We start from the raw sequence: 42,564 nt of genomic DNA on the forward strand, positions 1-42,564 counted from the left end.
TGCATGTAGACCATGCCGGTATCGGTGTCGGTGATGTGGCCGGTGAAGCTGTCGCCCTCTTCATTGGCGACGGGCTGCTGGCGCGCTTCGCCGAACGGCGTGTAGTCCTCCCGCCAGAGCAGGCCGCCACTGGACGTGGTGGCAGCGAGCGGTGAGCCGAGATGATCGCCATGGGTGAAGAAGGCCGCCGTGCCGGACGAGGTCTCGGAGAGCCGCACCACGGTGCGCCCGGCAAGGCGCAGGAAATCATTGGTCTCGCCATTGGTGACATTATTGCGGAAGACCAGCGTGCCGGCCGCATCGTAGACCGAATAAACCGTCTCGCCATTGATGGTCTGGCGCACGCGCCGACGGTGGGCATCATAAACGAAATCGCCGCTATTGCTGCCGGAGATGGCGACGGGCTGTTCGGAGCGATCATAGGTCCAGTTGAGCTGGCCGTTGGAAGCCGTATTGCCGCGATTATCATAGCTGTAATTGCGCCAGACATTGCCGGTATCGCTGTCGCGCACCCGCTTGACGCGGTTGAGGCTGTTGTAATCGACCTCCACCGTGCGGCTGCCCAGCGTCTGGCCACGCAGATTATTCAGCGGGTCATAGTCAAAACTGCCACTGCCCCAGGGGCCGCTGGCGGTGATGAGGCGGCCCAGACCATCATAGCCGAAACCGCGGGTCTGGCTGGCCTGGACATGATCGGTGATCGTGGTGATGCGGGCATTGGCATCATGGCTATAGTCCAGATCGATCAGGGTGCCGCCGCCATTGACCACCATATCGCTCATCAGCTGGCGGGCATTGAAGGCGATCGCCAGCTGGCGGCCATTGCCATAGCTCAAAGATGTCAGGGCACCATTGACGTGATAGTTCGCGGCGCTGGCATAGGTCGAACTGCCAATCGTCAATGCAGTCGCGCGGCCGAAGCCGTCGGGCGTGTAGTTGATCGTGCGGCCGGACGGCGAGGTGCGCGCGGTGATGAAGCCATTGGCATTGCGCGTGTAGCTCGAGGCGAAGCTGCGGCCATCAAGCGCCAGTGTCTCGCCGGTCAGGGCATCGAGGGCGTCATAGCTATAGGTCCAGCTGGTCGTGCCGCGGAGCGCCGAGACCAGATTGCCATTGGCGTCATAGCTCAGATCGACATCGGGCGAGGCGTCGGGATAATCGATCTGCGTCAGGCGGCCCCGACTGTCCCAGGACTGGTCGACGGTAAAGTTCGACGTCAGGTTGGCACAGCCGGTGGCGACGGGTCGGCCACGGCTGATTCCGGTAAGCTGGCCGGCATTGTCATAGCCAAACAGGGTGTCACGGTTTTCCGGGACCGAGAGCCGGCACAGGCGAAACCGCGTATCGTAGAAATAGCGCTGCGTCTGATCGACGTTATAGCCATTATGGCTGCCGAACTGGCGCGCGGTCAGCAGATTGCCCCAGATGTCATAGCTCATCAGAGTGGTGAGCCCCATCGGTTGGGCGATCTCGACCGTATTGCCGTCGCCCGGGCCGCCATAGCCCGACGCCGTCGACGTCGTGATATTGCCCATCGGGTCGGTGGTGCGGGTGCGGTTGCCTGACAGATAGGCGGTCAGGGTCGTGGCATAGGGCGCCACCGTCTCGGCTGTCTCGATGACCCGGCCGAGACTGTCATATTGCGTCGTGATGCCGTCTGGCGCCGCTGAGGTGGCCGCCGGCAACGAGGTAAATGTGACCCGGCCCGTCGCGTCATATTGCGTCCGCTGATAGGTGGAGCCACCGGTGGTCAGGGACTGACGCCGGACCAGCAGAGGCCGGTGTAACCTGTCATGCGTGGTCGTGACCTGCACCGTCCCGGTCGTCAGCGTCTGCACGATCCCGGCACCGAGGCCGGTATAGGCGATGGTGGTATCGGCGAAGGGGGATGGCCGGTCGATACCCGTCAACCAGCCAGCGGCATTGTAGGCGTATCCGGAGGTATACCCCCGGGCATTGGTGACACCGGTGATCCAGCCATTATTGTCGACGGCCACCTGGATAGTATTGCTGTCGGCCAGAGTGATCGTGCGAGGCTGACCCCGGAGGTAGCTGGAAAAACTGGTTTGCCTGTTCAGCGCGTCGCGGGTCCAGGCCAGGGTTCCGTCGCCGTTATAGCTCCGGGTCTCAACCCGTGTGCCGAATTGGTCGATACCGGTCGGCATGCCGTCGCTATCATAGGTAACGTCATAAAACTCGACGCCATTGAGCACCACACGTTCCGGCAGGCCGAGGATCCAGGCGCTCGTATTGTGTTCGTATTCCGTATCTGTCGTGCGCTGGCCAACGCCTGGCAAATTCGACTCCTGGAGACTCTGTACCGGATTGCCCCAGCTATAGGTCGAAGATCCGCTATTCGTATTGTAGCTATAATCGGTCGTGTAGACATCGCCGCCCCGATTGCGGGTCTGGACCGCCGTCCGCCGCGGTAGCGATGACAGATCGATCGGGGTCAACCCGCTGGGCCCGGCATCGCCGAACCGGGCTTCCACGATATAAGTCGTGTCGGTGGCTTCAAGGACGGGACCGCCTGCGGAGGCACGGACTTCGACGCGGGTTTGCGCACCGCCTTCGGGCTGGTCGCGCCAGCGATGGTAGAAGGTAACCACAGCATCGGGGCCCGTCACGCGGGACCAATTGGTCGGATCGCTGAGGGATGTGCCCGACGTGGTGTCCTGCTCGTACTCATAAGTCCATGTGGCTGTCGGCAAGCCCGGTCCGGAAATCGATTTCTCCATGATCCCGATCACTGGCACGGCGGTCGCATCGACGAGCGGATAAGCGCCGCCGGTCCCCGGGTCGCCCGGGCCTTGGGCACCGAGGAAAGGACACATGACCGATTGGCGCGTTCGCGAGTCGTAGCTTGCGCGAAGCGCATAGGTTCGCAATGTGAAATCGCCCTGCGCCCCGGACGGGTGCGTCATCGAAAGATTGTACATTCCCAGACAAAACCGCGAGGGCGGTGTCGAGGATTGGAAACGGTCGAGATTGAAGGTCCAGGCCCGTCCATCCGGAAGCGTCAGCGATGCGAGTATCGTTCCGCCGTCGACATACTGTTCAGGGATCCAGGTTCCATCGGTGTTGGTCGACGTCCGATAGGTGTAGGTCCAGGTGCGCCCATTGGCGCTGGCAGAAGAGACGAGCTGGGAACTGCCGCTATAGTTCAGGGTTATCTGGCGTCCGTCATTGCCGTGAATGCGGGTCAGACGGCCACTCGAATCATAGGTGTAGCGCACCCAATTGCCGTGTTGATCGGTGACTTCGGTTGCTGCCAGGATATGCGTGTCACGGTTGAGCGAACCGTCGTTGAAAGCCCCACCCGGCATGGCATCGCGAACGATGTGACGGTCGAAGCGATAGGTCTGGCCATTCGGTGCATGACCGATGAAGGTATTGTTGCCCTGACACGTGAAATACCAGTTCGAATTCGTTACATGGGTGGCATTGCTCGGCCAAGGCGCACCGCGTGGATTTTCCAATACGGCTTCACTGGACCCACCGACCTCCAGCATGACTCCATTGGAGTACTCAGAGCCCCTTATTGTGTGACTGCGACTTGTGAATACCGAGGTGAATTGGCTGTTGAATGAGGTCGAGCAGCGATCGCCCGTCCAAGGCCGGATATCGGCGGTCACCACGCGAATGCGCGGCACGACATATTCCCAATCGCCGAACTCGGCATTCGTTTGCCCGTAAAGCCGCCCCTGCCTGTTCCTGCGGTGCAAGGCAACTTGAAGGCCTGAATTACCAGGAATGACGATGTCGGTCTGAAGAAAGTCTATGCTGCCGGTGTGCGGATCGATCCTGTCACCAAACAAGTCGTCGCCAAGAGGCTGGAGCCGCTCTTCGATATTGAGGCGCTTGTCCCACTCAACCTGCGCAACGATTTCTCCACCAAATCCTCCTCCACCGCCGGGCGGGGGGAAGGGAAACCCTTGCCCGATCGCTGCAGTCGGAACGCCAGCAAGAGAGAGCACAGTCACGCAGGCCAGGATGGAAGAGCGAAGGCTTGGGAGCATAAGAAAACAATCCGTGTAATGCGGGTCTACACAAGTAGGGATTAATCACGCAGGGATCTTACACAGCCAATAACGAACGTAAAGGTTGTCTGAACCGAGCAATGTGACGGCCCGCCATCAAAAACCGGGAACGGACGAAATTACCGGCCCGAGCCACACGCACGGCACGAGCGGGGCGTTGTTTGAATTCAGCGGCCGGTGCGCGCACCAGCGCCAACCCGCACCGGCAGCACAGCTGCCGTGTCCCCTCGCGGTCCAGCTTGTCCGCCCCCCGGCGGCGCGCGGCCATAATCGCGGCCGTTTTCGCTCTTTGACATCGTCGATGGATCACCAAAAACGCGTCCGCGTCGCGCCGGAATGCCACCGGACGGCGGGCATTGTGCAGGCGCGGGGCCGGTGCTTCGGTGGCAGGCTGACAGGCTGACAGGCTGACAGGCTCTGCCATCCGCCCTGTCATGGCGCCCGGGCCTTTACTGGCAGGGCTGCAGCCCCGCAATGACAGGATGGCAGACTGGCAGAGTGTTCGCCGCCAAAAACCGCCTCAGCCCTTGAATCCCATCGCGATCAAGAACGTCTCGGCGCTTTCCGAACGGCTCGAGGCCGGTTTGAAATGGCGCACCTTGCCAAAACGCTGTTTGAGCTGTTCGAGCAGATCGGCCTCGGCGCCGCCCTGGAAAACCTTGGCGATGAAGAAGCCGCCCGGCTTGAGGGTTTCAAACGCGAACAGGGTCGCCAGCTCGACCAGGCCAACAATGCGGACATGGTCGGTATTCTTGTGGCCGGTCGTCCACGGTGCCAGATCCGAGATCACGCCATCGGCCGGTCCGCCCATCGCGGCCTTGACCATGTCGGGCGCGTCGTCCTCGGTGAAATCCTTCTCGAAAATCGTCGCGCCATCGATCGGGTCAATCGGCAGAAGGTCAATCCCGATCACTTCGGAAACGCCCTTCTTGACGCAGACCTGCAGCCAGCCGCCCGGCGCCGAGCCGAGATCGACAATGCGCATGCCCGGCCGGATAAAGCGGAAGCGCTCGTCGAGCTCGATCAGCTTGTAGGCGGCGCGGGAGCGATAGCCCTCCATCTGGGCTTTCTTGACATAGGGGTCATTGAGCTGGCGTTGGAGCCAGTTCTTCGACGAGGTCTTGCGGCCACGCGCGGTCTTGACGCGCTCGAACATCTGTTTCGAGGCGCGGCTGTCACCGCCCTTGGTGACGGGGCCACCGACACGGCGGCGGCGCTTATTGTCATCGACCGGCGGGGTGTCACCGGCCGACTTGTTGTCGTCTTCGTCCGAAGGTCCACTCATGTGCTGGTCGCTCCCGGCGATTTCTTCTTGCGGCGGCGTGATTTGTTACGGCGCATCAGATTGAGCAACAGGCCCTCGCGCAAGCCGCGATCACCGACGCGCAAATTCTCCGCCGGCCACAGCTCGGCCACCGCTTCATAGATCGCACAGCCCGCCAGTACCAGCTCGGCCCGGTCGCTGCCAATCGTCGGCTCCTTCGAACGCCCCGCCAGATCAAGTACCCGCAGGCGGGTGCAGGCGGCTTCCGCCTCGGCGCAGCTCATCCACAAACCGTCGACCTTGGCGCGCTCATAGCGGGGCAGACGCAAATGCACGCCGGCGATCGAGGTGACCGTCCCCGACGTGCCGACCAGATGCGCCCGGCCTTCGGAGAAAAGCGACCGCATGGAGCGCGCGCCGCGCGGCGTCTTCATCAGCTGGCGCGCATAGGATTTCATATCATCATACCAGGCCTGACGATCCTCGCGCTCGGGAAAGCGCTCCGCCAGGGTGACAACGCCGACCGGCGTCGAGGTCCAGGAGCGCACCGGTGGCCGGCCGCCGCTCTGCAGCCCGCCGCGCTCGCGCCAAGCGGCCAGGTCGACCCAGGACAATTCGGTGGAACCGCCGCCGATATCGATCACCAGCGCGGCATCCTTCTCCTCATCGAGCAGGTCGAGACAGCCATGCAAGGCCAGGCGCGCTTCCTCCTCGGGCGTGATGAGGTCGAAGGCGATACCGGTTTCCGCCTTCACCCGCTCGAGGAATTCAACGCCATTGCTGGCCTCGCGGCAGGCCTGTGTGGCAATCGCCCGGTGGCGGATCTGGGCGTGGCGGCCGAGCTTGTCGGCACAGACACGCAAGGCATCGACGGCCCGGTCCATGGCCCCCTCGGAGAGCACGCCATGCGCATTCAGCCCTTCGCCGAGGCGAACGACGCGGGAAAACGCATCAATGACCTGAAACCCGCCGCTCGTGCGTTGCGCGAGCAGCATGCGACAATTATTCGTACCCAGATCGATCGCGCCGTACACGGGAATGGTCGGCCGACGCCGTCCGCTCCGCTTGCGTGCGGCGGATCCGGTCCCCGGATTATCCGGGGGCGAAGGCTCCGCCATGTCAGTCCTCTCGCCAGTACGGTGCGCCTGCAAAGGCTGGCGCAACACGATCTGGCCTGATTTAGTCTTCATGATCAGCATACGCGTCTTCCACAAGGCCGCAAGGCGGCGTAACGCAAGCAGGCGCCAGGCGGGGGCGGCACACCCGCAGTACCGACTGCGATTGGCCCACGCGAAATTAACCGGCAAGGTTCAGAGTGTTGTGATGGAAATGCGAGAAGCAAAATTTGGCCTGGGCGATGTCGTTCGTCACCGACTCTACCCGTTTCGCGGTGTGATCGTTGATGTCGACGCCGAATTTTCCAATACCGAGGAATGGTATGAATCAATCCCGGCCGAAGTTCGCCCCGATCGCGATCAGCCCTTCTATCACCTGCTCGCCGAGAATGAGGACAGCTATTACGGCGCCTATGTCTCCGAGCAGAACCTGCTGCCGGACGCGGAAAACGGTCCGATCAGCCACCCGCAGATCGACGAGGCTTTCGAGGCTTTTGACGGCACCCGCTACATTCTGCGCGACCTGCCGCAAGTCTCCAATTAACCCGGCATAAACCCTGTTCTCACAAGCCTCGAGCCGGTCCGGTCCGGACCCTGTTTCTGGCCCGTGACTTGCTGTCCTCCCGACCTGTGCCCGGATTGATACATCCGGCGTCTGGACGAGGAGCGCAGCTGATGACTGACAACCGGAATATGGGAATCGATACGCTGCGCGGGCTGGCCTGCGTCCTGCTGGTGGCCTTCCACGTCATTGGCGAAGCGCCCGAACACGGCCTGCGTCTCGACTGGGATCACCCCTTCGCCCTGTTCTCGGCCCTGTTCTTCCATCTGCGCATGCCGCTCTTCGCCATGCTGTCGGGCTTCGTCTACGCCTACCGGCCGATCCGGCGCGGTGAAGGCGGCAAATTCCTGACCGGCAAGACGCGCCGCCTGGTCCTGCCCTATCTGTTCGCCGCCACCGCCTTCGCCGTCGTCAATACGGTGCTCGGCGGGGCCTATGCCGTGCCGCTGGGCGATTTCTGGCAGGTCTATCTGGAGCCCTATGCGCATTTCTGGTTCCTGCATTCCATCCTGACGATCTTCCTCGTCATCGCCGCGCTGGACTGGATCTGGCCGCGCGCACCGCTGCAGGTCGCGATCGGCTTCCTGGTGGTCACATCCCTGCTTTTCCTCACCCCGTTTGGCGGCGAGATCAAACTCTTCTCTTTCTTCCACACGCCTTATCTGGCGCCCTTCTTCGCGCTCGGCCTGGTGATCAACCGGATGGAAATGGCCAAGGTCGCGCAATTGCCGCGTCAGCTGGTCTCGACCGTCCTGATTGGCGGCCTGGTCTCGATGCTGGCGGTACATGCCTATATCGTGTTGACCGATCCGGGCCATGAGCTGCTGCGCCGTGACGCCGTCGCTCTGGGTCTGGGCCTGTGCTTCTCCGGCGCGCTGATCATGCACCGCTTCTCGATCGCGCCGCTGGCCTGGCTCGGCCAGTATTCCTTCTCGATCTATCTCTACCACATGTTCGGCGCGCTCGGCCTGCAGATGGTCTACAACTTCATCGGCATGCCCGACGCCTCGCTGGGTCTGGCGCTCGGCATGATTGCCGGCCTTGGTGCCCCCGTGGTGTTCCAGATCGTGACACTTCGGGTGGGTGGCTTTGCGCCGCTCCTGGCGCTGGGACTGAAATCGCGCCGGTCGGCGAGCCCGCACGCCGCCGCCATGCCGCGTCCCGCCAGCGCGATCTGACAGCGCGATTTGACAGCGCCGGCACACAACATGAAAAAAGGCCAGGACCGGTGCCGGTCCTGGCCTTTCTCGTGGATAGAGGCGGCGTCAGGCCTCAGGCCTTGACGACTGTCTGTTCAATCGCGCCGAAGATGAGATGCCCGTCGGCATCCTTCATCGAAATGCGGACCGTATCGCCATACTTCATGAAGGGCGTGGACGGTTTGCCATTGTTGATCGTCTCGATCATACGGATTTCCGCGATGCAGGAATAACCAACCCCGCCCTCGGAAACCGGCTTGCCCGGACCGCCATCAAGCTTGTTGGAAACCGTGCCGGATCCGACAATCGTGCCAGCGGTCAGCGGCCGCGTCTTGGCCAGATGGGCGATCAACTGACCGAAATCAAAGGTCATGTCGGTGCTGCACTCGGCCTTGCCGAACAATTCGCCATTATACTTCACCAGCAATTCGCCCCGCAATTTCTTGCCGTCCCAGGCCGTGCCGAGCTCGTCGGGCGTGACCGCGACGGGTGAGAAGGCCGATGGCGGTTTGGACTGGAAGAAGCCGAACCCCTTGGCCAGCTCGCCCGGAATCAGCCCCCGCAAGGACACATCATTGACCAGCATCACCAGACGGATGGCCTTGGCCGCCTCGTCGGGCGAACAGCCCGCCGGTGCATCGCCGGTGATCACGGCGATCTCGCCTTCCATGTCACAGCCCCAGGCTTCGTCACCGAGCGGGATATCATCACGCGGGGCAAGGAAGGCATCGGAGCCGCCCTGATACATCAGGGGATCGGTCCAGAAGGTCGCCGGCATTTCCGCATTGCGGGCCTTGCGCACCAATTCGACATGATTGACGTAGGCCGAGCCATCGGCCCACTGATAGGCGCGCGGCAAGGGCGAGAGCGCTTCGCGCTCATGGAAGCGTTCCGACGGCACCGTCTCACGCTCGAGCTGCTCGGCCAGCGTCCGCAGGGCCGGCTCACAGCGATCCCAGTCATCGAGCGCTGCCTGCAGCGTCGGCGCGATCAGGCTGGCATCGGTGCACCAGGCCAGATCCTTCGATACAACAACAAGCTTTCCATCGCGATGGCCGTTTTTGAGCGAGGCGAGTTTCATGTGCGTTGACTTCCCTTCTTGTGAATTCCCAAAGGCTTGCCCTGCCGGCAGTGTGGCCCAAGCCGCGTCAGTTCGCCAGCAATGGATGCGGCATGCCGCCCGCGCGTGGCGAGGCCGGAAACAGGCCATAACTCCATTCGATCGTCGCATCGAGCGCCGGACCGATCGCGGCGGCCGTCTGCTCGGCCTCCCGCGCCCGGTGCTCGGCGCTGTAGGCTTTCGCCGGATCCTTGGAATCGCGGCCAAAGATCGGCCCCGACACGATGAGGCGGATCTGGTCTGCGCCCAGTCCCAGGCCGAGGAAAGCGTCCACCGCGTTCAGGGCCGGCTCCGGCGCGTGCAAGAAACGGTCGCCATCGAGCGACGCGATTTGTCCCGCGCCGCCATTCCGGCTTGCCGCCAGCAAGCTGGCGACCTGCATGTGCCAGACCAGCGCCGCGATCTGAAGGTCGGTGAGTTTGAGCAATTCGCGCGGCGGTGTCTGCGCGATCGGATGCCCGTCCATCGCGAAAATCGTGAATAACTGGCGGGCAAAGGCCCGCCCCGGCTCGCCCTTCTTTGTAATCGAGAGCAGAAAGGCCCGAAGGTCGGAGTAGAGCAGCAAATGCCGGGCGTCCGGCAACAGCGCCACAACATCACCCATCAGATTATTGACGGTGTTGGAGGGTTTGATCGTCACCTGCTCGCGCCGCACGAAGGGCCGCGCCAACAGCGCCAGGACCGGGCCCAGCTCGCGCTGCAGGGCCTGTGGGCCCTGGGTGCGCTTCATATTCGCCAGGCTCATCAGCACGTCCGGCTCTTTGAGGCTGAGATTGCTGCCCGGCTTGTCGAGACAGCGGGCCAGCAGGGTCGAGCCACAAAATGCCGTGTGCCAGATAAAGCGAGGCGCGCGCTTCGGCGCCACGAGGCTCGCGAAATCGCTGACCGGATGCGCCATCTGCGCAGCACCGGCGCGGTCCCAGCGATCATCGAGAAAGGCTTCCTCGGCCAGCGCCTTGCGGCTTACGCGGCTGAGCCGCACTGTATGGCTATTGGCATCATGGGCATCAGGAAACCAGAGTGGATCGGCGGCAATCTGCGGCGGTTTGCTCACTGCGATACTCCTACCGGTCCAGTCGCGGTGGCAACGATAATGGGCCTGGCCCGATCACGGGACCACCGGCACGAACACACCGTCGGCATTCATCCACTCCAGAATACCCGAAGCGATAGAGAAGCGTGCGCCGTGCAATTGCATGCCGCGATTCCTGATTGCCTCGGTCACGAAGGGGAATTGATGCAGGCGCCGGACTGAATGCTCCACGGCCAGCAATTCCATCTGATCACAAACCGTCGCCAGGCTCTCCTCGCCCACCCGGGCAATCACCTCGGCGCGGGCTGGCTGGAGCGGTTCCAGCCAGGGGCCGAGAAACTGGCTCTCAAGCTTGTCGAGCCCGATGGCACAGGCCTCAATACCACCGCACTGGCCATGGCCCATCACGACGACATGCTCGACCGCCAGCCGTTCCACCGCGAATTCGAGCGCGGCCGAGACGCCGTGGCGTCCACCATCCAGGTCGATTTGCGGCACGAGATTGGCGACATTGCGAACCACAAAAAGATCGCCCGGATGCGCGCCGAAAATATGGACCGGGTCGACGCGGCTGTCGGAACAGGCAATCACCAATGTGTGCGGTTTCTGGCCCTCGCTGAGCGACTGGTAGAGCGCACGCTCCGCCGGGTAGCTCTTGGAACGGAAGCGGCGATAGCCTGCGACGAGTTTGTGTGGAGGGCCTTGGGTCATCAGTCCTCATTTCGGCTCTGCGCCCCGCGATCAGCGGGACTGGCGGGGGGTGTCCTGCAGGCCGGTAGCGGCACAGCAGAGGGCGCGAACCGATGTTTTACTGGCAAAACTGCCGCTTTAGAAGATAGCTCTGTCAGCAAAAAAAGCGGGCCGGAGCAATCGCTCCGGCCCGCATGAATGCGATAACAGGTCTGATGGCCCGCGAAGGGCCGCCAGGCCTAGCCGCACCGGGCGAGGGAAAGATTCGCCTGAACTTCGTCTTCATTCCCGGCCAGAGTCGCGGCGGCGTTGAAATCAGCCGTCGCTGCGGCGTGATCGCCGGCAAGCCATTGGGCGGCACCGCGATTATTGATCGCGCGCCAGGCATCCGGCCGCAGCTCGATCGCGGCATTGCAGGCTTCCACGGCCTGGTCGTATTCGGCAGTCGCCGCGAAGGCGTAGCACAGATTGGTCAGAGCAGCGGCGCGCTGACCCGAGGCCGCGCCCGAGCCGGCGACTTCCTCGCCAAAATGGATGGCTTGCGGCCACTGGCTGCGCGTGACGGCGTTATACTGGGCCCGCACCAGACCATTGGCGGTACGGTGTGCGGCAAATTGTGGCTCGGCATCGCAAGCCTGGGCCTGGGCGCCACTGGCGGCACCGGCGGCAAGAACGCTTGCCAGAAGAATTGAACGGAACATCGGGGGACTCCATGAGTGAACAGCGTTTATTTTGAGAACTAAGTTCTTCGAATGGAATTGACGAATTCAGGATCATCGATATACATATTTGAATGGAAGATTGGTCCGATTACCTCGTTTGCCTCGCCATTTCAGAAGCGGGCAGCCTGACGGCCGCCGCGCATCAGCTCGGCGTCAGTCAGCCCACCGTCACCCGCCGCCTGCAGGCGCTGGAACAGCGGTTTGGAGAGCCGGTATTCGAGCGGGAGAACGGCCAGGCGCGTCTGACGCCGCTCGGCCAGAAGGTTGTCGCCCATGCCGCGCGCATGCGCGAAGAGGCCTCGGCGATCGAGCGCGCTGTTGTCGCCCAGGATCAGAGCCTGTCAGGCCTGGTGGTCATTTCCGCATCCGAGGGCATTGGTGCCGACTGGTTGCCGCGCGCCCTCGTCAGCTTTCATCACATGAATCCCGGAATTGGCGTCGAGATATCGATCAAGAATCACTCCGCCAATCTCGCCGACCGCGAGGCCGATATAGCCTTGCGCTGGAACGGGCCCGGAACCCAGCAGAGTCTGATTGGACGGCGCGGCGCCACGGTCGGGGCCGGGCTCTACGCCTCGAAAGCCTATCTGGAAAAACAGGGCAGACCGAGCCGCGTCGAGGATCTGGCCGACCATACCTGCGTCGGCTGGTCGATGGGCGATTATTTCGGCTGGCCCAATACGGCTGAGGGCGCTCCGGTCCTGCCCCATCATATCGCCTTCCGGGCCAATAGCCCGACCACCCATGTTCGCGGCCTCGAGGCCGGGTTCGGCATTGGCGTCACCTCGCACCGCCTGGCCCGCCAATACCCCGATCTGGAACGCGTTCTGCCTGACTTCAATTCCTCGCTCGACCTCTGGGTGGTGGCACACGAAACCGTACGCAAGAGCGGCCGCATTCGCGCGGCCTATGACCACATCATCGAACAGATGACGGCCGACAATGCCTATTTCACCCGCGGCGCGGCCTCGGTGCTGTAGGCAAACGGATCAGGCCGGCGGCGATGGCGGGGTCGGCAGCGCCAGAACATTCATGGCGATGGAGATCCGGTCGCGAATACCCGTGTGCGGCCGAACCGCATGCATCAGCCATGATGGGAAGATGACGAGCTTTCCGGGTTCCGGCGCAATGCGATGCTGCGACAGCTGGCGCTGGCCATCACCATCCATGAAGACCAGATCGGGCGCCGCCATTCGCACCGCCGGAAAGCGTGGATCCTGGGCGACAAACAAGCCGTCCCGGCTGTCCCCGCCATCATCGACATAGAAGCTGGCCGACCAGAAAGAACCGGGATGGCAATGCATCTGGTTTGACGCCCCGGCTGGCGATATATTGGCCCACATTTCAAGGCCCATCTCATAGCGTGACTGGCCCTGGTCGGCCGCGATATCGCTGGTGAAACGGCCACAGATCTTCATCGTCTCGATCGCGAGGGTCTGAGCCGCCTCGCCGCCCCATTGCAGCATTTCAGTGTCAGAATGCCAGCCCAGAATATTCGAGCGCGCTATGCCCTTCGACTGGGCCCGGCGCGCCGTCACGACCCGGCGCAATGGCTCGATCAATTGCTGTGCCATGGGCAGGCGGACTTCAATCACCGGCGTTGCGAACAGCATATTCAGCTTGATGTCCGGCTCGGGCGTCGCGTCAGGCGGTGTCATGCTCATTCCTCATCGCCATAAATCGCCACCAGCGGTTCGCCGCCGGCACTCAGGCGTGCCCGATACATGCCCGGTGTATTGAAGCTCCAGGCGATGTCGCCGCCGGGCGTCAAAGCGACAATGCCGCCATCGCCGCCCATTGCCGTCAACTCGTCCTGGATCACCCGGTCGGCCGCCGCCTGCAGCGTCAGCCCTTCGAATTCCACCAGGGCACAGATCCGGCTGGCCACGGTCAGGCGGATGAAATACTCCCCCGTGCCCGTCGCTGAAACGCCGCAGGACCGGTTATTCGCATAGGTGCCGGCGCCGAGGATCGGGCTGTCGCCGACCCGGCCCCATCGCTTGGCCGTCGTGCCGCCCGTCGAGGTGCCTGCTGCGATATTGCCTTCGGTATCGAGGGCCACCACGCCCACCGTTCCGAAACGGTGCTCGCGGCTGTCGCGCAGCAAGGCGCCCTCATCGACCGGCTCCGGGTCCGGGGCGCCTTCGGGGCGGTGCGGGATCGGCAGTCCAAGCCGTCCCAGCTCGCCCTCCAGCGAGGCCCAGCGGCGCTCGGTGAAGAAGAAGGCTGGCGGGACAGTTTCCAGCCCCTGCTCCCCGGCAAAAGTCTCCGCGCCCTCGCCCTGCAGCATTACATGCGGGGAATGCTCCATCACCGCCCGGGCCAGCGAGATCGGGTGGCGCACCGACGTCACACCGGCCACTGCGCCGGCATTGAGGTCGCGGCCATCCATGATCGAGGAATCAAGCTCATTGCGGCCGGCGGCGGTAAACACCGCGCCGCGTCCGGCATTGAACATCGCATCATCCTCGAATTCGCGAATGATCGCCTCAACCGCATCAATCGCCGTGCCGCCGGTTTCCAGCACACCCTCACCGGTCGCCAGCGCGCGCGCCATCGCAGCGCGATAGGCGGCATCGGTCCGCGGTGTCATCGCCCCGCGTTCAATCACCCCGGCGCCGCCATGAACAACCAGCGCCCATTGCGGCGGGTCCTGGGCCAGCGCGGCGGGTGTGGCAAGGATGGCGGTCATGGCCGCAATCAGGAAATGACGCATGTTTGTAAACTCCCCTTCTCGGGACCAAGTTTGCCTCAATCGGGTCAGCATGCAAGCAGTCGGCCCTGGTCAGACCGTCTCGGGCGCGGTGCACAAGGGTCGCAAGCCCAGCAGGCTGGGCTGAGGCCGCAGCCAGCTGGCGCCGCCAAAATAGAGTTGCACGCCCTGGACCACCCAGTCGCCGCGGCACAGGACCTGCTGATAGCTGCGGGTACAGGTCTCGGTCTGGGCCGTCACCGCCGCACCGGCCCGGGTATGGAAGCGCACCGCGACGATCCGGCCATCGCGCGAAAGACACGCGCCTACGCCCTGCACGACTTCACCGACGCCCAGCACGGCGACACCGGAGCGCGCGACCTGGCGCCCGGTGACACGGCCCGAGCAATACCGCGCCGTGCGGGGCGAGGCGCCGCGAAAAAAGGCACGGACCTGGCACAGGCGCCGGTCCCGGGTCGTCAATTGCAGGGCATAGAGGGCCTCGGCGTCCTCCCCGAGCAGCGTCTTGCTTTCGCGTGTCGCAACGCCGAGCAGCATCGAAGGCTCGGCGTCAACCGCACTTCCGGCGAGGCTGGCAAACAGCGCTAGGCTAGCAATCAGCACGTGGCAACTCCGCAGCAGGGGTCCAGTGGACCCAGCATAGGCGAATGGCAGGGCCCGGTCGCCTGCCTCCCGATCACAAGCGCGTGCGTCCCGATGGCCGTGCCGGCGGTCAGCTATCCATACGGATACGCACCCGCGCTCGTGAACGACGCCCTTCCGCATCAACCACTTCGACGAGATAAAAGCCGGGCCCGCCCGGATACCAGACCGCATCACCAAGCGCATTGCGCCCAACCGGCTGGCCATCGGCATACCAGTTCACCGCGCTTTGTCCCTGCGCAGCCAGCACGAAACCCCGTCCGGGACGTTCTGCCCAAACCTCTGATCCATCAGGTGGAAACAGGATTTGCGGCGCCGGGTCGAGCTGGAAACGCGCCAGGGTTTGAGGCGCTGGCGGCAGCGCGCTATCATCGCGACCAGGCTGGGCCTGCGTCGGCTCAAGGCTGTCGATCAGATCGAAAACACGGAATAGAAGCGGCAATGCCCCCTCGCGTCCGGTAATCCCCTCGCGCGGCACACCATCGGCCCGCCCGACCCAGACCACCACCGTGTAGCGACCGGATACCCCCGCCGACCAGGCATCGCGGAACCCGTAAGATGTACCTGTTTTAAAGGCGATTTCCGGAGCCGCCGTGGTCAGGCTGGCGGGCATACGTCCGCCGGGATGCGGTGCCCGACGCAAGATTGTGAGAATTTCGCGCGCCGATTCCGCGCTCACAAGGGCAAAGCCGGTCCCCGGTTCGATCGCATCCTCAGCCGCGAGCCAGCGCAAGGGCCGGGCATGACCGCCATCGCCCAACGCAGCATAGAGGACCGCCAATTGGCGCACGCTCAGCCCGGCACCACCCAGCGCCACGGCAAGTCCGTCATCCCGCGCTGCCCCTTGCGGACGCTCCGGTCGCGCCCCGGCAAAGCCGAGCGCCGCAGAAAACCGCCTCGCACCGACATCATCGAGCGTGCTGACGGCCGGGATGTTGAGTGAGTGCTGCAAGGCTTCGGCAATGGTGACATCGCCGCGGAAACGGCGGTCGAAATTGTCGGGCTGATAGCCGGCAAAGCGTCGCGGCAGATCAGCAATATGCGTGTCCGGCGCGGCCAGGCCATCATCAAACGCCATCGCGTAGATGAAGGGTTTCAGGGTCGATCCGGGGGATCGGGGCCTTGTCGTCAGATCAATCCAGCCGCCCGGACGGTCGCGGCCTGACGATCCGACCGCGGCCCGCACGGCGCGGCTTTGCGTTTCTACCACCATCACCGCGATCTGGGCCGAGCGATCACCCATCGGCAGATTATCGCGCACCTGTTGTTCGAGCGCGCGTTGCAGGCCGGCATCGAGCGTCGTCACCATATCGGTGCGGTCACGATTTTGCCGGGCCAGGGTTTCAGCGACCTGCCAGGCATCGCCGGGAAAGGCACGACGCTGCGGCGCCGGATCCAGGGCGGCATCGGCCTGCGCCGTGGTGCGCGCCAGTCCCACCCGCGCCAGCCGGTCAAGCACCCGGCCCCGCGCCGCGACCGCCGCCTCGGGGTGACGGTCAGGCCGGCGCGCTTCGGGCGATTGCGGCAGGGCGATGAGCAATGCGATCTGTTCAATGGTCAGCGCATCGGGCTCACGGCCGAAATAGGCCCAGGATGCCGCCCTCACCCCTTCCAGATTGCCGCCATAGGGTGCCAGGGTCAGATAGAGCTCAAGGATTTCGCGCTTGGTCAGACGGAATTCCAGCTGCAGGGCGCGCGTCATCTGCAGGAATTTGGCAGCGAATGTGCGGGGCCGTGGCTCCAGCAGACGTGCCACCTGCATGCTCAGGGTCGAGGCCCCCGACACGATCCGCCCGGCCCGCAAGCCCTCCCAGGATGCGCGAACCACGGCAGCCGGATCGACGCCGGGATGGTGGTAGAAATTGGCATCCTCATAGGCCAGCAGCGCAGCGATGAAGTCCGGGTCGATATGGTCGAGGTCGGCGGCCAGCCGCCAGCGCCCATCAGCGACCGGAAAGGCGCGCAACAACTCGCCATCACGATCGCGGACGAGCTGCGAGCGAGCGCCGGCCTGTTCGAGCGGCGGCGGGAATATCTCGTCGAGCGCCAGTAGCAGGACAAGCCCGGCCACGACGCCAACGAGGCCCCAGTATATCCGGCCCAGACCCAGCATAACCTAGTCGCGCGGCCGAATGACAACCTGCCCCGTCACGCTACGGGCAAACACGTCCGGCCGGTACATGTCTTCCACCGCCACACCCGGCAGCGTGTACTGCCCGGGCGTCACCGCGCGAACGATATAGGCCAGCCGCGCCGGACGTCCCGAGCGCAGGTCAATCGCTGCGACGAACCGGTCATCGCGGGCTTCCGCGATCCGCGGATCATCAATCGTGCCCAGCCAGGCATGAACGCCGTTCGGACCGGCATCCTCGGGGCGCAGGATGGCTTCGATTTCCAGACCGGCCGGCAGGAGATCAACCAGAATGGCCGGAATGGTGCGCTGTTCGCTCGGCGCCAGTTCAATATCGATGATCAACCGGTCGCCCTGGACCAGTTTCGTCAGATCCACCGACGTGCCATCCATGGCCCGAATTCGTTTGGCGACAACAAGTTGCTCGGCGACCGCCGCCGGGGCTTCGAGGGTTTCGCCATGGGCAATCTGGGTCACCCAGACCGGGTTGATGCCGCGATTCACGAAGCCCGTGGTGGCGGTCAACTCGCCCGGCGTCAGGAGGAATTCCCGCTGCCCCGGCACGGCATCGCCGACAGCGCTTTCGATGGCCAGCGCTTCTGTACCGGCTGACAATGCCTGGGCCGCCAGGAGAAGGAAGGCCTTCTCCTGGGTCGTCAGACGGCCGGGCTCGGGCAGTTCGATGGCGACCCGCTCGGCGAGACGGCCAACCAGATCGCTCTCATCCGTCTCGGCGGCCAGCGCCAGAACACCCGCCAGATCGCGCCGCGACGTCTGATACCAGTCGCCCGGATTGGAGTAACCCAGAGCGGCTTCGGCGTGCAGGAAGGCATTATGCGAACGCGCGCGGTCGCCGATCATGAACAGCGCCGCACCAATCTGGGCGCGGGCCAGCGGGCTTGAAATCGCGTCGAGCCGTTCGTCATGCATATAGCGCAGACGCGAGCGGTCGGCGCGACCAGCGCGTGCCAGCACATAGAGTGCATAAGCGGCGCTCCGGTCAGACAGGCGTTGCGCAGTATCGGTCTGACCGACCCAGCGATGAACCGTGGATTCATAGCCCGAGGCGCGCCACAATTCCTGCGCTGCGACATGTTCGAGCGCGGCATAGGCGCGCTCCATTGCCGCGTCCGGAACCGTGTAACCGGCCATCTTGGCGCGTGCGAGGAAATCAACGACATAAGCGCCAAGCCATGGGCTCGCGCTCCGATCACCGACCCGCCACAAGCCGATCGTGCCATCTGCGGCCTCGCGGCTCAGCAGCGTCGAAATCGCTTCCTGGATCTGCACGCGGGTCTGATCGAAGCCGTCCGCACCGGACAGAGCGGCCAGCCCCTGGGCGTAGAGCAAGGGCAAGGCCCGGCTGGTGATCTGTTCAGTACAGCCATAGGGGTAGCGGCTCAGAGAGCGCAGCAAGGCATTTTCGTCCAGCGGCGTCGCCGAAAAACTGACCGACACCTCGCTCGAGCCCGGCAGGAAGGCCGCCAGTGTCGAGCTGTCGAGTGACCAGCTTTCACCAGGTTCGACACGGCCCCGCACCACCACGGATGACGGCAACCAGGCCGAACGCACTTCGATCGGATAACTACGCGACACGGCAAAACCGGCCGGCCCGTCGACACTCAATCCCACCTCACCGATACCGGCATCGGCACCATTGACGGGGTAGCGCCGGTCGATGCGGGCACCGCTGGCCAGTTCGATCTCATCTTCGCTGTCAGCATTGACGGCCCCGGATGCGTTGATCGCGGCGACATAAACGCCGGCAGCGCCTTCGACATTGTCGATGGTCAGCGTCGTCATGCTGGAATCGCCGGGCGCCAGGAAGCGTGGCAGGATCAGCTCGGCCGGAACTTCATCGCGCACGGTCAGCGGCTGTGAAGCCTGGCCCAGTCCGGTGCCCGACCAGGCCACAGCCATCAGGCGAAGCTCGCCGTTGAAGTCGGGAATGTCCAGCGTCACCGTCGCATTGCCGGCGCGATCGAAGGCGATCGGGCCGGAGAACAGCGCCACGGTGCGGGTCGGCACGACGGTCAGTCCGGCACCGCCGATCTGGTCGCCGCCGGTGCGCACAGGCGCTGCAGCCCCCTGGTTGGGGTCGAGCAGACGGCCGTAATCATCGAGCAGATCGACGGCCAGCGAGGAGCGCCCGAAATACCAGCCAACCGGGTCGGGTGAGGCGAAACGGGTCAAAGCGAGAATGCCCTCATCGACCGCCGCAACGGTCACCCAGGCGCCGGCGCGAACCGGCCCTGTCGCACTGATTCCGATGTCGAGCGGCTGACGCGGACGCGCCACCTCCGGCGCATCGAGGCTGAGTGCGAGCTCGCGATCGCCGGTATCGACGGCGAGATAGGTCACGCCGACAGCCCGGCGCGGCCGTGGCTGCGCCACAGGATCACGCGGGGTGAAGACGGAGACCATCGCATAGGCACCCGCGCCCCATTCCTCGGTGACGCGGAAGCTGACTTCAACGCCCTGCTCGGGCACGGAAATGGACTGCGTCGCCAGCACGCGATCGCTGGCAATCACGATCTCGGCTTCGCCCGCATAGGGCGGCAAGATACTGATCGTCGCCATCTCTCCCGCAGCGACAGGCTGGTCAGGTCCGGCGAGGCGGACACGGTCAGGCGCGTCATCACCGGTCGAGGAGGTGCGCCCCCAGCCAACCCAGAAATGCGTGCTGGCCGAAATACCGGATTCGATGTCGGTCACCACCAGCTGGTAATCGCCCCAGGACAGCGCGGCCGTATCGACCTGCGAAACAGCCTCGGCCGAGAGCGACGCAACACCGTCTTCGACGACGACGGAGTTCTGCGTCCGGCGCCAGCGCCAATTGCCACCCTCTGTGCGGTACCAGTCATAATTCCAGTCGGTGCGGATGACTTGCCACTCGACCCGGGCCGCGCGCATTTCACCGAGCGCATTGAGGCCAACCAGCTCGAAGGTAGCCGCACGGTCATTGCCGAGCCGGCCATCGAACTGGGCATCAAGGCCAAGATAAAGGTCGCGCGGACGGTAGGGAATGCGCACATCATCGGCGACCGGACGGCCGCCCGGCTCGATTGCCGAAATCACCGTGCGAATTCGCAACGGCGCGGTGCTGCCCTCACCCTCGCCTTCGGGATTGATCCGCAGCACGGCATGGCCGGCTCCGTCGGCGACCGTGTCCTGCAAGTCATGGCTGGTCTCGCGGAAGCTCTCATCATAGCGACCGAAGGAGAAACGCGCATGATCCGGGAAAGGATTGGGATCGACCTCGATCCGGATCGTGCCCTCAACCGGCAGACCGGCACCGGGCGCGCCGTAGAGAAAACGGACATCGGCCTCGACATCGCGGACCTCACCGGCCCGCAGCGGCGTTGTGGTATCGGCGCTCAGATCCAGGGCAATGCGCTGCGGGACAAAATCCTCGACCGAAAAGCGCGTCTGGGCGATCAGGCCATAACCGTCGAGCATGGCATCAAGACGCCATTCGCCGCGCGCGGATTCGCGCGCCAGATCATAATCCCAGAACACGGTGCCGCCGATCGGCGCACCTTCAAAACGCTGACGTGCGGCCTCGATACCATTGGGCCCGTACAGCACCAGATCGCCGGAACGATTGGAGATCGACACCGCCTGGGCATCGCGCAGCATGGCGGCGATATGGACCTGCTCGCCGGGCCGGTAAATGCCGCGATCGAGATAGAAATAACCGTCCGCGCCTTCGCTGCGGTCACGGCCGGCAATGTCCTGCCCGCTCAGATCGACAGGATTGCGCTGCAGATCGAGCACGGCGAAATCATTATCCGCGCCATAGGCGGTCAGCAGGCGGGGCGTATTGCCATCCTCACCGCGCATCAGCGGGCCAGCGAAGCGGGCACGCCCGTCCGCATCGGTCGTCGCCGTGCCGAGAATTTCATTGCTGCGCGCCACCAGTTCGACGCGCACACCGGGCACGGGCTGCGCCGTCTGCAGGGATCGCACGACGTAATCAATGCCATCGCGGCCACGATAGGCGGTCAGGGCCAGATCGGTGATGACCAGCCAGCGGCTCGAGCGCGCCGGGACGTGGTAGTCATCCTCGGCCTCGGCAGCATCGCTGACCTGGATGTAATAGGCGCCGGGACGCAGGCGCCCGATCGTTTGCGCCAGCGGGAAAACCGTGGTGACCGGTGCGTTCAGCGTACCGGCCGTGTCCATCTGGCCCTGCCAGAGACGTTCGGCGACCGGGAACGGGCTCTCGTCCTGGGACTGCCAGTCATACTCGTCGAATCCGGCGCTAAAGCCTGATGTGATCGAGCGGAAAGCCAGGGCGCGATCGGTGACGCGCCAGACCGTGACTTCGACCGTATCGACATTGACGGTCTCGATAGCCAGGCCGTCGGCTTCCAGTCGTGGCAGAATGACACCGTCACCGGCGATACCGACATAGGCCGGGCGATCACCGAAATCGATTTCGATCTGTTCGCCGGCGCGCAAGCCGCGGCCATCAGCGGAGGGCAAGCCTGCACGCAAGGTGACCGATTGCCCCTCGCCGAAGGCGAGCCCGCCCAGGCAGAGCGACTGGCCGCTGACAGCCATCGCGACGGGGCGTTCCGGCTCAAGGGCGACATAGGGTTCGTAATCGGCCTGCGGATCGAGTGGCTGGGTAAAGCCGAGGCAGAGGCGGGGCGCATCGCCCTCGACATCAATCTCATAACGCAGGAAGGCAAAATCGGAAGTGGGCTCAGTGACAGCGCGTGCCGCATCGGCCGGGCGTGTCTCGAGCGAAGGCCCCTGCACACTCGTGTCCGGCCCGGAACACCCGATCAGACCTGCAGCCAGAACCAGAGCCGCAGCCCCCTTGCGCCAATTCAACATAGCAACATCTCCCCATTCCCAATCCGATTCATCATAGCGCCAGAGCGGGACTTCCGCACGATATATTCCGGATCCGGCCCCGAAATTCCTGCCAATTCACAAGACGCTAGCCGATCTCGATGCCGCAAAACGCCGCGATCGCGCGCCAGGGAATAGTCGCCGAAGCGACACCGAGCGCGACAATCACCAACCCGACACCGCGGCGCAGGCCCGGCCGTTGTGACAGACGCATCAGAAGCTGGGCGCCAAAGGCCGCGCCGACCACCGCCGGCACGGTGCCAAGCCCGAAACCGGCCATGATCATCGCCCCACCGCCGGCCGAGCCGGACAGCATGGCATAGAACAACGCCGCATAGACCATGCCGCAGGGCAGGAAACCCCAGACAAAGCCGGCCAGCACTGGACTGGCTGTCGCAAGCGCGCCGCCCAGGGGCGCCCGCAATGCTGAGACGACACGCGTGCCGAGACGGTCCATTCCGGCCAGGCTCGGAGCCCAACCCGCCACGGAAAGTCCGATATAGACCAACGTCACCGCGCCGGCCCAGCGCAGGAGAAAATGTGCCTCGGCGCGGTCGAAGGAAAAGTACACGCTCGACCCGATCAGACCGACAATGGCCCCGGCCAGGATATAGGCACTCACCCGGCCGAGCTGTGCGAGAAGAAGGGTGCGGGTCCGCGTCGAGGTTTCGCCGTCCGGCGACAGGGTCAGCATCAGCCCCGACGCAATGCCGCCGCACATGCCGGCGCAGTGCAGGCTGGAGGCAAAACCGGCGAGCAGGCCCCCGGCGAGACTTAATTGCGTAATCGGGTCCATCTAGGCGTCCTGGCAGGCGGTGTTGTGGTCAAAACCACAATAGGCCCAATTAAAGTGTGGCATAATCCCGCGAACCGGGGAAACATGAGACCAGGCATTCTGGAGCGCATGACGTTATGATCACACTGCAAAAAGTCCGGCGCGACGCGCCCTGGAACTGGCTCAAGGCCGGCTGGGCCGACATGATGCGAGCCCGGCGCGTCAGCCTGGCCTATGGTCTGATTTTCGTCGGGATCGGCGCGCTGATCACGGGCGGGCTCTGGGCCCTCAATCTCGGCGCCGTGGCGCCGGTCGCGCTGAGCGGTTTCGCGCTGATTGCTCCAGCCCTGGCGATCGGGATCTACCAGGTCAGCCGCGCGATCGAGCGCGGTGAGGCCCCGCGCTTCCGCGTGATCATTTCGCGTTTTCCCGACCGCATCACACAGATCGCCTTCCTGTCCCTGCTTCTGCTCCTGTTGCTCATGGCCTGGCTTGAGATCGCGCAATTCATGTTCGTCATCATCGCGCCCGGCACCCCGCTTTCGCCAGGACCTTTCCTGGAATTCTCCCTGTCCGAGCCGGCCGGCATGACCCTGCTTGTACTCGGCACTATTGTCGGCTCCTTGCTGGCCGGTATCGCCTTCGCCATTTCGGCGATCGCTTTCCCGATGCTGGTTGACCAGGACGTCGATGCCGTAACCGCGCTGGTTGCCAGCGTCACTGCGGTGCGCCGCCAGCCCTTCGTGATGTTCACCTGGGCCTGGCTGATCGGTTTCATGACCGTCGCCGGCACCGCCTTCTTCCTGGTCGGACTGGCGCTGGTCTTCCCGTGGCTGGCTCATGCCAGCTGGCATGCCTACAAGGACTTTGCCCCGTCACCCTCATCCTCGGCCTCTGCAGGCTGAGGCCGCGGCTGCAGCGGTTTGTCGTCATCGATCAGGATGCGCTCGCCGGCGCCGTCGAGATCCTCGAACTGGCCCGATTTCAGGCTCCACAGGAAACCGACCAGTCCGAGAAATCCCAGACCAAGCGCAATGGGTATCAACCAGATCAGTGCATTCATCGGCGTGCGAGCCTCAAGGCGTTGAGTGTGACCAGAATTGACGACCCGGACATCGCGATCGCGGCGATCAGGGGCGTGACCATCCCCATGACCGCCAGCGGCACGGCGATCATGTTATAGCCCGCCGCGAGGGAGAAGTTCTCCAGCACACGCCGCCGGGCGGAGCGCGAGATATCAAGCGCCGCCAGACAACCGGTCAACTTGTTTCCCTGCAGGACGAAATCCGCGGCCGCCTGGGATATCTCCGCCGCTGCGGCGAGCGAAATCGAGGCGTCGGCGGCGGCCAGGGCGGGCGCGTCATTGATGCCGTCACCAATCATCAGCACCTTGCCGCCTTGCGCCTTGAGCGCTTCAATACGGGCGATCTTGTCCTGCGGTTTCAGCTCGGCGGTCCAGGTGTCAATTCCAAGCTCGCTGGCGATCGCTGCGACCGGCCCGGGGCGGTCGCCGGAGAGGAGTTCGATCCGGCAGCCGCGCCGGCGCAAACCGTCAATCGTCTCGCGGGCATCGCCGCGCAAACTGTCCTGAAAACGGAAACGGACCGGCTCGCCCTCATCGACGATCAACCAGGCTTCCGAGTGCGGATCGTTCGCCGCATCAATCCCGAGCCAGCGTGCCGAGCCAAAGCGCAGGCGCTGGCCGTTCTCGATACCGTCCAGACCGCCGCCGGCGATCTCGCGCACATCCCGGGCTGCAGGGCCCATGCCCGCGGCATCGGCGACAGCGCGCGACAGGGGGTGATGGCTGGTCCGGGCCAATCGCGCGGCAAGCTCCAGCATGCCGGCCGGCAATGCCTCCGGCTCGACGAGGCGCGGACGGCCCTCGGTCAGGGTCCCGGTCTTGTCGACCACGACCGTATCGACCTTCGCCATCCGCTCCAGAGCATCGCCGGACTTGACCAGCACGCCAGCCTTGAACAAGCGTCCGGAGGCGACGACATGAACCGCCGGCACGGCCAGACCCAAGGCGCAGGGGCAGGTGATGATCAAGACGGCAATGGCGTTGATGATCCCGATCCGCAAATCACCGCCCAGCACCGCCCAGCCAATCACAGTTGCCAGCGCCAGCGAATGCACCAGTGGCACATAGAGCCGCGCCGCCTGGTCCGCCAGGCGCACAAAATGTGATCGGCTCTGTTCGCCGGCCTCGACCATCCGGGTGATCTCGGCGAGCAGGGAATTATCGCGGTCGGCACTGGCTCGCACCACCAGCTTGCCGTCCAGGTTGAGCATGCCGGAGAAGACCTGCACGCCGGGCCGGGCCTCGACGGGCGCGGTCTCGCCGCTGACCAGTGAACCATCGAGCGCCCCCTCGCCCTCGATAATCACCGCATCAACCGGGACCCGGTCACCCGCGGCCAGGATCAGGTGGTCGCCGGCACAGACATCACGCGCCGGAATGGCTTCCATCGCTCCGTCACTGCGCAGACGATTGGCGGTCGCGGCCTGCATCGCCGCCAGCCCGCGCGCGGCCTGGCTGGCCTTGGCGCGCAGCCGCATGTCGAGAAACCGCCCGATCAGCAGGAAGAAGAGCAGCATGGCGGCAGCGTCGTAATAGGTCTCGCCATGGCCGATGAAGGTTTCATAGATCGAGAGCCCGCAGGCCAGCAGTACGGCGAGCGAGATCGGCACATCCATATTGACGTGGCGATGCTTGAGCACCGACCAGGCCGAACGGAAAAACGGCTGGCCGGAATAGGCGACCGTGGGCAGCACGATCAGGGCCGAGATGCGGTGCATCAGGGACTGCATCGCCTCGCTCATTTCCAGCCCGCCGGACCAGACCGAGATCGAGAGCAGCATGACATTCGCCATCGCAAAGCCGGCGACGGCCAGCGCGCGCAACAGGCGCCGCTCGTCTTCCTTCTGCGGATCGCTCTCGTTTTCCGGCTCATAGGGCGTGGCCGGATAGCCGATTTCGCCGAGTTTGGTGATAAAGCCGCGCGCCGCCGACGCCTCACCGCGCCAGACCAGGGCCAGACGGCCGGTGGACAGGTTCAACCGCGCCTGCTCGACCCGCTCATCGGCGAGCAGGCCCGCTTCGATGCGGGCGATGCAGCCGGCACAGGTCGCACCACGCACCAGGAGGTCCAGATGCGAGCGGCCGTCACTCCGGCGTACAAAGGCCTGGGGGTCGGCCTGGCCCGCAGTGGAGCCGGGCATCGCAGCGATCAGGGCAGCCACAACTCGTATTCCACCTCGAACGGCGCATCGCCGCTATTATTCACCCGCACCCGCCAGCGGCCGGCCATCTCGCACGCAAGCTCTGCCCGATACAGGCCATCCTGCCCTTCGACGAAGTCCAGCGGGCACGCGGTTGTGGTGTCCGGGTGGACCATTTCGCCGCCCAGCGACAAACCGGGAACCGGACGATCCGCCGCATCGGCCACCGCCAGAACCAGTCGACCATCAACGGCATTGAAACTCGCCGTCCAGCCCAGTTCGACCTGGCGGCGGCGCGCTTCAAGCGTGTCATTGTAATGGATGCCCTGGACGTAGGAGCGCGGCACATCCTCGCCGGGGAAGGTCTGCAGTGCGAGCGTGATGAAAGTCGCATTGACGCCAATCGTGACGCCGAAAAACATCAGGATCATCACCAGCACATGCCAGCCGCGCAGCGGGTTGAGGAAAGATTTCATTCGGCCAGCCCCGTTACCAGAACCGATCGGGTCTGTGCGCTTTCGCCCGTAGCCGGGTCGAGGACACGAAACATGATATCCTCGCGCGGCACATCAACCGCGCCCGGCGGCAAGGTCAGGTAGATGACGAAATCACGGGTCCGGTCGGCCTCGACATTCAGGCGCATCGGTGTTTCGTCGGCAGCGCCCAGAACCCGGACGATCAGGGCCGGATCCCCGTCAACGACCAGTTCGAGGGCGCGCGGCGCATTGGCCTTGTTGACCACTTTGACGGTGTAGCCATTGCGGATCGATCCGTCGGACAGGCGGACATAATTGGGATTGCGATCACGCGCGGCATTGAGGTCCAGCTCGGTCCGGTTGAGCAGACCGGCCAGCATCACCGCGGCGACCAGAACCAGCGCGACGGCATAGACCAGGGTTCGAATGCGCACGAAGCGATAACGCGGTTTCTCCCCGGCCTGGAAACGGTCGATATTGTCATCGGTCTCGTAGGCGATCAGCCCGGTGGGGCGATCAACCTTGAGCATGACATCATCGCAGGCATCAATGCAAAGGGCACACTGAATACATTCCAGTTGCGCCCCGTCGCGAATATCAATCCCCATCGGGCAGACGGCGACGCATTGCATGCAGTCGATGCAATCGCCGCGATCATCCCAGGGGTCGTTTTTCTTGTGGGCGCCGCGCGGCTCGCCGCGATCAATGCGATAGGTGACGTTGAGCGCTTCGCGATCCGTCATCGCCGCCTGGATACGCGGCCAGGGACACATATAGGTGCAGACCTGTTCGCGCATGGTGCCGGCGAGAACATAGGTGGTGAAGGTCAGTCCGGCGAAGAAGAGATAGGCCGAGATTTCGGCCTGACCGGTGAAGAAATTCGCCAGCGTGTCGTAGGCATCGTGGAAATACAGGATCCAGGCGCCGCCCGTGGCCGCCGCGATCACCAGCCAGACGGCGTGTTTGCTGACCTTGCGCCAGGCCTTGTTGAAGCTCCAGGGCGCACGGTCGAGCTTGATTCGCGCATTGCGATCCCCCTCAAAGGCGCGCTCGACCATAATGAACAGATCGGTCCACACCGTCTGCGGACAGGCATAGCCACACCAGACGCGCCCGAACAACGCTGTCACGAGGAAGAGGGCCAGCGCGGCCAGGATCAGAAGGCCGGTGATATAATAGACTTCCTGCGGCCAGATCTCGATGAAGAAGAAATAGAAACGCCGGCCGGCGAAATCGATCAGGACCGCCTGGTCCGGCGCGTCAGCGCCGCGGTCCCAGCGCAGGAAGGGCACGAGATAATACACCGCCAGTGTGGCGGCCATGACCACCCATTTGACGAAGCGGAATTTGCCGTGCGCCAGCTTGGGATAAATCGGCTCGCGCTTCTTGTAGAGCTCGCGCTCCTCGGCCGCATTGACCGCCTTGGCTTTCGATCGGGTGATCCCGGGCGCCGCCATGCTCCGTTTTTGGTTATCAGACATGGCGGCGTTAAATCCGGTTGGTGGGGTTTAGGCGATGCGACTTACTGACCCGTGGGACTGCTTGCCGCAGCCTCACCGCCGCCCAGCAGGTAGACATAGGCTGCGAGAGCATCGATGGTGGTGTCATTGAGGCGGCCTTCCCAGGCTGGCATGACGCCATAGGGGCCACGGTAGATCGTGGCGATGACCTGTTCGCGCGTGCCGCCATAGAGCCAGTCCTGATCGATCAGATTGGGCGCACCCTGGCTGCGATCACCTGTCGCATCGGCCATGTGGCAGCTGACGCACTGGCTGGCATAGGTTGCGCCGCCGCGGGCAATCGCGTCAGCCGGGCGGTCCTGCCCCGACAGGGAGAGGACGTAATCGGCCACATCGCCGATCTCCGAGCGGGTCAGCAAGCCATCGCGGCCATAGGCCGGCATTTGCGAAAAATGCGTATCGAGATGCTCACTGCGGACGCCGTAGCGGATCGTGTTGCGGATCTCGTCATAGCTTCCGCCCCACAGCCAGACATCATCATTGAGATTGGGATAGCCGACGAAACCCTGCGCGCCGGAGCCGTGACAGGTCGAGCAATAATTGCCGAAAGCCGCATCGCCGGCGGCGCGGACGAAACCGAGCAGGTCAGGGTCGTCCTCGATCGCGTCGATCGACGTGCCACGCAGACGTTCGAAACCTTCAGCCCGCGAGGCTTCCAGATCGAGCATGGCGGCGGCGACATTGGCGCGCTCGGAGTTGTTGCTCAGGCCGCGCGTATGGTCGCTGCCACTGCCGGACAGGCCCGGCAAGGCCGGAATGGCCGGCAGGAAGACCATATAGACTACGCCGATCACGACGCAGGCATAGAAGGTGTACAGCCACCAGCGCGGCAGCGGCGTGTCGAGTTCCTTGATCCCGTCCCACTCATGGCCGGTGGTTTCGGTTCCCGAATGCGCGTCGGTTTCGCGGTTTTCCTCGTGATCAGACATGGGCCTGGTCCTCGCTGGCACTTTCGATAATGGGTTCATCGCTGTCATTGAGGGGCAGACGGGCCGCCTCGTCGAAGCGTTGCTGGTTTCTGGGCCACAGCGCATAGGTCAAAGCGCCGGTGAAGAGCGCAACGAACAGCAACATGCCCCAGGTCTGTGCGAAACTCGCGAGTAGAGAATACATGGTGCGCCCCTATCTCAGATTTTGATCGGCTTCGGCCTCATAGGTGGAGAAGTCCACCATAGTGCCGAGCACTTGCAGATAGGCCACCATCGCATCGAGCTCGGAAACCCGACCCGGATTGCCGTCGAAATCGCGCAGGGTCGCCCCGGGATAACGCGCCAGGAAGCCGTCATAATCCGATGCATAGGGATCGAGTTGGGTGGTGATATCCGCCACCGCCATTTCGATCATCTCATCGCTATAGGGCACGCCGACGGCGCGCAGGGCACGCAGATTGGCGGCGACATTGTCATAATCCAGCGTCGAATGTTCCAGGAAGGCATAGGCCGGCATGATCGACTCCGGCACCACCGAGCGTGGATCGCGCATATGGTCGCGATGCCATTCATCGGAATATTTGGCACCGACGCGGGCCAGATCCGGCCCGGTCCGTTTCGAGCCCCACTGGAAGGGGTGGTCATACATGCTCTCGGCCGCCAGCGAGTAGTGGCCATAGCGTTCGACCTCATCGCGCAGCGGGCGGATCATCTGCGAGTGGCAGTTATAGCACCCCTCGCGGACATAGATGTCGCGTCCCAGCTGTTCCAGCGGCGTATAGGGCCGCATGCCGTCGACTTCCTCGATCGTCGAGTCGAGATAGAAGAGCGGCGCAATCTCGACAATGCCGCCGATCGAGACCGTGACGAGGATGCCGACGGTGAGGATGAGCGAGTTCTTTTCGAACAGCTTTTTGTGGAGTTCGCTCCACAGGCTTTTGCCCTTTGACATAGCCATCTCCCCCTAAGCCGGAATTTGCGCGGGTTGAGGCGATACCGACTCATCCGCTTCGGTCACATCGCTCCGGATGGTGCGATAGACATTGTAGATCATGATCAACGCACCGGCGAGATAAAGCAGGCCGCCAACCGCGCGGATGATGTAGGAAATATGCATCGCCTCAACAGTTTCCACGAAGGAGTATTCCAGGAAGCCGAGCGAGTTATAGGCGCGCCACATCAGGCCCTGCATGATGCCGGCAACCCACATCGAGGTGATGTAGAGCAGGATGCCGAAGGTCGCGATCCAGAAGTGCCAGTCGACCAAAGCCTTGGAATACATGCCGGCCTTCTTCCACAGCCATGGCACGAGGCAATACAGCGCCCCGAAAGAGACAAAACCGACCCAGCCGAGCGCACCGGAATGCACGTGGCCAACGGTCCAGTCGGTATAGTGGGACAGCGCATTGACGGCGCGGATCGACATCACCGGACCTTCAAAGGTCGACATGCCGTAAAACGCGACCGAGATCACCAGCATGCGAACGACCGGGTCGGTGCGCAGCTTGTCCCAGGCGCCCGAGAGCGTCATCAAACCATTGATCATCCCGCCCCAGGACGGCATCCACAGCATGATCGAGAAGGCCATGCCCAGCGTCTGCGCCCATTCCGGCAGCGCCGTATAGTGCAGGTGGTGCGGGCCAGCCCAGATGTAGATGAAGATCAGTGACCAGAAGTGGATGATCGACAGCCGGTAGGAATAGACCGGCCGGTTCACCCGTTTCGGGATGAAGTAATACATGATCCCGAGGAAGCCGGCTGTCAGGAAGAAGCCAACGGCATTATGGCCATACCACCACTGGGTCAGCGCGTCCTGGACCCCGGAGAAGAGCGAATAGCTGTGCGAGCCGAAAAAGCTGACCGGCACGGCCAGGTTATTGATGATGTGCAGCATCGCGATGGTGACGATGAAGGCCAGGTAGAACCAGTTGGCGACATAGATGTGCGGTTCCTTGCGCTTCCACAGCGTGCCCAGGAAGACCAGCAGATAAGCGACCCAGACCAGGGTCAGCCAGATATCCGCATACCATTCCGGCTCGGCGTATTCGCGCGACTGGGTGATGCCAACGAGATAGCCGGACGCGGCCATCACGATGAAGAATTGATAACCCCAGAACACGAACCAGGGCCAGATCCCGCCGGCGATGCGCGTGCGGCAAGTGCGTTGGACCACGTAGAAGGAGGTCGCGATCAGGACATTGCCGCCGAAGGCGAAAATCACCGCCGAGGTATGCAGCGGGCGCAGCCGGCCAAAGCTGGTAAAGCCCCAATCCTCGATATTGAGGATCGGAAAGGCGAGCTGGAAGGCGATGATGACGCCGACCAGAAGGCCTGCAGCGGCCCAGAAGAGCGAGGCAATCACCCCGGCCTTGACCAGATTCTCGTTGTATTCGCGCTCGTCGGTCTCAACCCCGCCGCTCGTCACACTGCCAACCAGCAGGAGAAGTCCGGTGAGGAAGCCGCCAAGGATCAGCCAGGACTGTCCCTTCATGGCCGCGTCCGGCGCGAACGCCGCCGCAAACAGAGCCCAGAGGGCCCCCAATACGGTGATCAACAATACGATGACGGTGCTGAAATCCAGCCCGCTGCGAGTCAGTGTCTGCGGCGATTGCATCAATGCCCCCGATGATTTGGCCAGCTCATGGCCTGTTTATCGCGCGATTCCACAAAATCGGTATGGCAATTTGTCGCGTCCGGGTCTGAGGCGTTGAAAACACACGCCTTCACAGGGCTAGAGGGCCCTGCAACGCCCCTGAATAACCGTGCCTAAACAAGCAATTGCCTCACGCAACCTCAATAGTCGGCGAACTCGGCCCGGAACCCATTTTGCCGCAGTGCCGCATGCACCCGGTCCATATGGGCCGCGTCCTGAGCCTCCAGCGAGATGTCGATATAGGTCACCTTGGCCGGCAGATCGGAGAAGGTCTTGTGATAGGCGACATCGGTGACATTGCCGCCGGCCTCCGAGATGATGTGCGATACCGAAGAGAGCTGGCCGGGCACATCGATCAATTCGATCCGGAAACGCGCCAGCCGCCGCGACCGTGCCAGATCACGCAGCAGGAGCGAGGAGAGCAGCCGGGTATCGATATTGCCGCCCGTCAGCACCAGGCCGACGCGCTTGCCGGCAAAGCGTTGCGGATGTGCCAGGACTGCCGCGAGCCCTGCCGCCCCGGCCCCTTCGGGCAGAACCCGCAGCCGCGTCAGAAACAGGTTGAGTGCCCGTTCGATCGCCCGCTCATCGACCAGCAGCACATCATCGAGCATGGCGGTCATGATCCGCCGGGTCAGCGCGCCGGGCTCACGCACAGCGATGCCTTCGGCCAGAGTCATGCCCCCGACCGGCCGATCGCCGCCGTGAAACAGATTATGGAAGGCAGGAAACAAGTCCGCCTGCACCCCGACAATTTCAATGTCCGGCTTGATTCGCTTGGCGCTCAGCGCGACCCCCGAGGCCAGCCCGCCGCCGCCGATCGGTACAATGATCACATCGAGATCGGGTTGGTCGGCGAGCATCTCCATTGCCACCGTCCCCTGCCCCGCCATGACCAGCGCATCATCGAACGGGTGAACAAGGACCGCGCCCTCAGCCGCGCAATAATCCCGCGCCAGCTGGCTGGAAGCATCGAAATCGGCGCCTGCGAGCTGCACCGAGGCGCCAAGGCTGCGCGTTGCATTGACCTTGATCGCCGGCGTCCCGACCGGCATGAAAATCACCGTCTCAATGCCGAGCAATCGCCCGTGCCGGGCCACCCCCTGGGCATGATTGCCGGCCGAGGCCGCGACCACACCGCGAGCGCGCTCGTCTGCGCCCAGGCTCATCAGCTTGGCATAGGCCCCGCGCTCCTTGAAGGATCCGGTCGCCTGCAGATTCTCCAGCTTGACCCGGATATCGCAGCCGGTCAGCTCGCTCAGGGCTTCGGCACTCTGGCAGGGCGTGTGCAGAACGCCCCCCATGCCCCGGGCATGGCAATCGGCGGCAAAATCAAATTCGGCTGTAAATTCATTGGTCATGGCGGGCTCACTTGAAAATGGTCTGGGGAAGACATCAGGGTGAGGCCATAAAAAAACCTCGCCCGGTTGGAGCGAGGTTCGGTCTGCGGCGGCATCTCGGAGATGTCAGGCAGGGGCGAGTGGCGCTCCGGTCAGGCTCTGTCCGATAATAATCGAAATCAGCGCAGCGAGGCCCAAACCGGCAAAGGTCAGCCGGCGGGCGCGAGCCCGGTTATCATCTGCAATCTGAAGCGCGTGTACGCGGGCCATGATCTGCCTCAAGAAGAGTGCGGGTCCAGACTGGCCGCGCGCGGCGAAAAAGTCCAGCGCCGCCCTGCATTTGCAGGCCTGACTGCGATAAATCGACCGATTTCCCGGTTTTGCGCAAAATTCATGCGCCGATTGCCCGCCCTATTCGGCCGCCTCGAGTGCGGCGACGTGCTGAGCGGCATCGCCGACCCGTCCGAATTTCATCGCCCCATCTTCCAGCTTGCCGAAACGGATGGTCAGCATGTCGAGGACATAGTTCTGATAGGTGCGCCAGGGTGATTTGGTCCCCTGTTGAGGCAATTGCGACATCGCCCTTTGCACATAGCTCGAGGAGAAATCGAGCATGGGTACGGTGTCCAGGTCGGCCGGCAATGTCGGAACGCAATAATCATGGCCCTTCGCCGCCATGTGGTTGAGCAGGCGGCAAACCCGCTCGCAGGTCAGGTCGATCTTCAGCGTCCAGGAGGCATTGGTATAGCCGAAGGCAATCGCGAAATTGGGCACACCGCTGAGCATCATGCCGCGATAGGTGACCTTGTCGGCGGCGCGAACCATCGCACCATCGACGCTCAGCGTCATACCGCCCAGCAATTGCATTTCCAGCCCGGTCGCAGGGATGATCAGATCGGCCTCGATTTCCTCACCGGATTCCAGCTTGATCCCCGTTTGGGTGAAGCGCTCGATCCGATCGGTGACGATCGAGGCAGAGCCATCGGCCAGCACGTCAAAGAAATCACCGTCCGGTGCCAGGCAGAAGCGCTGATCCCAGGGATTATAGCTCGGCGAGAAATGCTTTCTGACATCGAAATCACGACCAAGACGGATGCGGATTGCCTTGAGGACCTCGCGCTTGACCAGATCGGGATAGGATTGGGAGAATTGATAGATATAGATGTTCAGCAGCACATTCTTCGCCCGCGTCACCGAATAGGCGATCTTCTCCGGCAGGATCTTGCGCATAAAATCGGCGAAGCCGTCGCGTGAGGGCCGCGCCGCGATATAGGTCGGCGAGCGCTGCAGCATGGTCACATGCGCCGCCGTCTCAGCCATCGCCGGCACCAGCGTCACCGCCGTCGCGCCGGAGCCGATGATCACCACCTTCTTGCCGGCATAATCGACATCCTCGGGCCAGAGCTGGGGATGGATGATGGCGCCCGGGAAGTCCTCCATGCCCGGGAAATCGGGCATATAGCCATGCTCGTAGCGGTAATAGCCCGAGCACATCATCAGGAAATTACAGGTAAAGCTCGTGCGTTCCCCGTTTTCGCCGCGCTCGGTGCGGACCGTCCAGCGTGCCGTCTCGCTATCCCAGTTGGCGTGCGCCACGCGAGTCCCGAAACGGATTTTTTCCTCAATCCCGTTGCGCTGCGCCGTATCCGATACGTATTCGCGGATCGCGGGGCCATCGGCAAACACCTTGCCATCCGTCCATGGCCTGAAGGCAAATCCAAACGTGTACATGTCGCTGTCGGAGCGAATACCCGGATAGCGGAACAGATCCCAGGTCCCACCGATCGCATCACGCGCTTCCAGGATCGCGTAGCTGCTGTCCGGGGATTTCGTCTGCAGGTGATAGGCCGCAGCAATGCCGGAGATCCCGGCCCCCACGATCAGGACATCAAAGTGTTCGTCGGACATGAATGCGCTCCCGCGACGCTGATCGCCGCCTTGTCGAAAAAAGTGAACACTGTTCGCTGTGGCAACGCAAGAGGCACGCGGGACAGGACCATGACGTTTTGATGCGAAATTCCACCAGGCACCGGGGCTCAGAATCCTGACCGGAACGATTGGTTTTCTGTTGCAACGCCCGCTTTGGTCATATATCTAGGCGATGCAACCTTAGCTAAAACAAGGGAGACGATCATGGTAGAGTCAGTTTCAAATCGACGCGCCGAACCGACCGGAATCAAGCTCGATGACCTCGAAGTGTCCGTGACCCCGCCGGTGGCGGATCTCGATGTGCTTGAGCCCAACATTACACTGGTGATCGCCACCGTAGTGCTGGTGCTTTGCCTCTAGTTCATTCCATCAGACGAGGAATTCCCATGACCAGCAAAAGCCAACTTCTCTCGGGCAATGATCAGGCGACCCTGCGCGAGCTTATCCAGGTCGATAGTGTCAAACAGGCGATGGGTGGTTTCCTGCGCCAGCGACAGCAATTGATCTCTGCCCTCACCCAGGCTGCGACAGCCGCCGGCAAGACCCTGACCTTTCCTGAAGGCGACACCACCGCGCTGATCCAGACGGTCGTTGCGGCCACGACATCTGCCGGCGACCCGGTCGATGCCAGCAAAGCCAATCAATGGCTGCAAAAAGAATATGGCATGACCCACCACACATTGAGTTGAGCGGCGGCGGCCAGCCCCGCGCTGGCCAAGCCATCATCAATCGCCCACGCCATCCCGCCCCGGGAGAAGGCGTGGGCGCAAGTGGGGAGGTTTGCATCATGCCCATGCGCAAGAAAGACGAGAAGCGACTTCAAGCGATCCCGGCACTGGCGCGCTTCAATGAGGCGATCGCAGCACTTGTGGAGACCGGGAAGCCGGACACATTCTGGAAACTGCGTCCCGCCTATGACGCCCTGCTTCAATCGACATTCCTGACCGAATTGCTGCAACACGAGCTCACCGCGCTCAATGAGGACCCGGCCTACATCCCGATCGGCGGATTGACCGAGTTCGACCTGGCTGTTCTGGAAGACCCGCGAGCCACTCTGGCGGTTCGCGTCGTCGAGCCCGAGGCGGCGCTCTCGCAACGGCTCTTCAGTCGCGCCGAACACTGCCTCATGAGTGTGGCACCAATAGCCAGCGCCGGCCCCGTGCATTATCAGGCCTATCTTCAGCCGGAGCCCTTCCCCAGCCACACGCTGGACCCGGCCAAGCGATTGCAGGACCTCGGAGACGCCTATCTGCGGCCGGGCGAGACGCTCGCATTCCGCGCGGGATATGACATCTGCCGGCTCCTGCCCTTCGAGGCTCCGTCAATACTGGTTTTCCTGGTTTCCGAGAAATCCCAGGGCCTGCAATGGCAATACGATACCGACACGCTTTGCCCTGACCGGGCGATCGCCGCATCGCCCGTGGCATCGCGCCTTCAATTCACTGCCCGCATGTTGTCCGAGATGGGCAATGACGACTCGGTCACCGCTCTCAAAAGCCTGATCGCGCACGGCGATCACTATGTGCGCTGGGAGGCCGTGCGCGCCATTATGAGGCTGAGCTATCGTGACGGCCTTGCCGCACTCGATGCTGTCCGGTCCGACCCCCATCCCCATGTTCGCAATGCCGCGCGCAAGGCCCTCGCCAGTCTGGCGGCGCAATATGGCGAGCTGGCCTGATCGCGAACGCACAACCGCCCCAACCCGGAAAGCCGAACTGCCATGGCCATCACCCTCCAATCCGACCGCACCGATACGATCGAGCTCGACGAATATGTCGATTATGTCACCCGCCATGTCGACCCGACCGACACCGATCAGGTCCTGGCATCGGCGCCCATGCTCAAGGCATTGGCGAATAACCGGTCTTTCCTCGTCGACAAGTTCAATCGCGAGCTACAGGACTGGGACACCTTCCAGAGCAGCAATGGTTACTCGTCCCAGACCCTGACACTGGGTTCGGGCAACAAGTTCTTCATTCGCGCCAATATGTGGGCGCCGCCAACCAATCCCGGCGAGGTCTGGGACTGGGAGAGCAAGCTGTTTGCCTACGCCAAGGCCCATGACCACAATTTCTCCTTCATCACCGTCGGCTATCTCGGATCCGGTTACGGGACGTCAATCCACGAATATGATCCCGAGAGCATACGCGGCGAGGTCGGTGAACATGTCGATCTGCGCTTCCTGGAGGATACCAGCCTGCCGCAGGGGAAAATGATGTTCTACCGTGCGTCCCGAGACATCCACAGCCAGACGCCGCCAGAGGAGTTTTCGATTTCGCTCAACTTCATGTGCGTGTCCCGCGAGGTTTCGACCCGCGAGCAATACTGGTTCGACCTCGAGCAGAGCATCATCACGGGGCGGGTCCAGAATCCCGGCTCAACGCGCGTCATGTTCTGTCACCTGGCCAAGCATATTGGCGACGGGCGGACCGTAAACCTGCTGGAATCGATCGCGTCCGGTCATGCCTTTCCGCAAGTACGTGTTTCGGCCTATGACGCCCTTGCCGCCCTCGAATCCGGACACAGGGCGCGGATTTGGACCCGGGCGTTGACCGATTCGAGTGACCTCGTGGCCATCCACGCCCGCCGCGAGCTTGCCCAGCTTGAGGTCGCCGGCTAGAAGCCGGGCGGCAATCGGCCCGCGCGTTTCAGACCGACCCTCGATCGGAGTCCCATGCCCCTGCAAAACCGCGTCACGCCGTTTGGCGAGATTCTGGCTCATCCGGCGCGCGGCACGCTGATGGGCAATCGCGGCTGCCTGCATGATGCACATCGCCAACTCGGTACCCGGCGCTGGGCGCACCAGGCCTGGGTGATTTGCCGCCTCAACTTCAAGCACTGGCATCGCACCATCATGAAGCCGGGTGTCTATACCGAGCTCTTCTTCACCGATGAGGCCGTCGCCCTGGCCGCGGGTCACCGCCCCTGCGGCATGTGCCGCCATGATGATTACATCGCCTTCCAGCAGGCCTTTGGCCGCGCCCGACCGGAACTCGGTGAACGGCCCTCGCCGGTGGCCATGAATCGCCTCCTGCACGCCGACCGTGTCGAACCACGCAGCCGGAAGCAGCTCACGCACCGATCCCTCTTCGAATCCCTGCCCGATGGCGTGTTCTTCACGTTACCCGACAGCGACGAAGCCCTCGTTCGACAGCGAGACCGTGTTTTCGCCTGGAGTTTTGAAGGCTATCAATCCCGGCTGATCGAGCTTTCCGGTGAAGTCTGTGTGCTGACACCCCGGATCATCGTCGATGTCCTCAGGGCCGGTTATAGGGCGGCAGAGATCGCCCCTCAGCTCCGGGCACCAGTGTCTGCATTCATGGCCGCCCGAAAGCCGGCCTCGACATAGTCGTCCACATCCTCGGGCACCGCCTGACCGGGTAAATAGAGCCGCACTGCGCCAAGGGGAAATGCAACCATGCCCATGCGGCAGGCCGCAAGTGAATGGCCCGATTTGCCGGCATGCGCCTGCAAGGCGGCCGCGACCTTGTCATTGATGGTCCGCACAGTTTGCAAGTTCGCCGGCGGCGTCGCCGGAGCGATGAAGTCGACCTGCCGGCAGCAACACAGAATAATGGCGCGGTCGCGCTGCTCGCGACAGAAGCGGGGCGTCGCCAGGGCGGCTTGCAGGCCAGCCTCCTCATCTCCTGCCGCCAGGGCCGCGAGAAACCGGTCCTGAAAGGTCGAAACAGCATCGATCCAGGCCTGCGCCAACAAACCCTCCCTTGAGCCATACCGGTGATAAAGCGAGCCGATCGAGATTCCGGTTGCGGCGACCAGGCCCTGCAGCGTGACAGCGCCTTCGCTCGCCAATTGAGCACCGGCGGCAGCGAACACGGTCTCGTCGCGAATGGTTGACAGGCGTCCCATTCGGGAAACATATAATAGAATGCAAATTCTAGTAAAGCGCTAATCGCCGCGCCGGAGCCGACGCCACCATGACATTTATTCTGATCGCCGCCACCGCTGCCGCCCTGGTGACCTTTGCCGTCCATACATTTGTTGGAGGGGTTTTCGTGGCCCGGCCACTACTCGCAGACACCGGCCTGCCGCCTGTCTCGAAATGGCTGAATTACTATTGCTGGCACATCACCAGCGTATTGATCATCTTCATCGCTGCGGGCTTTCTCTGGCTCTCCCTCCACCCCGGAGAGCGCACGCTCCTGTTCGGGCTGTCTGCCCTGAGCGCGACGCTCTCCGGCCTCAGCATTGCCGTCGGCCTGAAAGCCGCGATCAACCCGCTCCGCTTCCCCTCTACCTCCCTCTTCGCGCTGATCGCAGCGCTGGGTTGGGGCGCGTTCCTGCTGCACTGAACAAGGACATTCCCGATGCTGCTCATCGCCGCCACTCTCCTGCTTGCCGTCAGTGCAATGCACTCAATTGTCGGAGAAATTCGCTTGCTCCGACCGCTCCTGCGACTTGACCGACTGCCGGTCATTCTCGGCAGTCCCGAGATGACCCGGACAACAATTCGCGTCGCCTGGCACCTCACCTCCCTCATCTGGCTCGGCATGGCTGCACTCCTGGTCCGCCTGCAACAGACCCCGATGGATTTCGCCGCCTGTTTTCTCTGGGTCATGACGGCCATTTTCACCGCCTCCGGCCTCGTTGCGCTTGTCGCCTCGCACGGCCGGCACTTGTCGTGGGTGTTTTTCCTGCCCGTCGCCGCGCTCTGCGCACGCTTCGCCTCGGGCCTGTGAGCGGCAGGGCCGCGGGTCCAGCCTGAAAACTGGAACCGCGCAACCGATGTGCTAGGAAAGTACAGGAATGCAGATTTCAAGCGGCGGTCCATCCGTCCACACACAAGGGTCTTTCATGTCAGACGCATCGCTCGCCGCACTCGGCTGGTCAGACTATTTCGCGACCCAGCTTGAACCGGGCGAGATCGAGGCGACGCCGCCGGCACGGCTGTGCGATGTCCATCGCGACCGGGTTCAGGCGATGACGCCGGACGGTGAAATCACCCTGACCCTGCCCGGCGACATGCAGGTCGGCAATCTGGCCGTCGGTGACTGGGTATTGGTCGACCCGTCCGAGAACCGGATCGTGCGGGCGCTGGAACCGCGCTCGGTCCTGCGCCGCCGCGCCGCCGGCACGGTGCTGATGCACCAGCTGATCGCAGCCAATGTCGACACGCTGATCATCGTCACCTCCTGCAATGCCGATTTCAATCCGGCCCGGCTCGAGCGCTATCTCACCCTGGCCGCCAGTAGCGATACCGAGCCATTGATCATCCTGACCAAGGGCGATCTGGTCGACAATGCGGATGATTATGTCCGCCAGGCCGAAGCCCTGTCACCGCATGTCAGCGCGATCACACTCGATGCCCGCGACCCGGCAGCCCTCGATCGGCTGTCCCCCTGGCTCAAGCCCGGCGCCACCGCGGCCCTGGTCGGCTCGTCCGGGGTTGGCAAATCGACCATTCTCAACGGGCTGACCGATGAGACCAGCGAGACGCAAGGCAATCGCAAGGGTGACAATAAGGGCCGCCATACGACGACGGCGCGCAGCCTGCGCCCGACCCGTTCCGGTGCCTGGCTGATCGATACGCCGGGCATGCGCTCACTCGGCATGAGCGAGAGCGGTGACGGGATCGACCGGGTTTTCTCCGATCTGACCGAGCTGGCCACGACCTGCAAATTCTCCGATTGCGCCCATCAATCCGAGCCCGGCTGTGCCATCCAGGCGGCGATCAAGGCCGGTGAGATCGACGCCGACCGTTTCCAGCGCTGGGAAAAACTCCTCGCCGAAGACCGTTACAATTCGGAAACGCCATCGGAGGCACGAGCCCGCAAACGCGGCTTCACCAAGAAGGTCAAGGCGAGCGTCCAGGGCAAGCGCGGACGGCCCGGCTAAAATGACCGGCTATGTCCCGGCCGCAGAAATGCGCTAGAGTGACCACTGGAGCTTGATTTCCGGGGGGCATGTCATGCGCAATATTCTTATCATTCTGGGCCTGATCATTCTGGCCGCACTGGCGCGGATGGCGATTGTCATCATTCCCGCCTCGGGCATGATGGCCGAGCTGACACCGGTGACACCGGGCCAGTGCACGGCGCTGGACATCGGGCCGGGCACGGAGGACATCACCGTCAATCCGGCCTCCGGTCTTGTCTTCGTATCCAGCGACGACCGGCGCACCGGCGAGCGCGGCGGGATCTACGCCTTCGACCTCAATCAGGGCGACAGCGTCTGGGAGGTCTCCGGTGATGCGCCGGCCGATTTCCACCCCCATGGCATCAGCCTGTGGACCGGCGCCGATGGCAGCCAGCGCCTCTTCGTCATCAATCACCGCGCCGGATTCGATACGGCTGACGGTGCCCACGCGGTCGAGATTTTCGATGTCGGCGAGAATGGCATGCTGAGCCATGTCGAGAGCATCAGCCATGAGGCGCTGCTGTCGCCCAATGACGTGCTCGCCGTCGGCCCACGCAGCTTCTACGCCACCAATGACCGCGCCTATCATTCCGGCATCATGGCCAGTCTGGAGGCCTATTTCGGCCTGCCGCTCTCGAGCGTCTCCTATTTTGACGGCACGGATGGCGACATGGTCGCCCACGGCATTGCCTATGCCAATGGCATCAATATCTCCGCCGACGGCAGTGAGGTCTATGTCTCCGAATTGCTGGCCCGCCGGGTTCGGGTCTATGACCGCGATGTGGAGAGCGGCCAGCTGACCGCCAATCGCGCTTTTGCGGTACCCACCGCGCCGGACAATATCGAGGTCGATGAGCGTGGCGATCTGTGGATTGGCGGCCATCCACGCATCTTCGACTTCGTCGCCCATGCTGCCGATGCCAGCGCCATGGCGCCCGCCCATGCCATTCGGCTTAACCCGCTCACCGGCGAAACCGAGACGGCCCTGCTGGCGATGGATGGCAGCCTCAACGCCTCCAGCGTCGCCGCGATGCGCGACGGCGTGCTGCTGGTCGGCGCGGTGTTTGACGGCCATGTCCTGGTGTGCGGTACCGATTAACCTTGGCCGGTCCGCCCGCCTGCCAGCGCCGGCCATCGTTCGCAGGCCATGCCGTCATGATCGGCATCAAGCCATGACCAATAGCCCGGCTCACCGCGCCGCGCCGGCGCCAATTCCATGGCGCGGGCGGTGTCGCAATCCTTGCTGGCCGCGAGATGACGCAATGTCGTCGGCACTGGCCACGGGCTCAGGCTCGCGACCGTAAACCAGGCCAGCCCCAGCACGGCGCCGATGACCACGAGCCGCAGGCCCCAGACACGGATGATGTGATCCACGCGCTGCCGGCGCATCGCGCGGGTCGAGACGGCGCGAAGCCGGTTCCTGAGACGTGTGGCGTGGCGATCCCGATCCGGGCGCAAGTCAGCCTCCTGTTTCACCCTCGGCCAGGCGGGATGCACAGCCGCCGCAGCCTGCCGGGACCGCAATGGTGGCGCGGTCCCGTTAACAAAATCCTGTGCCCTCACCGGCTGCACGAAAATCTCCACGCGGCTCGCCGCTGGAGGGATAAGGGACCTCCCTGGGATGGGAGGGTGCGGGACGCCGGCGAATGCCGGTAACCGGTAATGTAAGTAGCGTGACATTCGAGACGTCCCGCACGTGCAGTTTTCCCGTGGCGTCTCCACCGCCGTTTCCAATCCAGAAAGGTA

The 42,564-nt window shown here is 63.4% G+C and carries 39 protein-coding genes; 13 read left to right on the forward strand and 26 right to left on the reverse strand.

Annotated elements, in window-relative coordinates; translation table 11 throughout:
- From BLT42_RS14100 to BLT42_RS14110, 3 genes are all read right to left on the reverse strand, one after another.
- The coding region (locus BLT42_RS14100) for a hypothetical protein (protein ID WP_176780380.1) at nucleotides 1-3,512 on the reverse strand (3,512 nt) is incomplete at its 3' end.
- Nucleotides 3,513-4,560: 1,048 nt separating this feature from the next.
- On the reverse strand, nucleotides 4,561-5,325 hold the full coding sequence (locus BLT42_RS14105; protein ID WP_091771815.1) for an RlmE family RNA methyltransferase: 765 nt from the start codon (nucleotides 5,323-5,325) through the stop codon (nucleotides 4,561-4,563).
- The gene (locus tag BLT42_RS14110) at nucleotides 5,322-6,299 is read right to left on the reverse strand and encodes a Ppx/GppA phosphatase family protein (RefSeq protein ID WP_233342522.1); all 978 of its coding nucleotides are present in this window, start codon (nucleotides 6,297-6,299) and stop codon (nucleotides 5,322-5,324) included. Before BLT42_RS14110 ends, BLT42_RS14105 begins: the two co-directional genes overlap by 4 nt.
- Before the next feature lie 328 nt (nucleotides 6,300-6,627).
- On the opposite strand from BLT42_RS14110, the gene hspQ reads away from it, so the two are divergent.
- Nucleotides 6,628-6,963, forward strand: coding sequence for a heat shock protein HspQ (hspQ, locus tag BLT42_RS14115; RefSeq protein ID WP_091771817.1), 336 nt, complete (start codon nucleotides 6,628-6,630; stop codon nucleotides 6,961-6,963).
- Nucleotides 6,964-7,094: 131 nt separating this feature from the next.
- Nucleotides 7,095-8,159 (forward strand): acyltransferase family protein, encoded by a 1,065-nt coding sequence (locus BLT42_RS14120; protein ID WP_091771818.1) that lies wholly within the window; start codon nucleotides 7,095-7,097, stop codon nucleotides 8,157-8,159.
- Nucleotides 8,160-8,253: 94 nt separating this feature from the next.
- Here BLT42_RS14120 and BLT42_RS14125 read toward each other — a convergent pair whose 3' ends face one another.
- From BLT42_RS14125 to BLT42_RS14140, 4 genes are all read right to left on the reverse strand, one after another.
- Nucleotides 8,254-9,261, reverse strand: coding sequence for a fumarylacetoacetate hydrolase family protein (locus BLT42_RS14125; RefSeq protein WP_091771819.1), 1,008 nt, complete (start codon nucleotides 9,259-9,261; stop codon nucleotides 8,254-8,256).
- 67 nt (nucleotides 9,262-9,328) lie between these two features.
- A complete protein-coding gene (locus BLT42_RS14130) occupies nucleotides 9,329-10,354 on the reverse strand; it encodes a hypothetical protein (protein ID WP_091771820.1) in 1,026 nt (341 codons plus the stop codon).
- Nucleotides 10,355-10,408: 54 nt separating this feature from the next.
- Nucleotides 10,409-11,044: a carbonic anhydrase gene (locus BLT42_RS14135; RefSeq protein ID WP_091771821.1), complete on the reverse strand. Its 636-nt coding sequence runs from the start codon at nucleotides 11,042-11,044 to the stop codon at nucleotides 10,409-10,411.
- Nucleotides 11,045-11,262: 218 nt separating this feature from the next.
- A complete protein-coding gene (locus tag BLT42_RS14140; RefSeq protein ID WP_091771822.1) occupies nucleotides 11,263-11,724 on the reverse strand; it encodes a tetratricopeptide repeat protein in 462 nt (153 codons plus the stop codon).
- 92 nt (nucleotides 11,725-11,816) lie between these two features.
- Here BLT42_RS14140 and BLT42_RS14145 point away from each other — a divergent pair, with 92 nt between their 5' ends.
- The gene (locus BLT42_RS14145; RefSeq protein WP_091771823.1) at nucleotides 11,817-12,725 is read left to right on the forward strand and encodes a LysR family transcriptional regulator; all 909 of its coding nucleotides are present in this window, start codon (nucleotides 11,817-11,819) and stop codon (nucleotides 12,723-12,725) included.
- 9 nt (nucleotides 12,726-12,734) lie between these two features.
- Here BLT42_RS14145 and BLT42_RS14150 read toward each other — a convergent pair whose 3' ends face one another.
- From BLT42_RS14150 to BLT42_RS14175, 6 genes are all read right to left on the reverse strand, one after another.
- A complete protein-coding gene (locus tag BLT42_RS14150) occupies nucleotides 12,735-13,403 on the reverse strand; it encodes a TIGR02466 family protein (RefSeq protein WP_176780381.1) in 669 nt (222 codons plus the stop codon).
- A 2-nt stretch (nucleotides 13,404-13,405) separates the two neighbouring features.
- A complete protein-coding gene (locus BLT42_RS14155; protein WP_091771825.1) occupies nucleotides 13,406-14,461 on the reverse strand; it encodes an isoaspartyl peptidase/L-asparaginase family protein in 1,056 nt (351 codons plus the stop codon).
- Nucleotides 14,462-14,530: 69 nt separating this feature from the next.
- Entirely contained in the window at nucleotides 14,531-15,061 is a 531-nt protein-coding gene (locus BLT42_RS14160; protein WP_143024171.1) for a hypothetical protein, read from the reverse strand.
- 109 nt (nucleotides 15,062-15,170) lie between these two features.
- Nucleotides 15,171-17,213: a penicillin-binding protein 1C gene (gene pbpC / locus BLT42_RS14165; protein WP_091771827.1), complete on the reverse strand. Its 2,043-nt coding sequence runs from the start codon at nucleotides 17,211-17,213 to the stop codon at nucleotides 15,171-15,173.
- 3 nt (nucleotides 17,214-17,216) lie between these two features.
- Nucleotides 17,217-22,076, reverse strand: coding sequence for an alpha-2-macroglobulin family protein (locus BLT42_RS14170; protein ID WP_091771828.1), 4,860 nt, complete (start codon nucleotides 22,074-22,076; stop codon nucleotides 17,217-17,219).
- 106 nt (nucleotides 22,077-22,182) lie between these two features.
- On the reverse strand, nucleotides 22,183-22,890 hold the full coding sequence (locus BLT42_RS14175; RefSeq protein ID WP_233342523.1) for a sulfite exporter TauE/SafE family protein: 708 nt from the start codon (nucleotides 22,888-22,890) through the stop codon (nucleotides 22,183-22,185).
- A 116-nt stretch (nucleotides 22,891-23,006) separates the two neighbouring features.
- Between BLT42_RS14175 and BLT42_RS14180 the strand changes: the two genes are divergently transcribed.
- Nucleotides 23,007-23,774, forward strand: a complete 768-nt coding sequence (locus BLT42_RS14180) for a DUF2189 domain-containing protein (protein WP_091771829.1) — start codon at nucleotides 23,007-23,009, stop codon at nucleotides 23,772-23,774.
- On the opposite strand, the gene ccoS is transcribed toward BLT42_RS14180, so the two are convergent.
- The 11 genes from ccoS to BLT42_RS14230 form a co-directional block, all read right to left on the reverse strand.
- On the reverse strand, nucleotides 23,726-23,932 hold the full coding sequence (gene ccoS / locus BLT42_RS14185) for a cbb3-type cytochrome oxidase assembly protein CcoS (protein WP_091771830.1): 207 nt from the start codon (nucleotides 23,930-23,932) through the stop codon (nucleotides 23,726-23,728). The two genes, BLT42_RS14180 and ccoS, sit on opposite strands and share 49 nt — an antisense overlap.
- On the reverse strand, nucleotides 23,929-26,115 hold the full coding sequence (locus BLT42_RS14190) for a heavy metal translocating P-type ATPase (protein ID WP_233342524.1): 2,187 nt from the start codon (nucleotides 26,113-26,115) through the stop codon (nucleotides 23,929-23,931). The genes ccoS and BLT42_RS14190 overlap by 4 nt, the downstream gene beginning before the upstream one ends.
- Nucleotides 26,103-26,570 carry a FixH family protein gene (locus BLT42_RS14195; protein ID WP_091771831.1) on the reverse strand — a complete coding sequence of 156 codons (468 nt, stop codon included), beginning with the start codon at nucleotides 26,568-26,570 and terminating at the stop codon, nucleotides 26,103-26,105. Before BLT42_RS14195 ends, BLT42_RS14190 begins: the two co-directional genes overlap by 13 nt.
- Nucleotides 26,567-28,051, reverse strand: coding sequence for a cytochrome c oxidase accessory protein CcoG (ccoG, locus tag BLT42_RS14200; protein ID WP_091771832.1), 1,485 nt, complete (start codon nucleotides 28,049-28,051; stop codon nucleotides 26,567-26,569). The genes BLT42_RS14195 and ccoG overlap by 4 nt, the downstream gene beginning before the upstream one ends.
- A 41-nt stretch (nucleotides 28,052-28,092) precedes the next feature.
- Complete coding sequence (gene ccoP / locus BLT42_RS14205; protein ID WP_091771833.1) at nucleotides 28,093-29,019, reverse strand: cytochrome-c oxidase, cbb3-type subunit III; 927 nt, start codon at nucleotides 29,017-29,019, stop codon at nucleotides 28,093-28,095.
- The gene (locus BLT42_RS14210; protein ID WP_091771834.1) at nucleotides 29,012-29,203 is read right to left on the reverse strand and encodes a cbb3-type cytochrome c oxidase subunit 3; all 192 of its coding nucleotides are present in this window, start codon (nucleotides 29,201-29,203) and stop codon (nucleotides 29,012-29,014) included. Before BLT42_RS14210 ends, ccoP begins: the two co-directional genes overlap by 8 nt.
- Before the next feature lie 9 nt (nucleotides 29,204-29,212).
- Nucleotides 29,213-29,971 carry a cytochrome-c oxidase, cbb3-type subunit II gene (gene ccoO / locus BLT42_RS14215; protein ID WP_091771835.1) on the reverse strand — a complete coding sequence of 253 codons (759 nt, stop codon included), beginning with the start codon at nucleotides 29,969-29,971 and terminating at the stop codon, nucleotides 29,213-29,215.
- Between the two features lie 12 nt (nucleotides 29,972-29,983).
- Complete coding sequence (ccoN, locus tag BLT42_RS14220; RefSeq protein ID WP_091771836.1) at nucleotides 29,984-31,633, reverse strand: cytochrome-c oxidase, cbb3-type subunit I; 1,650 nt, start codon at nucleotides 31,631-31,633, stop codon at nucleotides 29,984-29,986.
- A 179-nt stretch (nucleotides 31,634-31,812) separates the two neighbouring features.
- Nucleotides 31,813-33,033, reverse strand: coding sequence for a threonine ammonia-lyase (locus BLT42_RS14225; RefSeq protein ID WP_091771837.1), 1,221 nt, complete (start codon nucleotides 33,031-33,033; stop codon nucleotides 31,813-31,815).
- Nucleotides 33,034-33,138: 105 nt separating this feature from the next.
- The gene (locus BLT42_RS15160; protein WP_176780382.1) at nucleotides 33,139-33,282 is read right to left on the reverse strand and encodes a hypothetical protein; all 144 of its coding nucleotides are present in this window, start codon (nucleotides 33,280-33,282) and stop codon (nucleotides 33,139-33,141) included.
- A 141-nt stretch (nucleotides 33,283-33,423) separates the two neighbouring features.
- Nucleotides 33,424-34,920 carry a flavin-containing monooxygenase gene (locus tag BLT42_RS14230; RefSeq protein ID WP_091771838.1) on the reverse strand — a complete coding sequence of 499 codons (1,497 nt, stop codon included), beginning with the start codon at nucleotides 34,918-34,920 and terminating at the stop codon, nucleotides 33,424-33,426.
- Between the two features lie 225 nt (nucleotides 34,921-35,145).
- On the opposite strand from BLT42_RS14230, the gene BLT42_RS15165 reads away from it, so the two are divergent.
- The 5 genes from BLT42_RS15165 to BLT42_RS14255 all read left to right on the forward strand — a co-directional run bounded on the left by BLT42_RS15165 (nucleotide 35,146) and on the right by BLT42_RS14255 (nucleotide 38,290).
- Nucleotides 35,146-35,301: a hypothetical protein gene (locus BLT42_RS15165; protein WP_176780383.1), complete on the forward strand. Its 156-nt coding sequence runs from the start codon at nucleotides 35,146-35,148 to the stop codon at nucleotides 35,299-35,301.
- 26 nt (nucleotides 35,302-35,327) lie between these two features.
- Complete coding sequence (locus tag BLT42_RS14240) at nucleotides 35,328-35,630, forward strand: hypothetical protein (RefSeq protein ID WP_091771840.1); 303 nt, start codon at nucleotides 35,328-35,330, stop codon at nucleotides 35,628-35,630.
- Between the two features lie 98 nt (nucleotides 35,631-35,728).
- A complete protein-coding gene (locus BLT42_RS14245; protein ID WP_176780384.1) occupies nucleotides 35,729-36,619 on the forward strand; it encodes a HEAT repeat domain-containing protein in 891 nt (296 codons plus the stop codon).
- A 42-nt stretch (nucleotides 36,620-36,661) separates the two neighbouring features.
- Nucleotides 36,662-37,561 (forward strand): hypothetical protein, encoded by a 900-nt coding sequence (locus BLT42_RS14250; RefSeq protein WP_091771842.1) that lies wholly within the window; start codon nucleotides 36,662-36,664, stop codon nucleotides 37,559-37,561.
- A gap of 54 nt (nucleotides 37,562-37,615) precedes the next feature.
- Nucleotides 37,616-38,290 carry a hypothetical protein gene (locus BLT42_RS14255; protein ID WP_176780385.1) on the forward strand — a complete coding sequence of 225 codons (675 nt, stop codon included), beginning with the start codon at nucleotides 37,616-37,618 and terminating at the stop codon, nucleotides 38,288-38,290.
- On the opposite strand, the gene BLT42_RS14260 is transcribed toward BLT42_RS14255, so the two are convergent.
- Nucleotides 38,233-38,811 (reverse strand): TetR/AcrR family transcriptional regulator, encoded by a 579-nt coding sequence (locus BLT42_RS14260; protein ID WP_091771843.1) that lies wholly within the window; start codon nucleotides 38,809-38,811, stop codon nucleotides 38,233-38,235. The two genes, BLT42_RS14255 and BLT42_RS14260, sit on opposite strands and share 58 nt — an antisense overlap.
- 68 nt (nucleotides 38,812-38,879) lie before the next feature.
- On the opposite strand from BLT42_RS14260, the gene BLT42_RS14265 reads away from it, so the two are divergent.
- The 4 genes from BLT42_RS14265 (at nucleotide 38,880) to BLT42_RS14280 (ending at nucleotide 41,917) form a co-directional block, all read left to right on the forward strand.
- Nucleotides 38,880-39,254: a hypothetical protein gene (locus tag BLT42_RS14265; RefSeq protein WP_091771844.1), complete on the forward strand. Its 375-nt coding sequence runs from the start codon at nucleotides 38,880-38,882 to the stop codon at nucleotides 39,252-39,254.
- Between the two features lie 141 nt (nucleotides 39,255-39,395).
- Nucleotides 39,396-39,641 carry a hypothetical protein gene (locus tag BLT42_RS14270; RefSeq protein WP_143024172.1) on the forward strand — a complete coding sequence of 82 codons (246 nt, stop codon included), beginning with the start codon at nucleotides 39,396-39,398 and terminating at the stop codon, nucleotides 39,639-39,641.
- Between the two features lie 115 nt (nucleotides 39,642-39,756).
- Nucleotides 39,757-40,797 (forward strand): ribosome small subunit-dependent GTPase A, encoded by a 1,041-nt coding sequence (gene rsgA / locus BLT42_RS14275; RefSeq protein WP_091771846.1) that lies wholly within the window; start codon nucleotides 39,757-39,759, stop codon nucleotides 40,795-40,797.
- Between the two features lie 73 nt (nucleotides 40,798-40,870).
- The gene (locus tag BLT42_RS14280; RefSeq protein WP_091771847.1) at nucleotides 40,871-41,917 is read left to right on the forward strand and encodes a strictosidine synthase family protein; all 1,047 of its coding nucleotides are present in this window, start codon (nucleotides 40,871-40,873) and stop codon (nucleotides 41,915-41,917) included.
- Here BLT42_RS14280 and BLT42_RS14285 read toward each other — a convergent pair.
- The gene (locus BLT42_RS14285) at nucleotides 41,914-42,276 is read right to left on the reverse strand and encodes an excalibur calcium-binding domain-containing protein (RefSeq protein WP_233342525.1); all 363 of its coding nucleotides are present in this window, start codon (nucleotides 42,274-42,276) and stop codon (nucleotides 41,914-41,916) included. The genes BLT42_RS14280 and BLT42_RS14285 overlap by 4 nt on opposite strands.
- Nucleotides 42,277-42,564: the final 288 nt, after the last annotated feature.

Origin of the sequence: Maricaulis salignorans (assembly GCF_900103475.1) — a bacterium.
GTDB classification, from domain to species: domain Bacteria; phylum Pseudomonadota; class Alphaproteobacteria; order Caulobacterales; family Maricaulaceae; genus Maricaulis; species Maricaulis salignorans.

Bases quoted from the DNA above. Each gene is read 5' to 3' on its own strand.
- BLT42_RS14105 (WP_091771815.1), bottom strand. From the start codon at position 5,325: ATGAGTGGACCTTCGGACGAAGACGACAACAAGTCGGCCGGTGACACC.
- BLT42_RS14110 (WP_233342522.1), bottom strand. From the start codon at position 6,299: ATGCTGCTCGCGCAACGCACGAGCGGCGGGTTTCAGGTCATTGATGCG.
- hspQ (WP_091771817.1), top strand. From the start codon at position 6,628: ATGGAAATGCGAGAAGCAAAATTTGGCCTGGGCGATGTCGTTCGTCAC.
- BLT42_RS14120 (WP_091771818.1), top strand. From the start codon at position 7,095: ATGACTGACAACCGGAATATGGGAATCGATACGCTGCGCGGGCTGGCC.
- BLT42_RS14125 (WP_091771819.1), bottom strand. From the start codon at position 9,261: ATGAAACTCGCCTCGCTCAAAAACGGCCATCGCGATGGAAAGCTTGTT.
- BLT42_RS14135 (WP_091771821.1), bottom strand. From the start codon at position 11,044: ATGACCCAAGGCCCTCCACACAAACTCGTCGCAGGCTATCGCCGCTTC.
- BLT42_RS14140 (WP_091771822.1), bottom strand. From the start codon at position 11,724: ATGTTCCGTTCAATTCTTCTGGCAAGCGTTCTTGCCGCCGGTGCCGCC.
- BLT42_RS14145 (WP_091771823.1), top strand. From the start codon at position 11,817: ATGGAAGATTGGTCCGATTACCTCGTTTGCCTCGCCATTTCAGAAGCG.
- BLT42_RS14150 (WP_176780381.1), bottom strand. From the start codon at position 13,403: ATGACACCGCCTGACGCGACGCCCGAGCCGGACATCAAGCTGAATATG.
- BLT42_RS14155 (WP_091771825.1), bottom strand. From the start codon at position 14,461: ATGCGTCATTTCCTGATTGCGGCCATGACCGCCATCCTTGCCACACCC.
- pbpC (WP_091771827.1), bottom strand. From the start codon at position 17,213: ATGCTGGGTCTGGGCCGGATATACTGGGGCCTCGTTGGCGTCGTGGCC.
- BLT42_RS14170 (WP_091771828.1), bottom strand. From the start codon at position 22,076: ATGTTGAATTGGCGCAAGGGGGCTGCGGCTCTGGTTCTGGCTGCAGGT.
- BLT42_RS14175 (WP_233342523.1), bottom strand. From the start codon at position 22,890: ATGGACCCGATTACGCAATTAAGTCTCGCCGGGGGCCTGCTCGCCGGT.
- BLT42_RS14180 (WP_091771829.1), top strand. From the start codon at position 23,007: ATGATCACACTGCAAAAAGTCCGGCGCGACGCGCCCTGGAACTGGCTC.
- ccoS (WP_091771830.1), bottom strand. From the start codon at position 23,932: ATGAATGCACTGATCTGGTTGATACCCATTGCGCTTGGTCTGGGATTT.
- BLT42_RS14195 (WP_091771831.1), bottom strand. From the start codon at position 26,570: ATGAAATCTTTCCTCAACCCGCTGCGCGGCTGGCATGTGCTGGTGATG.
- ccoG (WP_091771832.1), bottom strand. From the start codon at position 28,051: ATGTCTGATAACCAAAAACGGAGCATGGCGGCGCCCGGGATCACCCGA.
- ccoP (WP_091771833.1), bottom strand. From the start codon at position 29,019: ATGTCTGATCACGAGGAAAACCGCGAAACCGACGCGCATTCGGGAACC.
- BLT42_RS14210 (WP_091771834.1), bottom strand. From the start codon at position 29,203: ATGTATTCTCTACTCGCGAGTTTCGCACAGACCTGGGGCATGTTGCTG.
- ccoO (WP_091771835.1), bottom strand. From the start codon at position 29,971: ATGTCAAAGGGCAAAAGCCTGTGGAGCGAACTCCACAAAAAGCTGTTC.
- ccoN (WP_091771836.1), bottom strand. From the start codon at position 31,633: ATGCAATCGCCGCAGACACTGACTCGCAGCGGGCTGGATTTCAGCACC.
- BLT42_RS14225 (WP_091771837.1), bottom strand. From the start codon at position 33,033: ATGACCAATGAATTTACAGCCGAATTTGATTTTGCCGCCGATTGCCAT.
- BLT42_RS15160 (WP_176780382.1), bottom strand. From the start codon at position 33,282: ATGGCCCGCGTACACGCGCTTCAGATTGCAGATGATAACCGGGCTCGC.
- BLT42_RS14230 (WP_091771838.1), bottom strand. From the start codon at position 34,920: ATGTCCGACGAACACTTTGATGTCCTGATCGTGGGGGCCGGGATCTCC.
- BLT42_RS15165 (WP_176780383.1), top strand. From the start codon at position 35,146: ATGGTAGAGTCAGTTTCAAATCGACGCGCCGAACCGACCGGAATCAAG.
- BLT42_RS14240 (WP_091771840.1), top strand. From the start codon at position 35,328: ATGACCAGCAAAAGCCAACTTCTCTCGGGCAATGATCAGGCGACCCTG.
- BLT42_RS14245 (WP_176780384.1), top strand. From the start codon at position 35,729: ATGCCCATGCGCAAGAAAGACGAGAAGCGACTTCAAGCGATCCCGGCA.
- BLT42_RS14250 (WP_091771842.1), top strand. From the start codon at position 36,662: ATGGCCATCACCCTCCAATCCGACCGCACCGATACGATCGAGCTCGAC.
- BLT42_RS14255 (WP_176780385.1), top strand. From the start codon at position 37,616: ATGCCCCTGCAAAACCGCGTCACGCCGTTTGGCGAGATTCTGGCTCAT.
- BLT42_RS14260 (WP_091771843.1), bottom strand. From the start codon at position 38,811: ATGGGACGCCTGTCAACCATTCGCGACGAGACCGTGTTCGCTGCCGCC.
- BLT42_RS14265 (WP_091771844.1), top strand. From the start codon at position 38,880: ATGACATTTATTCTGATCGCCGCCACCGCTGCCGCCCTGGTGACCTTT.
- BLT42_RS14270 (WP_143024172.1), top strand. From the start codon at position 39,396: ATGACCCGGACAACAATTCGCGTCGCCTGGCACCTCACCTCCCTCATC.
- rsgA (WP_091771846.1), top strand. From the start codon at position 39,757: ATGTCAGACGCATCGCTCGCCGCACTCGGCTGGTCAGACTATTTCGCG.
- BLT42_RS14280 (WP_091771847.1), top strand. From the start codon at position 40,871: ATGCGCAATATTCTTATCATTCTGGGCCTGATCATTCTGGCCGCACTG.